This window comes from Streptomyces sp. NPDC028419, assembly GCF_055565515.1.
Genome location: NZ_JBVHUE010000019.1, coordinates 35,967 through 93,637 on the forward strand (window position 1 = coordinate 35,967; position 57,671 = coordinate 93,637).

Genomic DNA, 57,671 nt, shown 5'->3' on the forward strand with positions numbered 1-57,671 from the left:
ATCCCCCCCCCAACCCCCCCCCCCCCCCCCCCCCCCCCTCCCCCCCCCCCCTCCCCCCCCCCCCCCCCCCCCCCCCCCCCCCCCCCCCCCCCCCCCCCCCCCGAGCCCGGTGGGGGCTCAGCAGGTCAGGTCCTTCGCCGGGAGCCTGCCCGTGGTCAGGTAGAGCGCGGCGCTCTCGTCCGCGCAGGCGTTGGTGCCGTTGACGATGTGCCCCTCGCCGCCCGCGACGGTGACCATCCGGGATCCGCTCAGGGCCCGGTGCATGGCCCGGCCGCCGGCCAGGGGCGTCGCGGGGTCCCACTCGTTCTGCAGGATGAGCGCGGGGACCCCGTTGGCCACCGTCGTGCGGGGTTCGCTGCCGGGTTCCCAGAAGGCGCACGGCCTGATGCCGGACTCGAAGTCGCCGGAGAGCGGATAACGGGCCTTGTCGCGGACCGCGTCGCGGCGGTAGCGCTCGGGGTCGCGCGGCCACGACTCGCGGGTGTCGGCGCACAGCACCGTCCAGGCGCTCGCGGCTTCGTTGTCCGGGGGAACGTCACGGGCGGACGCCGACGGGAGGGGGCTCGGGAGCCGCTCCGGCCCGCCGGACGGCTCCGGCCCCTCGCCCCCGGCCGCCCGCTTCAGCTCGGCGACCCATGCGGCGGCCCGCTCCACGCGGGAGAACATGGCGCGCCGGGCGCGGATGGTGTCACCCGTGTAGCGCGTCCCGTCGAGGTCGACGGGTGCGCGGTCGGCCCGGGCGACGAGGTCCCAGAAGGTCGTGCGGACCTCGGCCGGGGTGCGGCCCAGTCCGTACGTCGCGTGGCGCCGGGCGGTCCACTCGGTCCACCGCGTGAAGGCGGGCCCCGCCGCGCGCGCCATCTCCTGGAACATGCCCCGCCCGTACCCCGCGGGGTCGGGCGCGCTGTCCAGCACGAACCGGTCCGTTCGCCGGGGAAACATCTGCGCGTAGACGGCGCCGAGGTAGGTGCCGTAGGAGAACCCCAGGTAGGAGATCTTCTCCTCGCCCAGCACGGCCCGGACGAGGTCCATGTCGCGAGCGGTGTTGCGGGTGGTGATGTGGCGCAGCCTGTCGCCCTCCCCGGCCCGGCACTTGGCGGCCACGGTACGGGCCCACTCCACGTCCTTCGCGAAGGTACCGGGCGAGTAGGGGCGTTCCAGGTCCTGCTCCTCGGCGGTGAGACCGCAGCTGACGGGCGAGCTGCGCCCGACGCCCCTCGGGTCGAAGCCGATGAGGTCGTACCGTTCCCTCACCTCCGCGGGGAGGTCCGCTCCCAGGCTGACGGGCAGGTCCAGGCCCGGCCCGTTGGGGCCACCGGGGTTGAGCAGCAGGACGCCGCGGCGCTCCGTTGCGCCGGTCGCCCTCACCCGGGACACCGCGATCTCCATCGTCCTGCCCCCGGGATCGCCGTAGTCCAGCGGCACCGTGAGCGTCGCGCAGGTGTAGGTGGCGGGGTGCTCCGCGTCGCAGCGCTGCCACCGCGGAGCCTGTTGGGCGTACGGGCGCAGGGGGTCCGCGGCCGCGGCGGCGGATCCGGACGCGGTCGTCGCGGGTGCGAGTGCGCAGAGGAAGGCCGTCGCGAGGCCGACGATCATGCGGGAGGTCGTTCTCGTGTGGCGCACGGTGATGCTCGTCCTCGTCGGGTAGGGGCGCTCGGCGCCGGTCACTTGCCGGTGAGCTGCTGGTGGACGCACTGCGCGTACTGCCGGAGACCGTCGGGCTCGTAGCACTCCTGCGTCTTGTTGGCGTACCAGACGAAGAAGACGGCGACCAGGACGGACACCGCGATGGCCAGGGCCGAGGTCACCAGGCCGGTGAGCGCCGAGCCGCGGCCGACGGCGGTCCGCTCGGCCCTCGTCAGGGCGACGACGCCCAGGACCAGGCCGACGCAGCCGAAGAGGCCGCCGATGAGGAAGACCGAGGTGCCGAGGCCGATGACGCCGATCACCAGGGCGGCCCCGGCCGGGCCGTTGGTCGACGGCGTGCGGTGCGGTGGCCCCTGCGCGCCCCCGGTGAGGGCCTGCGTGCGTTCCTGGGTGTTCGTCGAGCTGTTCATCGTGCTGTTCATCGAGCGTCCTCCGGTCGGCTGTTCAGGGCACGATCCTGGCTCGCGGCGGCGCCGGGGCGCATCGCGGGAAGGCGGGAGGAGGTGCTCCCCCGATCGGGGGAGGGCATCGCCGGGCGGCCCGGTCATACTGGGGCGATCATGGTCAGGGGACTCCGGCCGCTGCTGCGCGGCTCTACGTACGCGGGCATGCTGCTCGCCTATTGCGGCGCGTTGGCGAGCCTTGTGCTGCTGCCCTTCGCCCTGCTGGCGACATGGGCGTGGCCAGCCGCTCCCTACGGCGCCCAGGTCGCCCTGGTCCTCCTGGTCTGGGCCGTGCTGATCGGCTCGGTCGGCCTGGCCCGCTCCGTGCGGCGGGCGTTGATCGCCTTCGCCCGACCGCTCCTGCGGGTGCCCTTGCCGGCCCCCGCGGCCGTGGCGGCCGGCGCCGACCGATGGCGGACTCCCCTGTGGCTGCTGCTGCACGTGGCGCTGGGGTGGGCGGGGGCGCTGACGAGCGGGGTGCTGGTGCTCATGGGGATCGCCCTCCCCGAGGGCTGGCTGGACGCCGAAGCCGGGCTGAGCCTCTTCGGTCGGTCGCTGCGGTCCGACGGCGGTTGGCGGAGCTGGCTGTTGGCGCTCTGTTGCCTGCTGCTCGCGGCGCTCGTGTGCGCGGTGGTGACGGGCGTGCTGCGGTGGCTGGCGCCCCGGCTGTTGGGGCCCTCGTCGGCCGAGCGGCTCGCGCTGATGGCCGAGCGGGAGCAGCGCCTCGCCGAACGCAACAGGCTGGCGCACGAGTTGCACGACTCGATCGGGCACACGCTGACCGCGACCACGATCCAGGCGGCGGTCGCGGGCGAGGTGCTCGGCGCCGACCCGGAGGCGGCGCGGGCCGCCCTGCGCAGCATCGAGGAGTCGGCCAGGGCCGCGCTGGAGGACCTGGACTACGTACTGGGCGTCCTGCGCGAGGAGCGGGCGGACACGGCGCCGACCCGGACCCTGGCCGATCTGCCCGACCTGCTCGACCGGTTGCGACACGCGGGCGCGGTCCTCGACGTGGAGCTGTCCGGCGAGCCGGCCCAGGTGCAGGGGACGCTCTCCCGGGCCGCGTACCGGATCCTTCAGGAGGGCCTGACGAACGCCTTGCGGCACGGGAGCGGCGGCCCGATCGAGGTCCGGGTGGCGGCGGCCCCGGACGGGCTGGAGCTCAGCGTGGTCAACGGGGCGGGCGCGGGCGCGCGTACGGAGGCGGGCGCGCGGGGCTTCCGGACGTCCGGGCACGGCCTGCCCGGCCTCGCCGAGCGGGTGCGGCTGCTGCAGGGTGAGATCGAGGTCGGCCCGGACGGGCCGCGGCACTGGCGGCTGGCCGTCCGGCTGCCGGCGCGGTGCGCGGCATGACCGGCGCCGACGCGGGGCCGGCCCGTACCGCCGTCACCCTCTTGATCGCGGACGACGACGAGGTGACGCGCAGCGGACTGCGCACCTTGCTCGCGGCGCAGCCGGGCATCGCGGTGGTCGGTGAGGCCGCCGACGGCGTCGAGGCCGTCGAACAGGCGCGGCGGCTGCGGCCGGACGTGGTCCTGATGGACGTGCGGATGCCGCGCCGCAACGGGATCGAGGCCACCCGAGAGCTCCTCGCCGGGCCGGCCGGGGCGGCGGGCCGGGTCGGCCCGCCGAAGGTCGTGGTGATCACCACCTTCGAGAACGACGGCTACGTCACCGCGGCGCTCGGCGCGGGGGCCAGCGGCTTCGTGCTCAAGCGGCTGCCGGTCCGGCAGATCGCCGAGGCGGTGCGCGTGGTGGCGGCGGGCGAGGCGATCCTCTTCCCGGCGGCCCTGCGCCGGATGGTCGCCGCCCGCCCGCTGGGCTCCGCCGAGGCGTTGCCGAAGGCGGCGCTGACGGAGCGGGAGGAGGAGGTGCTGCGGTCGATGGCCACCGGCCTGACGAACCCGGAGATCGCGCAGGCGCTGAGGGTGAGTCTGGAGACGGTGAAGACGCACGTCGGGAACGTGCTGACCAAGCTCGGCGCGCAGAACCGGACCCACGCCGTGGTGATCGCGTACGAATCGGGTCTGGTGGTACCGGGGTTCACCGGCTGAGTCGGATTTTCAGGGGCCTTCCCCGGCTCCGGGAGGCGCGCAATCAGGCCGAGAGGTGACTTGCGCGCCGATGCCGGGTCCTGGGCCCGCCCCTGATCGCGATCGATCTCGGCTCCGTGGCGCCCGCGCGGCGCCCGTCGATCATGGCCGGAACCAGAGCGTCCGCAACTCACGCGGCCCCCTTGCCAGTTGGGGCCGGGGTCCCAACAATGCGCATGACAACCGGAGGATCTTCGGTTGCATCGTCATTTCAGAGGGGAACCCCCACATGAACAAGCCTCTCGCCGGCGCGCTGCTCTCCCTGGTCCTGATGGGTGCGGCGGCGGCCCCGGCCGTGGCCTCCGCACCCCAGGAGAAGGCCGCGCAGGCCGTCACGGTCAACTACGCGGGAACGGTCGCGCTCAGCAACTGTTCCGGCTCGGTCGTCCGGACGCCCAACTCCCTCGCGAGCGACCCCGCGCTCGTGCTCTCCAACGGCCACTGCCTGGAAACCGGCTTCCCGGCCGCCGGCGAGGTCATCAAGGACCAGCCGTCCAGCCGGTCGTTCTCGCTGCTGAACGGGTCCGGCACGAAGGTCGCGACGCTGCGGGCCAGCAAGGTCTCGTACGCGACGATGACCGACACGGACATCTCCATCTACCAACTGACCAAGACCTACGCGCAGATACAGAGCCAGTACGGCATCAGCGCGCTCACCCTCAACGACGCGCACCCGACGCAGGGCGCCTCGATCAAGGTCGTCTCGGGCTACTGGAAGCGGATCTACACCTGCAACGTCGACGGGTTCGTCTACCGCCTCAAGGAGGGCGACTGGACCTGGAAGGACTCGATCCGCTACACCTCGGCCTGCAACACGATCGGCGGCACCTCCGGCTCGCCGGTGATCGACACCGCCACCGGCCGGGTCGTCGCCGTCAACAACACGGGCAACGAGGACGGCGCGCGCTGCACGGAGAACAACCCCTGCGAGGTCGACCAGAACGGCAACGTGACCGTCCGCAAGGGCATCAACTACGCGCAGGAGACCTACATCATCGTCCCCTGCATCGGCGCGGGCAGCACGATCGACCTGACCCGTCCCGGCTGCGTCCTGCCGCGGCCGTAACACCGCACCGCACCGCATGGCACCGCCGCGCCCCCCCCCCCGCCGTCGCGCGGGGCGGGGGCGCCGTGCTCGTCAGGTACGGGCGAGGAGTTCGAGCGTGTCGATGACGCGGTGCGAGAAGCCCCACTCGTTGTCGTACCAGGCGACCACCTTGATGTGGCGGCCGTCGACCCGGGTGAGGGCCGAGTCGAAGATCGACGAGGCCGGGTTGCCGGTGATGTCGGAGGAGACCAGCGGGTCGTCCGAGTACTCCAGCACCCCCGCGAGCGGTCCGTCCGCCGCGGCGCGGTAGGCCGCCAGCACGTCCTCGCGGGTCACGTCGCGGGCGACCGTCGTGTTGAGCTCGACGATCGATCCGACCGGGACCGGGACCCGGATGGAGTCGCCCGACAGCTTGCCCGCGAGGTTCGGCAGCACCAGCCCGATCGCCTTCGCGGCGCCCGTCGTGGTCGGCACGATGTTGACCGCGGCGGCGCGGGCGCGGCGCGGGTCCCGGTGCGGACCGTCCTGCAGGTTCTGCTCCTGCGTGTAGGCGTGCACCGTCGTCATGAAACCGTGCTCGATGCCCGCGAGGTCGTCGAGCACCGAGGCCAGCGGCGCGAGCGCGTTGGTCGTGCACGAGGCGTTCGAGACGATGGTGTGCGCGGCCGGGTCGTAGGCGCCGGTGTTGACCCCGAAGGCGAGCGTGACGTCGGCGCCGTCCGCCGGAGCGCTGACCAGTACCTTGCGCGCACCCGCGGTGACGTGGGCGCGGGCGGCGGTCGCCGAGGTGAAGCGGCCGGTCGCCTCCAGCACGATGTCGACGCCGAGCTTCTCCCAGGGCAGCCGCTCCGGCTCGCGCTCGGCGAGGACGGTGATCCGGCGGCCGTCGACGACCAGGTCGTCCCCGTCCACCCGCACCGGGCGGCCGAGCCGACCCGAGGTCGTGTCGAAGGCGAGCAGGCGCGCGAGGGCGGCGGGCTCCGTGAGGTCGTTGACGGCGACGACCTCCAGGTCGCTGTCGCGTTCGAGCAGGGCGCGCAGCACGTTGCGTCCGATGCGGCCGAATCCGTTGATGGCGATGCGAGTCATGAGTATCCGTGTCCCTTCGGTTCCCCTCCAGGTTCGCGCGCCGCGCCCGCGCGTGACAGCGGCGAGATCGCCACGGTCCGCAAGGATCGCGCCACGCCCGCCCCGGGTACCGCGGCTACTCGCCCCGGGCGAAGGTGCGCCGGTACTCGCTCGGCGTGGTGCGCAGGATGCGCTGGAAGTGCAGCCGGAGGTTCGCGCCGGTGCCGAGGCCGACGTCCGCGGCGATCTGCTCGACGGCCCGCTCCGAGCGTTCCAACAGCTCGCGGGCCATGTCGATGCGGGCCCGCATCACCCACTGCATCGGGGTGTAGCCGGTGTCCTGCGCGAAGCGCCGCGAGAAGGTGCGCGGCGACACGGCCGCGTGTTGGGCCAGCACCTCCAGGGTGAGCGGTTCGCCGAGCCGGTGCAGCGCCCACTCGCGGGTGGCGGCGAACCGCTCGCCGAGCGACTCGGGCACGCTGCGCGGGACGTACTGCGCCTGCCCGCCGCTGCGGTAGGGGGCCGCGACCAGGCGCCGGGCCGTGTGGTTCGACGCGGCCACCCCGAGGTCGCCGCGCAGGATGTGCAGGCACAGGTCGATGCCCGAGGCCGCTCCGGCCGAGGTCAGCACGCTGCCCTCGTCGACGAACAGGACGTTCTCGTCGACCCGCACCAAGGGCCACTTCGCCGCGAGCGCCCGCGCGTAGTGCCAGTGCGTGGTGGCGCGCTTCCCGTCGAGCAGTCCGGTGGCGGCGAGGGCGAAGGCACCGGTCGAGATGGCCGCGAGGCGCGCGCCCCGGTCGTGGGCGGCGACCAGCGCGTCCACGACGGCCCGCGGCGGGTCGTCGCGGTCGGGGAACCGGTAGCCGGGGACGAAGACGATGTCGGCCCACGCGAGCGCGTCGAGGCCGTGGGCGACGGCGTACGACAGCCCGTCGCCGCCCGCCACCAGACCGGGCGCCGCTCCGCAGACCCGCACTTCGTAGGGCATGCTCGCGCGGGTCGTGAACACCTGCGCGGGAATGCCGACGTCGAGGGGCTTGGCACCTTCGAGCACCAGGACGGCGACGCGGTGCGGGCGGCGATCGGCGGGGAGGGACACGGGCACGGGCACGCCACGAGCGTACGCGGGGGAGCGCGGCGCCCCGGTCGGCCGGGGGTGCGCCGAATATTCGATGCCGCACCGGTCGGTCCGGGCGCAGAATCGCTGCATGACGGACATGCGCGCGTTCCGGGAAGCGGTCGGCCACTGGGCGGCGGGAGGCTCCGGCGATCCGGCGGGCGAACTGGCCGCGCAGCTGGGGCTGCGCACGGCCGTGCTGCTGGAGGGGCCGAGCGACCTGGAGGCCGTCGAGGTGCTGGCCGCCCGGCGCGGCCGGGACCTGGCCGCCGAGGGCGTGTGCGTCGTGGCGATGGGCGGGGCGATGAGCATCGCCCGCTACGCGGGCCTGCTGGGACCGCCCGGGCTCGGGCTGCGCCTGCGGGGCCTGTGCGACGAGGGCGAGCAGGGGTTCTACGACCGCGGTCTGGAGCGGGCCGGGGCGCCGCGCCGGGGCTTCTTCGTGTGCGTGGCGGACCTGGAGGACGAACTCATCCGCGCGCTGGGCGCGCCGCGGGTCGAGGAGATCATCCGGGAGGAGGGGGACCTGCGGCCCTGGCAGACCTTCCTGCGCCAACCCGCACAGCACGGGCGCTCCCGCGAGCGGCAGTTGCGGCGCTTCCTCGGCACGAAGAAGGGCCGCAAGATCCGCTACGGCCGCCTGCTGGCCGAGACCCTGGACCCCGCACGGGTCCCGGCCCCGCTCGACGACCTCGTCAGGAGCCTGTGAGCGCGGAGCCGGGCACCCGCCGCGGTTCCTACCGGCCCGCCGCGGCGCAGGCGGCCACCGCGGTCGCGTGGGTCACGTTGCTCTCGGCGAGGCCCGCCACGCACTCGTCGGCGGCGCCGGCCACACCGACGTAACACGCGGCGCGGACGGCTTCCGGAGCCTCGCCGCCCCGCAGCTCCCGCTCCACTTGGTTGATGCAGGCGTTGACGTCCGCGTGGGCGGCGGGGGCCGTGAGGGCCGCACCGCCGAAGACGAGGGTCAGGCCGGTGAGAACGCTCGCGATACGGGTCGACGTGCGCATGGGACGCACCTGCTCTCCGGGATCGGTCGGCGCGCGGCCCGGGAATTCGGGATCGATCCGGATCCGGGATCCTGGATCCGGACGTGGCGGGGCCGCGTGGAACGGGCGCCGAGCGCGTGCGGCCGACACGGCGCCGCACGGCTCCGGTCCCCGCACCGGACGGCTCGGCAGGGCATTTCCTCCCTCCTTCGACGCTAGAACAGCCGCCCGGGGCCCGCACCCGGTGGGGTGGGCGTGGCGCGCTTGACAGGGAAATCGAACATCCATTCTGATGGGTTATCCACAGGAGCAGCGGGCGTGGAGGCGCGTTGTCAGTGGCAGGCGTTAGCGTCAATGGCGTGAAGCGATCGACTCAAGCAAATCGGGTGGAACCCATGGCAGGCACCGACCGCGAGAAGGCGCTCGACGCAGCGCTCGCGCAGATTGAACGACAGTTCGGCAAGGGCGCGGTCATGCGTCTTGGCGACAAGCCGAACGACCCCATCGACGTCATCCCCACCGGGTCGACCGCGCTGGACATCGCCCTCGGTGTCGGCGGGCTGCCGCGCGGCCGCGTGGTGGAGGTGTACGGGCCGGAGTCCTCCGGTAAGACGACCCTGACCCTGCACGCCGTGGCCAACGCGCAGAAGGCCGGCGGTACGGTCGCCTTCGTCGACGCCGAGCACGCGCTCGACCCCGAGTACGCGAAGGCCCTGGGCGTCGACACCGACAACCTCATCCTGTCCCAGCCGGACACCGGTGAGCAGGCGCTGGAGATCGTGGACATGCTGGTCCGCTCCGGCGCCCTCGACCTCATCGTGATCGACTCCGTCGCGGCGCTCGTGCCGCGGGCGGAGATCGAGGGTGAGATGGGCGACTCGCACGTGGGTCTGCAGGCCCGCCTGATGAGCCAGGCCCTCCGCAAGATCACCGGTGCGCTCAACCAGTCCAAGACCACCGCGATCTTCATCAACCAGCTCCGCGAGAAGATCGGTGTGATGTTCGGCTCGCCGGAGACCACCACCGGTGGTCGCGCGCTGAAGTTCTACGCCTCGGTGCGTCTGGACATCCGCCGGATCGAGACCCTCAAGGACGGCACGGACGCGGTCGGCAACCGCACCCGCGTCAAGGTCGTCAAGAACAAGGTCGCGCCGCCCTTCAAGCAGGCCGAGTTCGACATCCTCTACGGCCACGGGATCAGCCGCGAGGGCGGTCTGATCGACATGGGCGTGGAGCACGGCTTCGTCCGCAAGGCCGGTGCCTGGTACACGTACGAGGGCGACCAGCTCGGCCAGGGCAAGGAGAACGCGCGCAAGTTCCTGTGCGACAACCCCGACCTCTCCGACGAGATCGAGAAGAAGATCAAGGAGAAGCTGGGCGTGGGCATCCGCAAGGCCCCCGCCGCCGAGCCCGGTCCGGATGCGGCGGGCGCCGCCGCGGCGGCCGATGACGCGGCCAAGTCCGTTCCGGCCCCGGCGACGAAGGCCAAGACGGCCAAGGCCGCCGTAGCCAAGAGCTGACCGTGCGGGAGCAGAGCGGGGCGGGCGGTTCCGGCACGCCGCGAGCCGAGCGGGGACTGCCGCCCCAGAGCCCCGAAGAGCAGGCGCGGGCGATCTGCCTGCGCCTGCTCACCGGGTCCCCGCGCACGCGGCAACAGCTCGCCGACGCACTGGCCAAGCGGGACATCCCCGAGGAGGTGTCCCAGCAGGTCCTCTCCCGGTTCGAGGAGGTGGGCCTGATCGACGACGCCGCCTTCGCCGGGGCGTGGGTCGAGTCCCGGCACCACAGCCGCGGCCTCGCCCGCCGGGCCCTCGCCCGCGAGCTGCGCACCAAGGGCGTCCACGCGACCCTGGTCGAGGAGGCCCTGGAGCAGCTCGACCCCGAGCAGGAGGAGCGGACCGCCCGGGAGCTGGTGGACCGCAAGCTGCGCGTGACCCGGGGTCTGGAGCGGGACAAGCGGATCCGCCGCCTCGCCGGGATGTTGGCCCGCAAGGGCTACGGGGAGGGCGTCGCCCTCCGGGTGGTGCGGCGCGCCCTCGCAGAGGAGGGCGAGGACACGGAGGACCTCGGCGGCCCGGAGTACCGGGCGTTCTGAGCCCGGCACGGCGGCCCCCGGGGCGGGGTAGGGGTAGCCCCCGGGGCAGTACGCCGGGGTGCTCCACTGCTCAACCAGGGTCCTGAGCAGCAGAGTTGCCCGCATGATGCTGCGTTACGCCCTCCAGAGCGTCCGGGACCGCACAGCCGGTTTCCTCGGAGCCTTCGTCGCCCTCCTGTGCGCGGCGGCCCTCGTCACCGCCTGCGGCACCCTCCTCGAAACGGGCCTGCGCGCAGTGATCGCCACCGAGCGCTACGCCGGCGCGCCGGTGGTCGTCTCCGCCGACCAGGACGTGCACGAGAGGACGGTCACGGAGAAGAAGGGCAAGACCAAGGTCAAGGAGAAGGCCAAGCCCGTCGCCGAGCGGGCGTGGCTGCCCGCCGCCACCCTGGACACCGTCGCCGCCGTGCCCGGAGCCGCGCGAGCGGTGCCGGAGCTGACCTTCCAGGCCGTCCCCCTGGTGGCACACGGCACCGGCAAGCGGTCCTACGGGCACGCCTGGGAATCCGCTGCCCTGACCCCCTTCACCCTGACCGAGGGGCAGGCCCCGCGGAACGCCGGTGACGTGGTCATCGACCCCGAGCTGGCCACCTCGGCCGGCCTGCGCCCCGGCTCCCGGCTCACCGTCCAGGCCACCGCGGAGCCCCGTACGTACACGGTCAGCGGCGTCGCGCGGGCGGCGGGCCGGACCACGGGCGGCGCCCTGGGCCACCAGACCTCGCTCTTCTTCGACTCCGGCGAGGCCCGCCGGCTCGCCGCCCGCGACGGGCGGATCACCGCGATCGGCGTCCTGCCCCGCCCCGGAGTGAGCGCCGCCGCACTGGCCGCGCAGGTCCGCGAAGCCCTGGCCGGGACCACCGCGCAGGTGTCCCGGGGCGACGACCGGGGCTCCGTCGAGTTCCTCGACGCTGCGGGCGCCCGGACCAAGCTCGTCTCCATGGGCGGAGCGATGGGCGGCACCTCGCTCCTCGTCGCCGTCCTCGTCGTCGTCGCCACCTTCGCCCTCTCCGTGCAGCAGCGCCATCGCGAACTCGCCCTGCTGCGGGCCATCGCCGCGACCCCCCGCCAGCTGCGCCGGATGCTCGGCCGCGAGGCCCTGCTCGTGGGCCTGGCCGCCGGTGTCCCCGGAGCCCTCGCCGGACTGCCGCTCGCCGCCTGGCTGCACGGCCGGTTCATCGGCACCGGCGCGATACCGGCCACCCTGGAGCGCACCGCCGGGATCTTCCCCATGATCGCCGCCGTCGCGGCCACGCTGTGCGGCGCGTGGGCCGCCGCCCGGATCACCGGCCGCCGGATCGCCCGGATCCGCCCGTCCGAAGCCCTCGCCGAAGCCGCCGTCGAGCGCGGCCGGCCCGCCTGGACCCGGATCGTCATCGGCACTCTGCTGCTGGCGGGCGGCGCGGTCCTGGTCGCGGTCCTCTCCACGCTGCGCACCGAACCCGCCTCCACCCCGGTCACCTTCCTCGCGGTGGTGGTCCTCGCCGGGGCGGTCTCGCTGCTCGGTCCGCTGCTGGTGCGCGCCGCCACCGCGCTGCTGTCCGGCCCGCTGAAGCTGCTCGGCGCGAACGGCCGCCTGGCCACCGCCAACCTGCGCGGCAACGCCACCCGCATGGCCTCCGCCGTCACCCCGATCGCCCTGCTCGTCGGGATGACCTGCACGGTGTTGTTCGTCACGCCGACCCTCGGCGACGCGGCCCGCGCCCAGGCCCGTGCCGGGGTACGGGCCCCCTGGGTGGTCGCCGGGCAGGGGCCGGGCGTCACCGCCGGAGCCGCGGCGAGGATCCGCAGCACGCCGGGGGTCACCGCCGCCACCGAGCTGGTGGGCACGACCGTCCGGGTGGGCCTGACGAAGTACGCGGCCCAAGGCGTCACCCCGCAGGGGCTCACCCGGACCTGGGACCCCCGCGTCACCGCCGGCAGCCTCGACGCCCTCGGCCCGCGCGGCGCGGCCGTCAGCGAGCTGGCCGCCGACCAGCTGGGCCTGCGGCCCGGCAGCCCGCTCTCCCTGACCCTGGGCGACGGGACCCCCGTCACCGTGACCGTGTGCGCCGTCTACGCCCGGGGCCTCGGGTTCGGCGACCTGACCCTGGCCCACGACCTGGTGGCCGCGCACGTGGACGACCCGCTGGCCACCGCCGTCCTGGTGGCGACCGAACCGGGCACCGGCCGGGACCGGCTGGCCGCCGCGCTGCAGGAGTTCCCCGGCACGGTGGTGCTGAGCGCCGCGGAAGCGGACGCGGCGCGGGCCGAGCGGCAGGACGCGCAGGCGGAGGTGAACCTCCTCGCGATGGGCCTGGTCCTCGCCTTCACCGCGATCGCGGTGGTCAACACGCTGGCGATGTCCACCGCGGAACGCTTCCGCGAGTTCGCCATGCTGCGCCTCGCCGGGGCCACCCGGCGCCAGGTCCTGCGGATGCTGCGCACCGAGGCGCTCGCGGTCCTGCTGATCGGCGTGGGCCTGGGCTCCGCGATCGCGCTCGCGGTCCTCACCGCCTTCAGCGTCGGGATGACGGGCAGCGCCTCCCCGGCGGTGCTGCCCGCGGCCTACGGCGTGGTGGTCGGCGGGGCCGGGCTCCTGGCCCTGCTCGCCACCGCCCTGCCCGGCCGCGCGGCCCTGCGGGTACGCCCCGTGGACGTGGCCTCGGCCAAGGGATAGGCGATCGGGGGGCGCCTCAACCGCCGGCGAGGCTGGCCCTGCCAGCCTGGCCGGCGTTGGAGGCCCCCCGGGTGGTGCTGGCCCTACCAGCCTCGCCGGCGTTTGAGGCCCCCGGGTGGGGCTGGCCCTACCAGCCTCGCCGGCGTTTGAGGCGCCCCCGGAGGGAGAGAGCCGGGAACCGGCCGAAAGAGGCCCCCACCCCCCGGGAGGGCATCGGCTCCCCGGAACCCCGAAGGGCCCCGGCCCCTCAGCCCGGGAGGGCCACCGGCAGCCCCGCGGCCTTCCAGGCCTGGAAGCCGCCGGTCAGGTCCGTCGCCCCGGTCAGGCCCAGGGCGTGCAGGGAGGCCGCCGCCAGGGTGGAGGCGTACCCCTCGTTGCAGATCACGACGATCCGCAGGTCGTGCGAGGTGGCCTCGGGGACACGGTGGCTGCCCCGCGGATCCAGGCGCCACTCCAGCTCGTTGCGCTCGATCACCAGCGCGCCCGGGATCAGCCCGTCGCGCTCGCGCAGCGCCTGGTAACGGATGTCCACCAGCAGCGCACCCTCGCGGGCGGCCGCGTGGGCGTCGGCCGCCCCGATCCGCTCGTAGGTGGCGCGGACCCGCTCCAGCAGTTCGTCGATGCCGACGGGCGCGGCGCTCACTGCCAGTCCGCCGGACGCTCGACCTGCTCCAGGGTCAGCACGGCCCCGCTGCGGCTGAAGCGCCGGATCAGCGGCAGCGGCGGGTAGTACGCGTGGACCGAGACGGCGTGCTCGGTCGCGGAGGCGTTCAGCACCTCGTGCACGTGGTGCTCGCCGAAGGCGCGCCCCTCGCCCGCGCCCAGGGTCCGCGTGCGGTCCAGACCGGAGGCCAGGTGCAGGGACCGCCAGCCCTCCGCCGGCAGTCGGACGGACAGGGAGTGCTCGGTGAGGCGCCCGCGCGCGGTGGCGAAGGCGCCGCGCGACTCGGCGTGGTCGTGCCAGCCGGTGCCGGTGCCCGGAGGCCAGCCGATCAGCCAGGCCTCGCTGCCCCCGGGGCCGTCGAGACGCACCCAGGTGCGGCCCTCGGGGTCCAGGGGGAGGGAGGCGACCAGCTCGGAGTCGGCGGCGGTGCGCCGGGCGAAGTCGAGGAGTTCGGCGGCGCCCGGTCCGGTGGCCACCGGGGCAGGGCTGAGCAGGGATGCAGACATCGGGAATGACCGTCCTGGGAGTTCGCGAAAGCGCGCGTCGGCGCGCGGGAGGAAGGCGAATCAGCAGGAAGGGCGACAGACGCAGCCCGCATAGCGGAGGAGGTCCATGTGGACCCTCCGCCACAGGCGTACGTCGTGACCGGTCATGTTCGCGAGTGAACCACGGGCGGACTTGAGGGTCAATCGATCACGGGTGGGGTGTGGCCGACGCCTCGGGCAGGGCCCGCGGCGCGGGGGCCGGCAGCGCGGGCGGTCCCGACTCGGGGGCGCCCGCCCGTACCGCGTCCGCCGCCTCGTACAGCTCGTCGGGACGGACCCCGGCGAAGGTCGCCGCGAGGTGGCCGTCCGGGCGCAGCAGCAGCACCGTGTGCGCCGCGGCCCCCGGGTAGCCATCGGCGACCAGCAGCTCGGCGCGGACCGGCAGGGCGCTGACCGCGGCCGCCAGCCGCGGCATCAGCCCGGCGCCGACCCAGTGCCGCCGGTCCCACACGCCGGTTCCCGGGGCGACGAGGAGCACCAGCAGGCGCCCCCGGCCGAGCAGGTCGCGCAGCGGTACGGTCGCCCCGTCCGGCGCGGTCACCGGCACGTTCGCCGCCTGGCCCCCCGGTTCCGTGTCGGTCGGGACCTCGCGCACCGCGACGGGAGGGGCGTACGCCGGGGGCGCGCCCAGCGGCCCGCGCCCCAAGTGGCCGTCCGTGAGCAGCGTTTCGTGGCTGCGCGCGGCGCCCGGTACGTACGTGCGCAGCCCGCCCCCGCCGCGCAGCACGGGCATGGCCTGGTCCGCGGCGCGCAGCCGGGACGCCACCGCGGTGCGCCGCTCGGCCTCGTACCCGTCGAGCAGGGCTTCGGAGGCGCCCTGGTGCCAGGCCAGGGAGAGCCGCCAGGCCAGGTTCTCGGCGTCCCGCAGCCCCTCCTCGACCCCCTGCGTGCCCAGCGCGCCCAGCAGGTGGGCGGCGTCCCCGGCGAGGAAGGCCCGGCCGTCGCGCCAGCGCCGGGCGAGCCGGTGGTGCAGCGTGTGGACGCCCGTGTCGATCAGGTCGTACGGGGGAGTGCTGCCCCCGCACCAGGTGGCCAGGGTGTCGCGGATCATCCCGATCAGCGCGTCGGGCGTGACCAGCTCCCCGCGCGGCGGCAGCAGCCAGTCCAGCCGCCAGACCCCGTCGGGCAGCGGCCGCGCCGTGACCTCGGCGGTCTTCGCGGAGCGGCTGCGGTGCAGCAGGGCCTCGCCGGGCCAGGGGAGTTCGGTGCGCAGCGCCGCCACGGCGTACCGCTCCACGCCGGTGCGCCCGGGGAAGCGGATGCCCAGCAGCTTGCGGACGGTCGAGCGGGCGCCGTCGCAGCCGACGAGGTGGCTGCCGCGCCACCAGGTGGCCGCGGGCCCGCGGGTGTGCGCCGTGACCCCGAGCGCGTCCTGCTCCAGGGCGTCGAGGCGGCTGTCGGTGACCAGTTGGACCAGCGGATGGGCCGCGGCGGCGTCGCGCAGGCCGCGGGTGAGGGCGTGCTGCGGCAGGTGCAGGGGGGCGGTGGCGTCCTCGAAGGTGGTCCGGTGGGTGTCCCGGCCGCGGCGCATCGTGCGCCAGGCGACGAAGGGCGCGCCCTCGTCGCGCAGGGTCGTGCAGCCCAGGCGGTGCGCCATCGCGGCCGTGTCGGCGTGCAGCACGACGGTGCGGGCGGGGCGCGGTTCCTCCTTGCCCGGACCCTCGTCGAGGACGACGGAGGGAACGCCCGCGCCGGCCAGGGCGAGCGAGAGGGTCAGTCCGACCGGTCCCGCGCCCACGACGATCACCGGGTCCACGGCACGGCTCCCGATGTCCGGTATGTGATCACAGAACGTATGCAACCGACTGGAAGGGCATGCGTCAAGTGACACTGGTAGGTGTGAAGCCTTGTGGTGCGACGGAAGTCCTCCGCCGCACCACAGGGATCACGCCATCATACTGACCGGGTGTCAGGCGCGTGTCAGACCGCGCCGCCGGTGCCCATTCCCGCGTCCATGACGTCGGTGATGTTGACCGTGGCACCGGTGCTCTTCTTCGACTTGCGCAGTCGCCGCTCCAGCGCCGAAGCGGCCGTGGTCAACGCGAAGTTGATGGCGATGAAGAGCAGGGCGATCACGACGAGGCTCGCGATGGTGTTGCTGTAGTTCGCCGAGATCTGGCGGGCCATCGACAGGAGCTCGGCCAGGCCCAGCAGCGAGCCGCCGAGCGCGGTGTCCTTGAGGATCACCACGAGCTGGCTCACCAGCGCGGGCAGCATCGCCGTCACGGCCTGCGGGACCAGGACGTGGACCATGGTCTGGCCCTTGCGCATGCCGATCGCCTTGGCCGCGTCGGTCTGGCCGGAGGGCAGCGACAGCACGCCCGCCCGGACGATCTCCGCGATGACCGCGGCGTTGTAGAGGACCAGGCCGGTCACCACCGCGTACAGCGGGCGCAGTTCCGAGCTGACGTCGCTGAACCGCACGTACAGCGCGGAGCCGAAGAGCATCAGCATCAGCACCGGGATGGCGCGGAAGATCTCGACGAACGCGCCGACCGGGACCCGCACCCAGGCGTGGTCGGAGAGCCGGCCGATGCCGAGCAGGGCGCCCAGCGGAAGCGCGATGACCATCGCGATCAGGCCGGCCTTCAACGTCTCCAGCACGCCCGGGATCAGCCAGGTCGACCAGATCTCGCCGTCGGTGGCGAAGGGCGTCCACTTGTCGGCGTCGAGCTGGTTCTTGTCCGCCATCGTGGAGAGGATCCACCACAGGGCGAGGCCGAGCACCACGAGGAAGATCGCGGAGTACAGCCAGTTGCGCGCCTTGGCCTTGGGGCCCGGCGTGTCGTACAGCACGGAGGTCATCGCTTCACCGCCACTCGCTTGGCCACCCAGCCCAGCAGCAGACCCGTGGGCAGGGTCAGCAGGACGAAGCCGAGGGCGAAGATGCCGAAGACCGTGAAGAGCGCCTGCGCCTCGTTCTCGATCATTTCCTTCATCAGCAGGGCCGCTTCGGCCACGCCGATGGCCGCCGCCACCGTGGTGTTCTTGGTGAGGGCGATCAGTACGTTCGTGAGCGGTCCGATGACCGCCCGGAAGGCCTGGGGGAGCACGATCAGGGTCAGCACCTGGAAGAAGCTGAGCCCCAGTGCGCGCGCCGCCTCCGCCTGACCGACGGGCACGGTGTTGATGCCCGAGCGCAGCGCCTCGCAGACGAAGGTGCCGGTGTAGGCGGTCAGTGCGAGGACGGCCAGCCGGAAGCCGATGTCCTTGAAGTTGCCGCCGCCGAGGGTGATGCCGAGCGTCTGGTTCAGGCCCAGGGAGCACCCGATGATCAGCACGGTCAGCGGCGTGTTGCGCACCACGTTGACGTAGAAGGTGCCGAAGCCCCGCATGAGGGGAACGGGACTGACGCGCATACCGGCCAGGACGGTGCCCCAGACCAGGGATCCGGCCGCCGAGTAGAGGGTGAGCTGAACCGTCACCCAGAAGGCTCCGAGCAGGTCGTACTGCCCGGAATCAAGAAAATCGAACACGATGCCCTGCGCTCTCCCCAGGATGGCCGGTGAGGTGCGGCGCCGCCCGTGACAGGCGGGCGGCGACGCACCTCACCGATGAATCAGCTGCCTTCGGTGATCTTCGGAGCCGGCTCGTTCTTGTAGTTGGCCGGACCGAAGTTCTTCTTCACGGCCGCTTCCCAGGAACCGTCCGCTTCCATCTTCGTGATGGCGGCGTTGATCTTGGTCTGGAGCTCCTTGTCGCCCTTCTTCAGACCGATGCCGTAGTTCTCGTTGCTCAGGCTCAGCCCGACCAGCTTGAACTTGCCCTTGTTCTTGTCCTGCGCCGCGTAGCCGGCCAGGATCGAGTTGTCCGTGGTCAGGGCGTCGACGGCCTTGCTCTCCAGGCCGGTGAGGCACTCGGAGTAGCCCGGGAACTCCTGGAGGTCGGCCTTGGGGGCCAGCTTCGTCTTGACGTTCTGCGCCGAGGTGGAGCCGGTGACCGAGCACAGCTTCTTGCTGTTGAGGTCCTCGGGCTTGGTGATCGAGGTGTCGTCGGCGCGGACCAGCAGGTCCTGGTGCGCGAGGAAGTACGGGCCGGCGAAGTCGACCTTCTCCTTGCGCTTGTCGTTGATCGAGTAGCTCGCGACGATGAACTTGACGTCGCCGTTGGCGATCAGGTTCTCGCGCTCGGCGCTGACGGCCTGCTTGAACTGGATCTGGTCGGGCGTGTAGCCGAGCTCCTTGGCCACGTAGGTGGCCACGTCGACGTCGAAGCCGGCGTACTTGCCGTCGGGGGTCTTCAGGCCGACACCCGGCTGGTCGAACTTGATGCCGATGACGATCTTGTCCTTCTTGGCACCCGCCGTGCTGCCCGCGTCGCTCGCGGTGTCGTCCTTCTTGCTGCTGCCGCAGGCGGTCGCGGTCAGCGCCAGGGCGACGGCGACGGCGACGGACGCGCCGACCTTCAGAACCTTCATGGTGAACTTCCCTCGGATGAGACGTTGTTGTACGACGGGCGACGATGTTTCCCCGTCGACCGGATCACTACCAGACGAAGGCGTCAGTGGTGCAGGATCTTCGACAGGAAGTCCTTGGCGCGGTCGCTGCGCGGATTGCTGAAGAACTGGTCGGGCGTGGCCTCTTCGACGATCTTTCCGTCCGCCATGAAGACCACCCGGTTGGCCGCAGAGCGGGCGAAGCCCATCTCGTGCGTGACGACGACCATCGTCATGCCTTCGCTGGCGAGCTGCTGCATGACCTCCAGCACCTCGTTGATCATCTCCGGGTCGAGCGCGGAGGTCGGCTCGTCGAAGAGCATCACCTTCGGGCCCATCGCCAGCGCGCGGGCGATCGCGACGCGCTGCTGCTGGCCGCCGGACAGCTGCGCCGGGTACTTGTCGGCCTGCGTGCCGACGCCCACCCGGTCCAGCAGGGCGCGCGCCTTCTCCTCGGCCGCCGCCCGGTCCGTCTTGCGGACCTTGAGCTGGCCCAGCATCACGTTCTCCAGCACCGTCTTGTGCGCGAAGAGATTGAACGACTGGAACACCATGCCGACGTCGGCGCGCAGCCGGGCCAGCTCCTTGCCCTCGGCGGGCAGCGGACGGCCGTCGAGCGTGATGGTGCCCGAATCGATGGTCTCCAGCCGGTTGATCGTCCGGCACAGCGTGGACTTGCCCGACCCCGAGGGGCCGATCACCACGACGACTTCGCCACGGGCAATGCTCAGATCGATGTCTTGAAGCACGTGCAGCGCGCCGAAGTGCTTGTTGACGTTGCTCAGTACGACCAGGCTGTCCGCGGTGGTCGCCGCGTCCTGCGTGCCATCGGTCACTGATACTCCGCTCATCGGCTTCTTGCTCCGTCCACCTCGGTTGGGGAGGACAGTAATGAGGCAATGAGCACACCGTCATCACATCTGAGCGAGAATTGAGGATAACGATACGGCCTCGCCCCGCCACGCTCCGTGTACGGTCGGCGCGTGCCCGTACCGGGTGCATAACGGAAGGCGCCCCGAACCGGAACGCCCTTGACGTGGGCTCCCGCATCGGCGTGGATGCATGGTGGCCATGTTTGCCCACATGGCGAGATGAGGAAAGGGGGACGCATGAGACTGCTGCTCGTCGAGGACGACGACCACGTCGCCGCCGCCCTGTCCGCGATCCTCGCCCGCCACGGTTTCAAGGTCACCCACGCCCGCAACGGCGAAGAGGCCCTCCAGGCCCTGCTGCCCGCGGGCCCCGCCGCCGGGGTCACTCCCTACGGGGTGATCCTGCTCGACCTCGGCCTGCCCGACCAGGACGGCTACGAGGTCTGCGGCAAGATCCGCAAGCGCACCACCACCCCCGTGATCATGGTGACCGCGCGGGCCGACGTCCGCTCGCGCATCCACGGCCTCAACATGGGCGCCGACGACTACGTCACCAAGCCCTACGACACCGGCGAGCTGCTCGCCCGGATCCACGCCGTGGCCCGCCGCACCGGCGCCTCCGAGGACGGCTCGGCGGCGCCCGCCGGCTCCCCCGCCGTCGTCCGCTTCGGCCGCGTCAGCATCGAGCTGCCCACCCGGCGCGTCCGCGTGGACGACGCCGACGTACCGCTCACCCGCAAGGAGTTCGACCTGCTCGCCCTCCTCGCGCAGCGCCCCGGCGTGGTCTTCCGGCGCGAACAGATCATCAGCGAGGTCTGGCGCACCAGCTGGGAAGGCACCGGGCGCACCCTCGAAGTGCACGTCGCCTCGCTCCGCTCCAAGCTCGCGATGCCCGCGCTCATCGAAACCGTCCGCGGGGTGGGCTACCGGCTCGTCGCTCCGCCCGCCCCCTAACGGACCGACCGTGCGCACCCGGCTGCTGCCCCTGCTCGTCGTCCTGATGGCGGGCACCCTGCTCGCCCTCGGCTTCCCGCTCGCGGTGAGCCTGGCCGCCGCGCAGCAGCAGCGGGTGGTCGTCGACCGGATCGACGACAGCGCCCGCTTCGCCGCCCTCGCCCAGTTCGTCATCGACTCCGAGGGGTCCGGGGACACGGGCGCCGACGACCGCCGGGAGACCCTCCAGCTCGAACTCGCCCGCTACCAAGGGCTGTACGGGATCCGCGTCGGCATCTTCTACCGCGACGACAACGCCATGGCCCGCGCCCCCGGCTGGTGGCAGCTCCCCGAGACCGGCGAGGGCCGGCGCGCCTTCGAGGAGGCCCTCGCCGGCCGGCGCAGCCACGACCCCGCCCAGGTCTGGCCCTGGCAGCGCGGCGGGAAGCTGCTCGTGGCCTCCCCGGTGGTGCTCGACGGCGACGTCGTCGCCGTCGTCGTCACCGAATCACCCACCGATCGGATGCGCGCCAGCACCCTGCGCGGCTGGCTCTTCATCATCGGGGGACTGGCCGCCGCCATGCTCGTCGCCTTCGGGGCGGCGCTACGGCTCACCAGCTGGGTGCTCAAGCCCGTACGGACCCTGGACGCGGCCGCCCACGGGATCGCCACCGGGCGGATGAACTCGCGCGTCGCCGCCGGCGGCGGACCGCCGGAACTGCGCCGCCTGGCCCGATCGTTCAACGAGATGGCCGACAACGTCGAAGAGGTGCTGGAGCAGCAGCGGGCGTTCGTCGCGGACGCCTCCCACCAACTGCGCAATCCGCTCGCCGCGCTGCTCCTGCGCATCGAGCTGCTCGCCCTCGAACTTCCCGAGGGCAATGCCGAGATCGCCTCGGTGCGCACCGAGGGCAAGCGCCTGACCCAGGTCCTGGACGACCTGCTGGACCTGGCGCTGGCCGAGCACACCTCCGCCGAGATCAGCCTCACCGACATCGGCGAGCTGACCGGCGAGCGCGTCGCCGCCTGGCGCCCGCTCGCCGAGGAGAAGGGGGTCCGGCTGACGGAGGAGGGCCGCACCGCCGTCACCGGCTGGGCCGACCCCATCGCCCTGTCCAGCGCCCTCGACGCGGTCATCGACAACGCCCTCAAGTTCACGCCCGCCGGCGAGGAGGTGCGGGTGTCGGTGAACGCCGAGGGGCGCTCGGTCCTCGTCAGCGTCGCCGACCGGGGGCCCGGCCTCACCGAGGAGGAGCTGGCCCGGGTCGGCGACCGGTTCTGGCGCAGCGGCCGCCACCAGAACATCAAGGGCTCGGGGCTCGGCCTGTCGATCTCCCGGGCCCTGCTCGCCGCGGGAGGCGGGTCCCTCTCGTACGAGACGAACCCGCCCCACGGGCTGCGCGTCACCGTCACGGTGCCGCGCACCGGACCGCACGCGGGCTGACGCGCGATACGCGGTTCACGCGGTTCACGCGGTTCACGCGGTTCACGCGGTTCACGCGGTTCACGCGGTTCACGCGGATCACGCGGATCACGCGGACGACGCGGGTGACGCGGGTGACGTCGGTGGCGCGGCCGGGTGGCGGTGTCACCAGGTGTAGGCGGTCCCGGCCGGCTCCGAGACCGTGAACAGCTCGCCCACCGCCCGCACCTCGAAGGCGGTCCGCGCCTCCTGACCGGCGCGCTCCAGCCCCGGCACGTACAAGGCCGTACCGCAGGTGCCGGCGAGGAAGCGCCGGGTCCCGTCCGCCAGCACCCGGTACAGCTCGTAGTGGCGCACCGCGCCCGGCGCCCGCTGCCAGGACAGCCGCAGCGAGGCCGACGCGGCCTCCCGGGCCGCCGCGTCCACCCGCGCTCCGCCCGGCGCGGCCGGCCGCTCGGGCCCGTCGGCCACCGCGAGGGAACCGAGCCGCCAGCGCACCGCGCCACCACCGATCCGGGTCAGTCGCACCGCCAGGCCGTACGCCGTCTTCCCGGCCAGCGCGGACAACGGCACCCGGGCGGTCCGCCAGCCCTGCCCGCTGCCGGGCGCGCGCGCCTTCAGCCAGGTGTACGGGACGGCCGCGCCCGGCTTCGACGGTTCGCGGACGGCCACCCCGACCTCCACGTCCACCGCGCCCGCCTCGTCGCGGTACACCAGCTCCAGCACGCTCGCGCCGGTCAGCGGCAGCCGCGTCGCGTGCAGGCCGACGGTGGCCGCAGCGCCCAGCGTCCCCGCGACCAGCAGACTGGAGCCGCCCCGCCAGGCGTCCGCGAAGTCGAGGGTCACGGTGGGCCGCGTCCCGCTGCTCCGCACGACCCAGCGGCGGCCCGGCAGCCGGTCCTGGAGCCCGAGGTGGTTCCAGGGGGTCGGTGAGGTGACCGCGCCGTTCTCGTACCAGCGCAGACCGTGACCGGTGTTGAAGGTGGTGGCGAAGGGCAGGGCGGTGACCGTGGAGCGATCGGCGACCACGGTGGCCGGAGCCCGCCAGGCACTGCCCGTCGCCGGCCGGGAGGGGTCGAGGGACTCGCCGGTCCAGAACCGGTCGTCGGCGGCGTGGAAGGCGCCGGGGGAGCGGTCGGTGAGGTGGTTGCGGGTCCACTCGGGCCGGTAGAAGCCGTAGCTGACGACGTGGTCGCGCCCGCGCGGCACGATCGCGTCCCACCCGGGATCCGCGTTCCAGCCCGCCGACTCGACGTCGACGCCCGCCCACAGCTCGTAGCGCCCGCGCCCGAGCTGCCCGGCGAGGGCGCCGGAGGAGGCCAACGAGGCCGCGCTCCAGCGGAAGTCGACGAACAGGGTGTCGCAGACCTTGCCCTGGCGGTCCTCGAAGAACTCCTGGTTGAGCTGGTCGAGGGCGCCCCGCCAGCCGACCCGGCCGGTGCTGTTCATCGCGTCGTACCAGGTGATCCGCAGGCCCTTGGGCTCCCCGGCCGCGCGCAGCGCGCGCAGGAACCCCCGCATCCGCGTGGCGAGTTCGCTGTCGCCGCCGTCGGTCTCGGCGTTCACGAACCAGCCGTCGAAGCCGTACGTCGCCGCCACCTCCGCCAGCTTCTCCGCGATCGGGTAGCGGCCGAGGGAGTCCTGCTGCACCAGGTCGCGGGTCCAGCGCAGGTCCCCGCCGTAGGCGACGGGCGGCAGGAAGACGTTGCCCAGCACACGGACGCCGTTGCGGTGCGCGGCGTCGACGACCGGAGCGTTGGGGGCGAGCACGATGCCCTCGCCCGAGGAGCCGCCCCAGAAGACCAGTTCATCGAGGTACGCCCAGTGCGTGAGCGCGTAGTAGTCGGCGCTGGCGCTGCCCTGCGAGGGGTTCCCGGCCGTCGGCCCGAAGGAGACCAGCGAGGAGATCCGGGCCTGCCCGGCCCGCGCCGTCGTGTTGGCGGCCACCGGCGTGAACCGCGCGGCCAGCGGCACGGTCGCGGTGTTGTGGGCGAGGTCGGGGTCGGTCTCGGGCCGCCACTGCTTCAGCGAGCGCCACACGATCCCGGCCCCGGGGCTCCCCGCCGGCAGCGAGTCCGGGAACCAGTACGAGGCGTACGGGGCCTGGTCCCCCGGAGCGGCGAGCGGCGCCCGGGTGGCCGCGGAGGCGACCGCTCCCGGGCCGGACACGCCCAGCAGCGCACCGGCCCCGGCCCCGGCGCCCGCGAGCAGCAGCCCGCGCCGGGTGGGACGGAGGGAACCGGGAGCGGCGTCGGGGCCGGGGAGGGGGTCGGGGGCACCGGAACGAGCGTCGACGGCGTGGTCGGTCTCGGACATGAGGTCTCCTCAGAGAGGGGAGGGGATGGGGCGGTGCTGTGCGGGTGGTTCCGTGCCGTGCGGGTGGTGCGGTCAGTGGACGTCGGAGACGTGGAGCACCTCGGTGATCCCGCGCGCGGCCAGGTGGGCCCGGTCCTCGGCGTGGTCGGCCAGCACCACGGCGGGGCGCACGCCCCGGGCGGCCAGCACGGCCCAGGCCTCGAAGAACGCGCCGCCGGGCGCGCACACCGAGCGCCGGGGTGCGGCCAGCGCCCCGCCGACGTCGGCCACCAGCGCGGTGGACCGTACCGGCGGGCGGTGCTCGCGGCCCCGCCACTCCTTGGCGATCCGCGCGACGGACTCGCCCGCGGGCTTGGTGGTGCGGTCGTTGGTGAGCAGGCCGAGGCCGTACTCCAGCTCCGGGAAGTCGGCGAGCTCGCGGCTCACGTCGTGCGAGCACCACCAGGTCACGCCCCAGAGGTCCGGGCAGTCCAGGGCGTTGGCCACGGTGGCCTCGGTGAAGGCCGCGGCGTGCGCGGGCAGGATCAGCGGGGCGGGGGCGCCCACCTCCTGGAGCCAGACCGGGCGGTGCGGATGCGTCGCCCAGGCCTTCGACATCTCGATCATGTAGGCCGCGTGGTGTTCGGTCGCCGCTCCGGTGCGGCCGTGGCGCTGGGCGGTGCCGTTGAACACCCAGGAGTGGACGGCGGTGGCCGCGCCGAGCCGGGCGGCCTGCGCCACGGTGAAGGGGTGCCCGTCCTGGTACCAGGCCGCGTCGTATTCGGCGTGCAGGTGGAACTTCCCCGGCGCCCCGCGCTCGCAGGCCGCCAGCATCCGCTCCAGCCAGCGGTCCGCCTGCTCCCGGGTGATCCGGTCCGGATCGGGGTGCGGGTCGTCGGAGAACTGGTTGATCTCGTTGCCCACCGTCATGCCGAGGAAGTGCGGTCGGTCGGCGAGGGCGGCGGCGAGCGTGCGCAGGTACTCCTCCTGCCCGGCGACGACCTCCGGGTCGTCGAAGATGTTGCGCCGGTGCCAGGTCCGCGTCCACGCGGGCAGGAAGTCGAAGCTCGACAGGTGGCCCTGGAGGCCGTCCACCGCGACGTCGAGGCCGCGCTCGCCCGCCGCGTCCGCCAGCTCGACGAGCTGCTCCACCGCGCGCGGCCGGATCAGGGTCCGGTTCGGCTGGAAGAGCGGCCACAGCGGGAAGACCCGGACGTGGTCGAGGCCGAGGGCCGCGAGGGAGTCGAGGTCGGCCTTCACCTCGTCGAGGTCGAAGTCCAGCCAGTGGTGGAACCACCCGCGGGTCGGGGTGTAGTTCGCGCCGAACCGGAGGCCGCGCGGGCGACCGCCCGGGGCCGGAGCGACGGGGGCGGAGACGAGGGGGACGGGGACGGCAGCGCGGTGCATGAGTGTCCTGGAGTCGGAGGAACCGGGGCGTCGCGGGGTGCGGGAATTCCCCCCGGCGCCCCACGCTGCCGCCCTCCGCGGGGGAAAGTCAACAGGGCCCATAACCGCGAACGTCCCGTCATCGGCGGTGCAAAGTCCCTGACCTTTGGGAATCGCCTACTTATGCGCTTCAGTCCCGTTGACAGGCGGGTCGTCACGAGTGAAGCTGATGCGACTAATGCGCTTTAGTTCGAGCTTGTCAATGGTCCCACAAGGAAGTGTGCGGAATATGGACAGCGGTAGGGACAGCGGTATCACGGTCACATCCGTCACCACCCCGGCCCTCTTCACCGGAGCGTCCGCCGACCCGTGCCAGGTGATCCGCGTCAGGATCCGTCGGGCCCGGCCGGCCGGGCCGCTGTACGTCGGGGTGCACGGCCCCGGCGTCACCACCCCGCACCCGCGGATCGTGCGCGCCGACACCGGGGGGCCGGTGGAATCCACCGTCGAGGTGGCCGTCCGTACGCCCGGGGCCGCCCCCGGCGACCGGCTGCCCGCGACGGTCAGGGTGACCACCGCCGACGGCCGCCCGCTCGCCGAGCACCCCTTCCCCCTGGCCGTCGCCGAACCCGGCTGGACCGTGCGCCTGGTCCCGCACTTCCACTACGACCCCATGTGGTGGAACACCCAGGCCGCCTACACCGCCCTGTGGGACGCGCCGACGGCGCCCGGCGCCCCCGTGCCCGGCTGGGAGTACATCGGGGTCCCGGCCTTCACCCTCGTCCCGCTGCACCTCCAACAGGCCCGCGAGGACCCCGCGTACACCTTCGTGCTCTCCGAGGTCGACTACCTCAAGCCCTGGTGGGACAGCCACCCGGAGGACCGGGCCGAGCTGCTCGGCCTGATCGCCGCAGGGCGCGTGGAGATCGTCGGCGGCACCTACAACGAGCCCAGCACCAACCTCACCTCGGCCGAATCCACCGTCCGCAGCGCCGTTCACGGGCTGGCCCTGCACCGCGGCACCCTCGGCGCCGACCCGCGCACCGCCTGGCAGTTGGACGTCTTCGGCCACGACCCGTCCTTCCCCGCCCTGATGGCGGGCGCGGGCCTGGACTCGGCCGTCCTCGCCCGCGGGCCCCACCACCAGTGGGGGCCGATGATGGACACCTGGGGCGCCCCGCTGCGGCCCCCCACCGCCATGCAACTGCCCGCCGAGTACGAGTGGATCGCGCCCAGCGGTGAAGGGCTGCTGCTGCACTACCTGCCCGCGCACTACTCGGCGGGCTGGTCCTCCCAGAGCGCACCCGACGCGGAGAGCGCCGCCGAGCAGCTGCTGGACCTCTACGAGCTGCTGCGCCAGAGCGCCGCGACCCGCAACGTCCTCATCCCCATGGGCACCGACTTCTCCTGGCCGCACCGCTGGGGCCTGGACGTCCAGCACGCCTGGAACCGCCGCTACTGCTGGCCGCGCATGGAACACTCCGGCCCGCGCGCCCATTTCGAGGCCGTGCGTGCCGAACTCGCCGCGCGCGGCGAGGAACCGCTTCCCGTCACCCGTGAGATGGGACCCGTCTACACCGGCAAGGACGTCACCTACGCCGATGTGAAGCAGGCTCACAGGGCTGCCGAGAACCTCGTCGAGGAAGCCGAGACCTTCGTCGCTCTGGCCTGCGCCGAAGGCCTCGCCGACTACCCGCGCCAGACCCTCGACAAGGCCTGGCGTCACATCCTCCATGCCGCGCATCACGACGCCGTCACCGGAACCTTCTCGGACCAGGTCTACCTGGACCTGCTGCCCACCTGGCGCGAGGCCCATGACCTCGCCGAGGGGGTACGGGCGCAGGCCCTGCGGGTCCTGACCGACGCCGCCGACACCCGCGCCCCCGCCTCCCACCACGCCCGGGACCTGCCGCGCGCTCCCCTCGCCGTCACCGTGCACAACCCGCTGTCCTGGACCCGGACCGACCTCGTCCGCGCCACCGTGGACCTCGCCGCCCTCGGACCCGCCGGCCCCGGATCCGAGGGGGCCGGATCCGAGGGGGTCGGATCCGAGGGGGTCGGCGTCGACCCGTGCCGGATCACCGTGTGCGATGACGAGGGCCACCGCGCCCCCGTGCACCTGGAGGCCGTCGCCGACGGGACCGCCGAGCTGGTCTTCCTCGCCGCGGACGTGCCACCGCTCGGCCACCGCACCTGGTGGCTCAGCGCCGCCCCCGCCCCCGGCACCGGCGGCCCGGCCCGTTCCGGCGGCTGGGCGCCCGTAGCCGGACACGTCATCGAGAACGGGGCCTTCCGCGCCGAGGCCGACCCCGGGCGCGGCGGCGGCCTGGCCCGCCTGCTCGACCGCCGCACGGGACGCGAACTGCTCGCGGAGGGCCAGGTCGACGAGCTGGTCGTCCAGGACGAGTACGCCCAGCACCCCTACTTCGAGGAGGGCCCCTGGCACCTGTTGCCCCGCGGCCCCGGTATCGGTTCCGCCGCCGAGCCCGCCCTGACCTGCCACGCCGAGCGGGGTCCGCTCGGCGCGCGGATCGTGGCCACCGGCCGGACCGGACCGCTGCGCTGGACCCGCACCACCACCCTCTGGGACGGCCTCGACCGGGTGGAACTCACCACCCGGGTCGACGCGTTCGAGGGGAGCGACCAGTTGGTGCGGCTGCGCGTCCCCGCCGACGTGCCCGGCGCCCTCCCGGTCGCGGAGACCGCGGCCTCGGCCGTCGGCCGCGGCTTCGCCTTCCCCGCGGCCGACACCGGGGCCGACCACACCCGGGCCCCCTGGACCCTGGACAGCCCCTGCCTGAACTGGTTCGCGCTGTCCTGCGCCCTCCGCGCGGCACTGACCGGGCCCGACGGCAACCCGGCCGGACGGCGGGCGCTCGGCGCGGCCGAGATCGTGCTGCCCGACGCGGGCGCTCCCGCGCGGCTGCGCGAGCTGGTCACCGCCCTCGGGCGGCACGGGGTCACGGCCACCCCGACCCGGCCGCGCGGGCCGCGATGGGGGGACCTGGCCGTCGACAGCAGCCTCCCCGACGTCCGGATCGCCCTCGGCGGACCCGCGGAGAACTCCTTCACCGCTCAGGTCCTGGCCGCCTGCGACGGCGCGTACGCCGAGGCCGTCCGCGACCATCCCGTCGTGTGGGTCCCGGCCCGGGCCGCGCTGCGCGAGGTGTGGCGGCCCGGCTGCGACCTGACCGGCCTGCGCGACCTGCCCGTCCTGGTGGTCACCGGGGGCGCCGGCGACCTCGCCCACGCCCTCGCCGAGGCCGGCCGGATCGACGCCCACCACCCGCTCCCGGCCGAGGGCGCCGCCGAACACACCGCCTTCGAGGACCGCACGGTCGCGCTGCTCGGCCGGGGCACCCCCGGCTTCGCCGTCGACACCGCGGGCCGCCTGCACGGCTCCCTCATGCGCTCCTGCACCGGCCGCCCCAGCGGCGCCTGGATGGACCCGCCCCGGCGCACCGCCCCCGACGGCAGCTCCTTCCAGCTCCAGCACTGGACCCACGTCTTCGAACACGCCCTGGTCGCCGCCGAGGGCGACTGGCGGGCGGCCGATCTGGTGCGCAGGGGACGCGCGTTCAACAAACCGCTCACCGCAGTCGTCGCCGCGCCCGGCGCGGGCCCCAACCCGCCCGCCCGCTCCCTCCTCGCCGTGGAACCCGCCGACCGCGTCCTCGTCGAAACCGTCCAACGGCCCCCCGGCCGGGGCGACCTCGCCGTGCGGCTGCGCGAGACCCACGGCCGCCCGACCCCCGTGCGCCTCCTCGCCGATCGCCTCACCGATCGCCCCGCCGATCGCCCCGTCGAAGCCGACCTCCTCGGCCGTCCCCTCGGCCCCTTCCCCGACCGGATCCGCGGCGGCGCGACCACCACCGTCCTGCTCCCGGTCCGCTCCCCGCGCCCGGAGCGGGCCGGGGAGGAGGAGCCCCACCAGCCGGTGTTCAGCCGCTACTGGCTGCACAACACGGGCACGGCCCCGCTCGGCGACGCCCCCTACACCGTCACCGTCGACGGCGCCCCGCGCGAAGCCCGGGTCACGCTCGCCGCCCACGGCGCGGGCGGCCGGGTGCGCCTGGAGGTCCACCCGCCCGAGGGGTGGTGGACGGCCTGGCGGGTCCACGACGCCGAGCTGCCCGACGGCGGGCACGTGCGGCGGACGCTGGCCGTCGCACCCGGTCCGGCGCCCGCCCCCGGTGACCACCTGGTCCGGGTCGTCGCCCACACCCCGGCGGGCCGCTTCGAGGACGTGCTGACCGTGACCGTGCCCGGCGGCGAGACCCCGGCCGGGCTGTGGGTGGCCGCCCCCGACGCCGAGGTGGCGGTCACCGCGGGCGCGCGGGCCGTCGTACGGGCCACGATCGGGAGCACCGGCACGCGGTCCCCGCTGACGGGACGGGCGTACCTGGCGTCGCCGCACGGCACCCGGCGGCTGATCGGCCCCGCCTCGCTGCCCCTGCACGTGCCCGACGGGGCGCCGGCCGAGCTGGAATTCGAGGTCCACCCGCCGCCCGGCACCGCGCCGGGGACGTACTGGGCCGTGGTCAAGGCGGTGTGTCAGGGCAGGATCGCGTACGGTCCGGCCATCGCCCTCCACGTGTCCGGCGCGGCCCCCGCGCCGCGGCCGCGGCAGGCGACACGCGCAGCACACGTACCCGAAGGATGAAGAGGCAGGCCATGGCCCGCAGACCCACCATCAAGGACATCGCCCGCCAGGCCGGAGTCTCCGAAAGCGCCGTGTCCTTCGCGCTCAACGACCGTCCGGGCGTCTCCCAGGACACCCGGGCCCGGATCCGGCGCGTCGCCGAGGAGCTGGGCTGGCAGCCCAACATCGCGGCCCGCGCCCTGTCCGGCGAGCGTTCCGGCGCCGTCGGCCTGGTCCTCGCCCGCCCGGCGCACACCCTCGGCGTCGAATCGTTCTTCCTCCAGCTGGTGGCCGGGATACAGGAGGTCCTGGCGGCCGAGCGCACCGCCCTGCTCTTCCAGGTGGTCGACGACCTCGACGCCGAATGCGCCCTCTACCGCCGCTGGTGGGCCGAGCGGCGCGTGGACGGGGTGCTCGTCGTCGACCCGCGGACGGACGACCCGCGCCCCCGGCTCCTCGACGGGCTGGGCCTGCCCGCCGTCACGGTCGGCGCGCCGGGCGGCCCGGGGCCCGCGGTGCTCTCCTCGGTGTGGGCCGACGACGCGGGGGCCATGGCCCGGATCCTCGACCACCTGCACGACCTCGGGCACCGCCGGATCACGCACGTCGCCGGACTGCCCGGCCTCGCCCACACCGCCCGCCGGATCGCCTCGCTGCGCGCCGAGGCCGACCGGCGCGGGCTCACCGAGGCCGAGGTCTCCTCGATCACCACCGACTACTCCGACGCGCAGGGCGCCGAGGCCACCCGGCGCGTGCTGCGCGGACCGCTCCCGCCGACCGCCCTCGTCTACGACAACGACGTGATGGCGGTCGCCGGGCTCGCCGTCGCGGCCGAGGCCGGGATCGCCGTCCCCGGACGGCTCTCGGTGGTCGCCTGGGAGGACTCGGCGCTGTGCCGGGTCACCCATCCCCGGCTGACCGCCCTGGTGCGGGACACCGCGGGATTCGGCCGGCTCGCCGCCGAGGAACTCCTCGCCGTCCTCGCGGGCGGGCCGCCGCGCGCCCGCCAGGGGGAACAGCCCAGGTTGGAGCCCCGCGAGAGTACGGCCCCGCCAACGGCGGCATACTGACGTACGAACCCCAGGAGCCTCCCGTGACCACTCCCACGTCAGCCTTCCCCGCGCCCCGCCTCGCGGCCGCCCAGGCCGCCGGGCCGACCGTCGCCATCGACATCGGCGGGACGAAGATCGCCGGCGCCCTGGTGCACGCCGACGGCACGATGACCGCGACCACCCGGCGGCCGACCCCGGGCGGAACCGACGGCGAGGCCGTGATGGCGGCGGTGGCCGAGGTGGTCGCCGAGCTCGCCACCTCCCCGCTGTGGTCCTCGGCGGTGCGGTGCGGGATCGGCAGCGCGGGACCGGTGGACACCTCGCGGGGCACCGTCAGCCCGGTGAACATCGGCGCGTGGCGGGGGTTCCCGGTCCTGGACCGGGTCGTCGCCGAGCTGGCCCGGCACGGGGCCGACCTGCCGACCGTCCTCGCGGGCGACGGCGTGGCCATGACGGCCGCCGAACACTGGCTGGGCGCCGCCCGCGGGCACGCGAACGCCCTGTGCATGGTCGTGTCCACGGGCGTGGGCGGCGGACTGATCCTGAACAACCAGCTCCACCCCGGCCCCACCGGCAACGCCGGTCACATCGGCCACATCAGCGTCGCCTTCGACGGCGAACCGTGCGCCTGCGGCGGCCGCGGCTGCGTGGAATCCCTCGCCTCCGGCACCGCCATCGCGCGCCGGGCCCTGGAACGGGGATGGACCCCCGCCCCCGGGGGCGACCGCACGGCCGCGGGCGTCGCCGCGGCCGCCGCGGCGGGCGATCCCGTCGCCCTGGCCGCCTTCGACCGCGCGGGCCGCGCCCTGGCCGCCGCCATCGCGGCCACCGCGACCCTCGTCGAGACGGACATCGTGGTCATCGGGGGCGGCGTCGCGGCCGCGGGGGACACCCTCTTCGGCCCGATCCGCGCCCACCTGGCCTCGTACGCGACCCTGTCCTTCGTCCAGGGCCTCCAGGTCGTCCCGGCCACCCTCGGCACCCACGCGGGCCTCATCGGCGCGGCAGCCTCGGCGACGATGCTCCTGCCGACCCGCACCTGAAGGCGGGGCCCGCGCGCTACGGCTTGACCGACCGGTAGTACCGGCGGGCGCCCTCGTGCAGCTCCAGCGGTTCCGTGTAGATCGCCGTGCGCAGGTCCACGAGCTGCGCCGCGTGCACCTCGTGGCCGATCCGGTCCCGGCTGAGGATCACGGTCCGGGTGAACTGCTCGGTCAGCTCCGCCCCGGTCCGGTCCGTGGTGACCAGGAGGTTCGGCACCGCCAGGGTCGCCACCGCCGAGGTGTTGCGGGCCCGCGAGTAAGCGTCCTGCGGCATGACCGCCGCCCGGTAGTAGTGCGTCGGGCTGCCGCCCTTCTGCAGCTCCGGCACCAGGTCGCCGAGCGGCACCAGCCGGATCTCGAAGCGCTCCGACAGCCCCCGCACGGCACTGGTCGGCAGCCCGCCCGACCAGAAGAACGCGTCGATCCGCCCGGCCTCCAGCTCGACCGGCATCGTGTCGATGCCGATCGGCACGGCCGTGAGGTCCCGTGCCGGATCCAGCTTGGCCGCCGCCAGCATCCGGTCGGAGATCAGCCGGACCCCGGAACCGGGCTGGCCGACCGCGACCCGCTTGCCCCGCAGGTCCTTCGTCGACTGGATCTTGGAGACCGCCGGGACCACCAGCTGCACGTAGTCGTCGTAGAGCCGCGCGACCCCGCGCAGGTGCTCCGCCCCCGGCTTCCCGTCGCGCTTGTACTTGGCCACCGCGTCCGCCGTCGCCACCGTGAAGTCCGCCTGGCCGGCCGCCACCCGCTCCAGGTTCTGCTGGGACCCCTCGCTGGTCACCAGGCGTACGTCGACCCCCGGCACGTCGGTCGACAGCGCCTGCTGGAGCAGCTCCCCGTAGCGCTGGTAGACCCCCGTGCGCACGCCCGTGCTGAAGACCAGGGTCCCCCGCAGCTCCGCCTTCCCGAAGGGCCACAGCCACCAGAGCAGCACCCCGAGCACGGCCAGCACGGCCACCAGGCCCCGCACGGCGCGGCGCCTGCCGATCTGGTCCAGTGCGAGGGGCATGGCCGCGATCCTGCCAGCCGACCGGCGTCCTGTCACGGCGCGCCGACCGCCTACCCTTGTCACATGAGCAGCGTGGAGCCGGGTGGAGCAGTGGACGTCATGGAAGCCAAGGGCACGTACGAGGTGCGCACGTACGGGTGCCAGATGAACGTGCACGATTCCGAACGGCTCTCGGGCCTGCTGGAGGACGCGGGCTACGTTCGCGCGCCCGAGGGGTGCGACGGCGACGCGGACGTCGTGGTCTTCAACACCTGCGCCGTCCGTGAGAACGCCGACAACAAGCTGTACGGCAACCTCGGCCGCCTCGCGCCCATGAAGACCAAGCGCCCCGGCATGCAGATCGCCGTCGGCGGCTGCCTCGCCCAGAAGGACCGCGACACCATCGTCCAGCGGGCCCCCTGGGTCGACGTGGTGTTCGGCACGCACAACATCGGCAAGCTGCCGGTGCTGCTGGAGCGCGCCCGGATCCAGGAGGAGGCGCAGGTCGAGATCGCCGAATCGCTGGAGGCGTTCCCCTCGACGCTGCCGACCCGGCGCGAGTCCGCGTACGCGGCCTGGGTGTCGATCTCCGTCGGCTGCAACAACACCTGCACCTTCTGCATCGTCCCGGCGCTGCGCGGCAAGGAGGAGGACCGCCGTCCCGGCGACATCCTCGCCGAGGTCGAGGCCCTGGTCGCCGAGGGCGTCTCCGAGATCACGCTGCTCGGCCAGAACGTCAACGCCTACGGCTCCGGCATGGGCGACCGCGAGGCCTTCTCGAAGCTGCTGCGCGCCTGTGGCCAGATCGAGGGCCTGGAGCGGGTCCGCTTCACCTCGCCGCACCCGCGCGACTTCACCGACGACGTGATCGCGGCGATGGCCGAGACCCCGAACGTGATGCCGCAGCTGCACATGCCGATGCAGTCCGGTTCGGACGCGATCCTCAAGGCGATGCGCCGCTCGTACCGGCAGGACCGCTTCCTCGGCATCATCGACAAGGTGCGCGCCGCGATCCCGCACGCGGCCATCTCCACGGACATCATCGTGGGCTTCCCCGGCGAGACCGAGGAGGACTTCCAGCAGACGATGCACGCCGTGCGCGAGGCCCGCTTCGCGAACGCCTTCACCTTCCAGTACTCCAAGCGGCCCGGTACCCCGGCGGCCGACATGGAGGGGCAGATCCCCAAGGAGGTCGTCCAGGAGCGCTACATGCGGCTCGTGGCACTCCAGGAGGAGATCTCCTGGGAGGAGAACAAGAAGCAGGTCGGCCGGACCCTGGAGGTCATGGTCGCGGAGGGCGAGGGCCGTAAGGACGGCGCCACGCACCGGCTGTCCGGGCGCGCCCCCGACAACCGCCTGGTCCACTTCACCAAGCCGGACCAGGAGGTCCGCCCCGGTGACGTGGTGACGGTGGACATCACCTACGCCGCCCCGCACCACCTCCTGGCGGAGGGCCCGACGCTGTCGGTCCGCCGCACCCGGGCGGGCGACGCGTGGGAGAAGCGCAACGCCGCTCCGCCCCAGCCCACCGGCGTCATGCTGGGCATCCCCACCCTGGGCGTCCCCACCCCCCTCCCCCCGACCCCCACAGCCTGCGCGGCCCCCACCCCCTGACCGCCCCAGAGCCCCCCGGCGGGGCCCGTTCCAGCCCCGCCGGCGTTCGAGGCAGCCGCAGGCACCCCAGAGGCCTTGGCCGGGCCGGATCCAGCCCCGCCGGCGTTCGAGGCGGCCGCAGGCACCCCGGAGCCCCTGGCCGGGCCGGATCCAGCCCCGCCGGCGTTCGAGGCGGCCGCAGGCACCCCGGAGCCCCTGGCCGGGCCGGATCCAGCCCCGCCGGCGTTCGAGGCGCACGGGCCCCGTTCCTGCGGGCGCCCCGGAGCCCCTGGCCGGGCCCGTTCCAGCCCCGCCGGCGTTCGAGGCGCCGCCGGAGGCCGACGAGCGGAGCGTCACCAGAGCCCCTGGCCGGGCCCGATCCGGCCCCGCCGCCGTTCGAGGCGCGCGGGCCCCGTTCCTGCGGGCGCCCCGGAGCCCCTGGCCGAGCCCGTTCCAGCCCCGCCGGCGTTTGAGGCGCCGCCGGAGGCATCTGGGCCACCGGGGCCCGAACCGCGCCCCCGGGACCGGGCCCCGGGCCCGACCCCCCGCCGCCCCCGGCGACTAGGCTGCCGCCATGCTCGTAGCCGCAGCCGTCTGCCCCGCCCCGCCCCTCCTCGTGCCCCCGGTGGCCGCCGGAGCCGCCGGTGAACTCGCCGACGCCCGCACCGCCTGCTCCGACGCCCTCGCGGTGCTCGCCGCCGCCCGCCCCGACCGCCTGGTCGTGGTCGGGTCCGCCGACCCCGGCGAGGGGGGCCCGTACCCGCAGGGCACCCGCGGCGGCTTCCACGGCTTCGGCGTCGACGTCGAGGTACGACTGGGCGAGCCCCCGACCGACCCGCCGTCCGGCCCCCCGCTCCCCACGTCCCTCGCCGTCGCCGCCTGGCTGCTCGACCACACGGCCTGGTCCGGCGCCCCGGTGGAGGGCCTGGGCGTCGAAGAGCCGCTGACCACCGCCCGCTGCCTGGAGACGGGCCGCGAGCTCGCCGCCCGCGCCGAGCGGGTCGCCCTGCTCGTCATGGGCGACGGCAGCGCCTGCCGGACCCTCAAGGCCCCCGGCTACCTGGACGAGCGCGCCGCGGCCTTCGACGAGACCGCCGCCGCGGCACTCGGCGCCGCCGACCTGCCCGCGCTGACCGCCCTGGACGCGGATCTCGCCGCCGAGCTGAAGGCGGCCGGCCGCGCCCCCTGGCAGGTGCTCGCCGGCGCCGCCGAGGGCGCGGGCCTCGAAGGCCGTCTGCTGTACGAGGACGCCCCCTACGGCGTCGGCTACTTCGTCGCCGCCTGGTCCTAGCCCGGCCCCGGGGCCCGTCGCCGCCCACTGGGCCGAACGGGTCGCGCGCCCCGACCTGACGGACATCACCCCGGGCCCGGCACGGAAAACGCGAAGAAGGGGCGCGGGGGAAACCCCGCGCCCCTTCTCGGGATCACGTCAAGCAGACGCCGGCGGTGTCGGCCCGCCGGGGCTGTCCTTGTGCGCGACCTTGCCCAGGGCGTCCTTCGCCTTGCCCGTGCCCGAGCTGATCTGGTCGCTGTACTTGCCCTTGGTCTTGGAGTCCACGACCTTGGCGACCTTGTCCAGGCCGTCGCCGATCTTTCCCTCGTGCTGTTGCGCGAGGTCACCCAGCTTGTCCTTGGCCGGCGCGAGCTTGGCCTTCAAATTGTCCAGCAGGCCCATGGGACACCTTCCAGTGGCAGTAGCTCCTACGTACGGGCGCCCTCACCGGCCTCGCTGTCCGCGGCTTCCTCCGCGCACTGCTGCTTGGGGATCTCCACGCCCTCCGGCGCGGCGGTCTCCGTCTCGGCCTGGGGGACCTCGTCGGTCACCTCGGCTTCCACCGCGGCGGCCGACTCGACGACCTCCTCGGTAGGCTCCGTGGCCTTCCGGCGAAACCGATCAAAAACGCCCATGTCTACTCCCATAACGTTACTCGTGCGGGTGAAGTTCCGCCTTGGCCGGACCGGCCACCGCCGGTCGTGCGCCGGGCCGGAACCTCGCCAGGGCAACGACCCCGTACCCGGCCCGTCACGTAGCTCGATCGGGTACATGCCTCGGGGTTTGCGAGACTGGGACGGTGAAGAGCCCAGCCCCCGCACCGCGGGTCATCGCCGTCGTCGGCCCCACGGCAGCCGGAAAGTCCGATCTGGGCGTCGCCCTGGCCCGTCGCTACGACGGAGAAGTCGTCAACGCCGACTCCATGCAGCTCTACCGTGGGATGGACATCGGGACCGCCAAACTGACGACCGAGGAGCGCGGTGGAGTCGTCCACCGGCTCCTGGACGTCTGGGACGTGACGGAAACGGCCAGCGTGGCCGAGTACCAGCGCCTCGCGCGCATCGAGATCGACCGGCTGCTCGCCGAAGGGCGCACCCCCGTCCTCGTCGGCGGTTCCGGGCTGTACGTCCGCGGAGCCCTCGACGCGATGGAGTTCCCCGGGACCGACCCGGAGGTCCGGGCCCGGCTGGAGGAAGAGGCCACCCTGCGGGGCCCCGGCGCCCTGCACGCCCGCCTCGCCGCCGCCGACCCGGCCGCCGCCCTCGCGATCCTGCCGAGCAACGGCCGACGGATCGTCCGGGCACTGGAGGTCATCGAGATCACCGGGCGCCCGTACACGGCGAACCTGCCCGGCCACGAGTCCGTCTACGACACCGTGCAGATCGGGGTGGACGTGGCCCGGCCCGAGCTGGACGAGCGGATCACCCTGCGCGTGGACCGGATGTGGGAGGACGGCCTGGTCGAGGAGGTGCGGGCACTGGAGGCCCAGGGGCTGCGCGAGGGGATCACCGCCTCCCGGGCGCTCGGCTACCAGCAGGTGCTCGACGCGCTGGCGGGCCGCTGCACCGAAGCGGAGGCCAAGGCCGAAACGGTCCGCGCCACGAAGCGGTTCGCCCGCCGCCAGGACTCCTGGTTCCGCCGGGACCCACGGGTCCACTGGCTCAGCGGAGCTGCCCTGGACCGGGCGGAACTCCCCGGACTCGCGCAGTCGTTGGTCGAACGGGCGGTCACAGCCTGATCACGTGATGGCATCGGGACGCTCCGGGCGCCTGTTCGGGGCCCGGGGCCGTGCCATCATCAAACTCCGGCCGGTGTCGACACCGGCGGTGATCGACAACGTACGAAGTCCGAGTGGGGAGGGCGCGTGGCGATGGAGGCCGGCCCTCGAGACACCGGGCGGGAGCGCGACCGGCAGGAAACGGATCCGGTCCTTCCTGACGGACTCGGCCTGCCCGCCGAACCCGTCCGGCTGACTCCCGACGGCCCGGACGGCCCCGACGCGCTGGTGGGCCTGTCCGCACTGGACGGCGGCCTGGACGCGGCCGACGCCGCGGCCGCGCAGGCCCCCGAGTTCGAGGTCGAACTGCGCCCGCAGCGCCGCCTGCGGATCTGGCAGATCGCGCCCATCGTGATGCTGGCCGCCGCCGGATCCCTGATGTTCGCCTTCCCCCTCGCCTTCGAGTTCGGCGACGGCGGCGCCGTCGTCGCCATGCTCGGCCTGCTCATCAGCTCCTGCGCCGGGGGCTGGGGCATGATGGCCGCCCGCCGCGTCGGCTACACCTGGCCGGGGCTCCCGGCCCGCGGCTCCGGCCGCCGCCCGAACTGGCGCATCGCCGCCCTCTACGCGCTGGTCGTCCTCGGCCTGGTCGCGCTGGCCGTCCTGCGCGTGGCCCGGCTCCGCTGACGTCCTGGGCGGCGCGGGTTTGTACGATGTGGAGGTGACCACCTCCACCGCGCCGCTGGCGTTCCTCAAGGGCCACGGGACCGAGAACGACTTCGTGATCGTCCCGGACCCGGACAACGCCATCGACCTGCCCCCCACGGCCGTGGCCCGGCTCTGTGACCGTCGCGCCGGGATGGGCGGCGACGGGGTGCTGCACGTGGTGCGCTCCGCCGCGCACCCCGAGGCGCGGTCGATGGCCGACGAGGCCGAGTGGTTCATGGACTACCGCAACGGGGACGGCTCCATCGCGGAGATGTGCGGCAACGGCGTCCGCGTCTTCGCCCGCTACCTCCAGCACGCCGGCCACGTCGAGGCGGGCGACCTCGCCGTCGCCACCCGCGGCGGCGTCAAGCACGTCCACCTCCACAAGGACGGCGCCGTCACCGTCTCGATGGGCCGCGCGGCGCTCCCCGAGGGGGAGGTCACCGTCACGGTCGGCCCGAAGAGCTGGCCCGCGCGCAACGTGAACATGGGGAACCCGCACGCCGTCGCCTTCGTTGATTCCCTCGACGACGCCGGGAATCTGTTCACCGCCCCCGCCTTCGGCCCGGCGTCCGCCTACCCGACGGGTGTCAACGTCGAGTTCGTCGTCGACCGCGGCCCCCGGCACGTCGCCATGCGCGTCCACGAGCGCGGCTCCGGCGAGACCCGCTCCTGCGGCACCGGCGCCTGCGCGGTCGCCGTGGCCACCGCCCGCCGCGACGGCGCCGACCCGGCCGTCACCGGCGAGCCGGTCACGTACACGGTCGACCTGCCCGGTGGCACCCTGCTCATCACCGAACACCCCGACGGCGCGGTGGACATGACCGGACCCGCCGTCATCGTGGCCGCGGGCGAGTTCGATCCGGCCTGGCTCACCGAAACGGCTTTCGGCTAGAGGTTCCCTCTAATGGGTGATCCATTTCACGCTGTGCGAGAGCTGGACTGCGCCACGTGGTGGGGTCGGTAGCATCAGGCACCGGCCCTGAGGGCTCACCCCATGCCCACCACCGCCGGTCGAAGCCGCCGGAGGTGCCCATGAGTGCAGAGGCCACGAACCCCGACGCACGACCCGAGTTCCGCAGACGTGGCCGGACCCGGCTCGATCTGCTCCGACTGGGACGCGCTGCCCTGCTGGGGCCGACGTCCCGGGACCGGCTCCCCGACGCCATCGGTCACGTCGCCGAAGCCCACCGCGCCCACCACCCGGACGCCGACCTCTCCGTGCTGCGCCGGGCCTACATGCTGGCCGAGAGCTCGCACCGCGGCCAGATGCGCAAGAGCGGCGAGCCCTACATCACCCACCCCCTCGCCGTCACCCTGATCCTGGCCGAACTGGGCGCCGAGACCACGACCTTGACGGCCTCGCTCCTCCACGACACCGTCGAGGACACCGAGGTGACCCTCGATCAGGTCCGCCAGGAGTTCGGCGACGAGGTCTGCTTCATCGTCGACGGCGTCACCAAGGTCGAGCGGATCGACTACGGCGCCGCGGCCGAACCGGAGACCTTCCGCAAGATGCTCGTCGCCACCGGCAACGACGTCCGCGTCATGTCCATCAAACTTGCCGACCGGCTGCACAACATGCGCACCCTCGGCGTGATGCGCCCGGAGAAGCAGGTCCGCATCGCCAAGGTCACCCGGGACGTCCTCATCCCGCTGGCCGAGCGGCTCGGCGTACAGGCCCTCAAGACCGAGCTGGAAGACCTCGTCTTCGCGATCCTCCACCCCGAGGAGTACGAGCGCACCCGCGCCCTCATCGCCGCCCACGCGGGCGAGCGGGACCCGCTCCCCGGCATCGCCGACTCCGTCCGGGCGGTCCTGCGCGACTCCGGCATCCAGGCCGAGGTGCACATCCGCCCCCGCCACTTCGTCTCCGTCCACCGGATCTCCCTCACCCGCGGCGAACCGCGCGGCTCCGACTTCGGCCGCCTCCTCGTCCTCGTCGCCGAGAACGCCGACTGCTACGGCGTGCTGGGGGAGTTGCACACCTGCTTCACCCCGATCGTCTCCGAGTTCAAGGACTTCATCGCGGTACCCAAGTTCAACCTCTACCAGTCCCTGCACACCGCCATCGCCACCCCCGGGGGCAACGTCGCCGAGGTCATCGTCCGCACCCACCAGATGCACCGGGTCGCCGAGGCCGGAGTCGTCGCCCTCGGCAATCCGTACATGTTCGGCGAGGGAGCGGCCGCGAGCGCGCCGGTCCTGCCGGGGGCCCCGGGCGCCGCGGCCGAGGGCGAGGGCGAGGAGGAGCGCGTCGACCCCACCCGACCCGGCTGGCTCTCCCGACTGCTCGACTGGCAGCAGTCCGCACCCGACCCCGACACCTTCTGGAGCTCGCTGCGCGCCGAGTTGGCCCAGGACCGCGAGATCACCGTCTTCCGGGCCGACGGCGGGGGAGCCGACGGCACCATCAGCCTGCCGGCCGGGGCCACCTGTATCGACGCGGCCTACGCCCAGTACGGCGAGGCCGCGCACGGCTGTATCGGCGCCCGCGTGAACGGGCGCCTCACCTCCCTGGCCACCCGGCTGGCCGACGCGGACACCGTGCAGCTCCTGCTCGCGCACGACGCCTCCTCCGGGCCCGCCGCCGACTGGCTCGACCACGCCCGTACCCCGGCCGCCCGGATCGCCATCAGCACCTGGCTCCAGTCCCATCCCGCCGCCGTCAAACCGCCCACCGCCCCGCCCCGGGCACCGCTGCCGATGGTCAGCCTGCGACCCGGCGGGCGCAACGCCGTCGCCGATCTGCCGGACGCGCCCGTCCGGCTCGCGGGGTGCTGCACGCCGGTGCCGCCCGACTCGGTGGCCGGCTTCGTCGTCCGGGGCGGGGCCGTCACCGTCCACCGGATCGCCTGCCCGGCCGTCGAACAGATGCGCTCCGTCGGTCGGACCTCGGTCGCCGTGCACTGGCGGGCCACCGCCGACTGCCGGGTGACGCTGCTCGCCGAATCGTTCGGGCGACCGCACCTGCTGGCCGACCTGACCGAGGCCATCGCCCACGAGGGCGTCGAAGTCATCTCGGCCACCGTCGAAGCCCCCATCGAACAGCGCGTCCGGCACACCTACACCCTGCACCTGCGCGACGCGACCGGGCTGCCGGGGCTGATGCGGGCGATGCGGGACGTGCCGGGGGTCTACGACGTGAGCCGCGTGTAGCGCGGCCGCGGGCGGTGCGCCGGCGAGGAGGGCGAGCGAGGAGGGGCGAGGGGGCCGAGGGGCCGTTCGGCCGGGGATCCGGAGCCACCCCTTCGGGTGGGCCCGTCCGGGTGCGCGACGCGTCGCACGGGAGCGGGCGGCGGGCGCTGGTATGGGGTGGGGATGCGCCTCACCTCCCCCCGCCTGCGCGCCGCCCTGCTCGGCGCGGCCTCCCTCACGCTCGTCGCCGCCGTCCTGCCCCCGCCGCAGGCACTGGGCATCGGTGACCGGCTCTTCCCCCAGCTCGGCAACCCCGGCTACGACGTCGACTCGTACGACCTCTCCTTCACCTACAAGGACAACCGCACCCCGCTCGACACGGTCACCGTCATCACGGCCCGCACCCACACGAAGCTGGACCGGGTCAACCTCGACTTCGCCCGCGGCACGGTCCGCTCCGCCGAGATCAACGGCAGGCCCGCGCCCTTCGCCACCGCGGGGGAGGACCTCGTACTGACCCCCGAGCGCCCGCTCGCGGCCGACGAACCGCTGCGCATCACCATCCACCACACCAGCGACCCGCGCGGCGGCGGGGACGGAGGCTGGGTCCGCACCGCCGACGGCCTGGCGATGGCCAACCAGGCGGACGCCGCCCACCAGGTCTTCCCCTGCAACGACCACCCCTCCGACAAGGCGCTCTTCACCTTCCGGATCACGGCTCCGAACGGCACGACCGCCGTCGCCAACGGGCTCCCGGTCCTCACGACCGACCGCGCCGCCGCCGGCGCGACCACCTGGACCTACCGCACCGTGCACCCCATGGCGACCGAGCTGGCCCAGGTCTCCCTCGGGGCCTCCGCCGTGCTCCGTCGCGAGGGACCGCACGGCCTGGAGCTGCGGGACGTGGTGCCGGCCGCGGACAAGAAGCTGCTGGAGCCCTGGCTGAAGAAGACCCCGGCCCAGATGGAGTGGATGGAGAAGCGGGTCGGCCGCTACCCCTTCGAGACGTACGGGGTGCTGATCGCGCACGCGAGCACCGGTTTCGAGCTGGAGACCCAGACCCTCTCGCTCTTCGAACGCGGGATCTTCACCGACCCCGGCTACCCCGAGTGGTACGTCGACTCGATCATGGTCCACGAGCTGGCCCACCAGTGGTTCGGCGATAGCGTCACCCCGCGCACCTGGTCCGACCTGTGGCTCAACGAAGGACACGCCACCTGGTACGAGGCCCTGTACGCCGACGGGCTCGGCAAGTACTCCCTGGAACGGCGGATGCGCGAGGCGTACCAGCGCTCCGACCAGTGGCGGGCCGAGGGCGGCCCGCCGGCCGAGCCCAAGGCGGCGGCGCCGGGCGAGAAGATCGGCCTCTTCCGGCCGGTGGTCTACGACGGCGCGGCCCTGATCCTCTACGCACTGCGGCAGAAGATCGGCACACCGGCCTTCGAGGACCTGGAGCGCCGCTGGGTGGGCGGGCACGCCGACCAGGTCGTCGGTACGGACGACTTCGTCCGGCTGGCGTCGCAGGTGGCGGGCGAGGACCTCACCGCCTTCCTCCAGCCCTGGCTGTACGCCAAGACCACCCCGCCGATGCCGGGGCACCCGGAGTGGAGCGCGTCGAAGACCACCTGAGGGGCGCGGGAGCGGGCGGGCGGCCCGAAAAGGGTGTGACTGCCGGGGAACGGGCATGTCACCATCGACGGGACGGGGATTGCCGACGCGGCCGCCGGTCCGGGGCCCCGTAGGGAATCTCCCGCCCGTGTGACACGTTGTACGTACGGCCGGGAGCCCTGCCCGCACCCACGGGCCGGACACCGGCGAAGAACCATCCGAAAACGACGTAAGGATCCAATGACCTCCTCTTCTTCCCCTTCCCAGGACGCGCAGGACTCGCCCGAGGCGAAGGACGCGCAGAGCTTCACCGAGAGCCTTCGGGCCGATGCCCTGATGGAAGAGGACGTCGCCTGGAGCCACGAGATCGACGGCGAGCGCGACGGCGAGCAGTACGAGCGCTCCGAGCGCGCGGCACTGCGCCGCGTCGTCGGCCTCTCCACCGAGCTCGAAGACGTCACCGAGGTCGAGTACCGCCAGCTCCGTCTGGAGCGCGTGGTCCTCGTGGGCGTCTGGACGACCGGCACCGTGCGGGACGCGGACAACTCCCTCGCGGAGCTGGCCGCCCTCGCCGAGACGGCGGGCGCCCTCGTGCTCGACGGCGTGATCCAGCGCCGCGACAAGCCCGACCCGGCCACCTTCATCGGTTCCGGCAAGGCGCGCGAGCTGCGGGACATCGTCACCGAGACCGGCGCCGACACCGTCGTCTGCGACGGCGAGCTCAGCCCGGGCCAGCTCATCGCCCTCGAAGACGTCGTCAAGGTCAAGGTGGTCGACCGGACCGCGCTGATCCTCGACATCTTCGCCCAGCACGCCAAGTCCCGTGAGGGCAAGGCGCAGGTCGCGCTCGCGCAGATGCAGTACATGCTGCCGCGCCTGCGCGGCTGGGGTGCCTCGCTCTCCCGCCAGATGGGCGGCGGCGGTGGTGGCGGCATGGCGACGCGCGGTCCCGGTGAGACCAAGATCGAGACCGACCGGCGCCGGATCCGCGAGAAGATGGCGAAGATGCGCCGCGAGATCGCGGAGATGAAGACCGGCCGCGACATCAAGCGGCAGGAACGGCGCCGCAACAAGGTGCCCTCGGTCGCCATCGCCGGTTACACCAACGCGGGCAAGTCCTCGCTGCTCAACCGCCTCACCGGCGCGGGCGTCCTGGTGGAGAACGCACTGTTCGCCACCCTCGACCCGACCGTGCGCCGGGCCGAGACGCCGAGCGGCCGGATCTACACCTTGGCCGACACCGTCGGCTTCGTCCGGCACCTGCCCCACCACCTCGTCGAGGCCTTCCGCTCCACGATGGAGGAGGTCGGCGACTCCGACCTCATCCTGCACATCGTGGACGGCTCGCACCCGGCGCCGGAGGAGCAGCTGGCGGCGGTGCGCGAGGTCATCCGCGAGGTCGGCGCCGTCAAGGTGCCCGAGATCGTGGTCATCAACAAGGCGGACGCCGCGGACCCGCTGGTCCTGCAGCGACTGCTGCGCATCGAGCGGCATTCCATCGCCGTCTCGGCCCGCACGGGCCAGGGCATCGAGGAACTGCTCGCGCTCATCGACCGCGAGCTGCCCCGGCCCGAGGTCGAGGTGGAGGCGCTGGTGCCGTACACCCGCGGCGGACTGATCGCCCGGGCGCACGCCGAAGGCGAGGTCATCTCCGAGGAGCACACCCCGGAGGGCACCCTGCTGAAGGCGCGGGTCCACCAGGAACTGGCGGCGGACCTGGCTCCGTACATCCCCGCCAAGCACTGAGACCGCACCACCGCGGTACCGCACACACAGAGAGGGAGGGCCCCCGCGTCGCGGGGCCCTCCCTCTCTGTGTGCCTACGTGCACTTGCCTACTTGAACTTCGCGCTCACCGCGTCGAAGACGCCCTTCGCCTCCGGACCCAGCCGCGGACCGGCCAGCCAGCCGGCCTTGACCGGGCCGACGGAGGTGTTCGACACCAGCGCGCGCTTGCCGTCGGCGCCGGTGGCGACCCAGCCGCCGCCCGAGGAACCGCCGGTCATGGTGCAGCCGATGCGGTACATCACCGGGGCGGAGGAGGCCAGCGAGTAGCGGCCCGGCTTGTCGCTGCATTGGTAGGCCTTCTGCCCGTCGAACGGGGTGCCCGCCGGGAAACCGGTCGCCGTGATGCTCGCGACCTTGCCCACGGCCGGTGCGTTGAAGTCCACCGGAAGGGCCGAACCGACCGTCTCCTCCAGCGACTTGCCGGCGCCGCCCTCGGGGGTCACGTGCAACACCGCGAAGTCGTACGGGGCGCCCGCGCCGCCGGTCGGACCGCCCTGGGCGATCCACTGGTCCGAGGTCTGCGCCCAGTCGCTCCACCAGACGCCGAAGGGAGCCACCTGCTCCCGGCTCGCGCCCTTGAGCTGCGCCGAGGACTTGCCGGAGTTGTTGTAGGAGGGCACGAAGGCGATGTTGCGGTACCAGCCGCCGCTCTTGCCCGCGTGCACGCAGTGGCCGGCCGTCCAGACCATGTTGGACTTGCCGGGGTGCGCCGGGTCCTTGACCACGGTCGCCGAGCAGACCATCGAGCCCTCGGGGCCGTCGAAGAAGACCTTGCCGGCCTCCGGCACGCTCTGGTGGAAGGGCGGCGCGGCCGCCTTCGCGGTGACCGGGGCGGGCGTGGGGTCGGTGACGCCCTGGTCCTTGCCGAGGTCCGGGTCGGTGACCGGGCGCTCCGCCGGGACGTCGGCCTCACGCATCCGGTCCGGGTCCCACAGGCCCGCGATGATCGGGTTGATGTAGTCGCCCGCCTCGCGGAGCCAGTCCTCCCTCTTCCAGTTCTTCCACTCGCCCCCCTTCCACTTGTCCATGTCGATGCCGTGCTGCTTGAGCTTGTCCTTCAGCTCGTCAGGAATCTTGATGGTGTCGGATCCGGCGGGGAGGCTCGCCGCTGCGGTCGGCTTGGCGTCGCCGCCGGCCTCACCGTTGCCGGGTCCGCAGGCCGCGGCGGTCAGCGCGAGCGCGGCCGCGCACAGTACGGCGGTGACCGGTCGGTTCGGTCGTCGCATGTCGTGAATCTCCCTGGGTGGGTCGAGGCGTGGAGTGCAGGCCCCCACTATGCCGATGTACTGGGGGACGACACCGGGCGGGGCGGTGGTTGCGGCCCGGACGGCCCCTGCCCGCAAGGATCTTGGCGCTGCCCGTGATCCGCCGCCGTCACCGTCGTTGGTACGTACGGGGGATGGGGGAGCAGCGTTCGTGTTCGACACGCAATCCGCAGGAGCACCTGAGCAACCGGGCGCCCGTGCACGTGGCAGGGCGATCCAACTGGGAGGACCGACACCCGTGGCCTTGACCGAGTCGGCCGCGGCGGCGGAACGGACCGCCGCCGCACCGTCCATCGTCGTACCGTCCGTCGAGCCCGCGCCGCTCGTGCCCGAGCAGTGGGGGCGGGCGGTGCCCGCGGCGCCGTCCGCACCCCCGGGGGCCGCGGACGGTGGACCGGAGGGGATCCTGCGCCGGCAGTCGCTCCGGGAGTCCGCCGCCCGGACCTACGCCCGGGCGCTGCCCATCGTCCCCGTCCGCGCCCGTGGCATGACGATCGAGGGCGCCGACGGCCGCCGGTACCTCGACTGCCTCTCCGGCGCCGGAACCCTGGCGTTGGGACACAACCACCCGGTGGTGCTGGAGGCGATCCGCAAGGTCATCGACTCCGGGGCTCCGCTGCACGTCCTCGACCTGGCCACACCGGTCAAGGACGCCTTCACCACGGAGCTGTTCACGAACCTGCCGCCGGCGCTGGCCGCCGACGCGCGCGTCCAGTTCTGTGGACCGGCCGGTACGGACGCGGTCGAGGCGGCCCTGAAACTCGTCCGCACCGCGACGGGCCGGGACGGCCTGCTCGCCTTCACCGGCGCCTACCACGGCATGACGGCCGGCTCGCTGGCCGCGTCCGGCGGGGCCCGGGACGTCGAGGTGACCCGGCTGCCCTACCCCCGCGACTACGCCTGCCCGTTCGGCGTGGGCGGGCCCGAGGGAGCCCGGCTCGGGGCCCGCTGGACCGAGAGCCTCCTGGACGACCCCAAGAGCGGGGTGCCCGTGCCCGCCGGGATGATCCTCGAACCCGTCCAGGGCGAGGGCGGGGTCATCCCGGCGCCGGACGCCTGGCTGCGCCGGATGCGCGAGATCACCGCGGCCCGGGGCATCCCGCTCATCGCCGACGAGGTGCAGACGGGGGTCGGGCGCACCGGTGCCTTCTGGGGCGTCGACCACGCCGGGGTGGTCCCGGACGTGATGGTGCTGTCCAAGGCGATCGGCGGCAGCCTGCCGCTCGCCGTGATCGTGTACCGGGCGGAACTGGACGTCTGGCAACCGGGCGCCCACGCCGGCACCTTCCGCGGGAACCAACTCGCCATGGCCGCGGGCACGGCCACCCTGGCCCACGTCCGGAAGAACGGCCTGGACGCACGCGCGGCCGAGGTGGGCGACCGAATGCTCGCCGCCCTGCGCGCGCTGGCCGCCGACCACCCCTGCATCGGCGACGTCCGCGGCCGCGGCCTGATGCTGGGCCTCGAACTCGTCGACCCGGAAGCTCCCGACGCCCCGGTGGGGGACGGCGCTCCGCAGCTCGCCGCCGCCGTGCGCCAGGAGTGCCTGGACCGCGGTCTCATCGTCGAGCTGGGCGGGCGCCACTCCAGCGTCGTCCGGCTGCTGCCCCCGCTCACCATCACCGACGAGCAGGCCGTGGCCGTCCTGGACCGCCTCGCCGACGCCGTCACCGCGGCCGAACGCAACCGGCACCCCTGACCGAGCCTCCGCCGAACCGAGCCCGCGCAAGGAACTCCGTGACCTCCACTCCCGACCCCGCGCCGTACCAGCCCCAGGACCCGGCCGAGCACACCCCGCCCCCGGCCCGGGCTCCGGAAGCGGCACCACCGCAGGCAGCGGTGGCACCCCCGGCCACCGTCCCCCGCCAGAAGGACGGCATCCCCAGGCCTCCCCAGCCCCCGGCCGCGACCCCAACCGGCACCGGCACCGCGACCGGGACCGCGACCGGCACCGGGACCGCGACCGGCACGGAGCCCGCAGTCGGCACCGCCACCCGCACCAGCCCTGGCACCAGTACCAGCCCCGGCACCAGCCCCGGCACCGCCACCAGTGCCCGCCCCGGCCCACCCGGACCCGACCCGCTGGTGCTGCCCGATCTGCTGGACCACGCCGACCCCGCCATCGCGGCCGAGGCGGCGGCCGTGGAGAACCTGCTGCGCTGCTGGGTCCGCGAGAGCGGACTGGGCCGCCCCGTCGGCCCCCTCGGAACCCTGCTGCGCATCCCCCTTCCCGCCTCCGGCACGGCGTTGCTCGTCGCGGTCCGGCACTGGTCCCCGACGGGCTGGCACCGCTTCGCCCCCGCCCGGCTCGAAGGCGCCCCCGCCGACGCCCCCGCCCTGGACGCCGTCACCCTCGCCGGGCTCATCGCCCGCGAAGGCGGTGCGCGCGGTGGCGCCGACCTCGTCGGCCGGGTCGCCGACTCGGTGCGCCGCACCGCCGAGTTCGTCGCCGACCGGCGCACCCGCCCCGTGCCCCCCGCCCCCGTCTGCGGAGAACTCTTCCTCACGGCCGAGCAGTCCCTGCTGCTGGGTCACCCCCTCCACCCCACCCCGAAGAGCCGCGAGGGCCTCTCCGAGGCGGAGGTCCGCCGCTACTCACCCGAACTCCACGGCTCCTTCCCCCTGCACTGGACCGCTGTGGACCCCTCCGTCCTCGCCACCGACTCGGCCTGGACCGAACGCGGCCGTCCCGTCCCCGCCGAACGACTGCTCGGCCGCCTCGCCCCCGGTCTGCGGATCCCCGACGGCACCACCCCCCTTCCCCTGCATCCCTGGCAGGCCCGTGACCTCTTCCAGCGCCCCGCGGTCGCCGCCCTCCTCGACGCGGGACTCCTGCACGACCTCGGGCCGTACGGCGACCCCTGGTACCCGACCTCCTCCATCCGCACCGTCCATCGCCCCGGCGCCGCAGCGATGATCAAGCTGTCGCTCGGCCTACGCATCACCAACTCCCGCAGGGAGAACCTCCGCAAGGAGCTCCACCGCGGCGTCGAGGTGCACCGGCTGCTGCGCTCCGGACTGGTCGAGCAGTGGCAGGCGGTCCACCCCGGCTTCGACATCGTGCGCGACCCCGCCTGGGTCGCCGTCGACGCCCTGGACGGCACTCCCGTCCCCGGCCTCGACGCCCTGCTGCGCCACAACCCCTTCCGTCCGGGCGACGACGTCGTCTGCGTCGCCGCGCTCACCTCTCCCCGACCGTGGCCCGGCCGCACCACGATGCGCTCGCGCCTGGCCGACCTGGTCGCCCGCCTCTCCCTCGCCACCGGCCGGTCCACGTCGGCCGTCGCCGCCGAGTGGTTCCTGCGCTACCTCGACCACGTCGTCCTGCCGGTCCTCGCCCTCGACGCCCTCGCGGGCATCGCCCTCGAGGCGCACCAACAGAACACCCTGGTCCTGCTCGACGCCGAAGGCTGGCCCGTCGGCGGCCGCTACCGCGACAACCAGGGCTACTACTTCCGCGACTCCCACCGCGCGGAACTGGAGCACCGGCTGCCCGGCATCGGCGACGCCAGCGACACCTTCGTCCCGGACGCCGTCACCGACGAGCGCTTCGCCTACTACCTGGCCATCAACAACGTCTTCGGTCTCATCGGGGCCTTCGGCGCCCAACGGCTCGCCGACGAGCGGGTCCTGCTCGCCGCCTTCCGCCGCTTCCTCGGCAAGGCCGCCGCCCTCGGGCCGCTCCCGACCCAGCTGCTGGACTCACCCACCCTGCGGTGCAAGGCGAACCTGCTCACCCGCCTCGGCGGCCTCGACGAGCTCGTCGGCCCCGTCGACACCCAGTCCGTCTACGTCACCATCGCCAACCCCCTTCACGACTGACGCGGAGAAGAGCGCCATGCCCTCCACCGATGCCTGCTCCACCAATGCCGGCGCCACCAATGCCTGCTCCACCGATGCCGGGACCCTCGAACTGCGCCTCCCCGGCGGGCTGCTGCGGCTGCTCGCCGAAGCCGACCGCCTGGAGTCACCGGCCGCCTGGGGGGCCGCCGCCACGGCCTTCGGGGCCTTCCGCCTGGAGCCCGTACGCCTCGAACGCGATCTGGACCTGCTCGTCGCGTGGATGAACGACCCGGAGGTGGCGGCCTTTTGGGAACTCGCGGGCCCCGCCTCCGTGACTGCCGCGCACCTACGGGAGCAGCTCGACGGGGACGGCTCCAGCATTCCCTGCCTCGGCGTCCTCGACGGCACCCCGATGAGCTACTGGGAGATCTACCGGGCCGATCTCGACCCGCTCGCCCGGCACTACGCGGCGCGCCCCCACGACACCGGTATCCACCTGCTCATCGGAGACGGAACGAACCGGGGCAGGGGACTGGGCACCGCTCTGCTGCGGGCCGTCGCCGACCTCGTCTTCGAGAACCGTCCCCGCTGCACGCGTGTCATCGCCGAACCGGACATGCGCAACACCCCCTCCGTATCAGCCTTCCTCAACTCCGGCTTCCACTGCTCCGCGGAAGTCGACCTGCCCGAGAAGCGCGCCGCCCTGATGATCCGGGAGCGGGCCCTGCGCAATCTCCTCTGACCATAGAAACTCTGCGTCACGCAGGTAAGTTCCCGATCCCGAGGAGTCTTGTGCCGAATTTTCCCCCTGCCTCCGACTCCACCGACGCGGCGCTGGCACCGTCGCCCCAAGACCCGCGCACCCCGCCCGAACTCACCCGCTCGACCTGGGACTTCGCCGCGCGGCGCCTGCTGGCCAAGATGCTCGGCGAATTCGCCTACGAGGAGATCGTCCGGCCCCTTCCGGCCCCGGCCGCCGACGGCGACGCCTGGACGCTCACCCTGGACGACGGCAGCTCCCTCGGATTCCGGGCTCGTCGCCGCGCCTACGGCAGTTGGCAGGTCGACGCCACCACCATCACCCGCACGGCCGCCGCGCCCTCGACCGCACCGGCCGGCGCCTTCGGGGACCCGTACGGCTTCCTCGTCCTCGCCCGGGAACTCCTCGGTCTCGACGGCACCACCCTCGGCCACCTCGTCCGGGAACTGAGCGCGACCCTCGCCGCCGACGCGCGCATCGACCACACCGCCCTCACCGCCGACCTCCTGGCCGACCTCGACTACACGGATCTCGAAGGCCACCAGACCGGCCACCCCTGGCTCGTCCTCAACAAGGGCCGCCTCGGCTTCTCGGCCTCCGACGCCGCGGCCTGGACCCCCGAGGCCCGCACCCGCCAGCGGCTGCCCTGGCTCGCGGCCCACACCTCCCTCGCCGCCTACCGGGGCGCCGCCGGCCTGGAGGATCCCGCCCGGCTCTACTCGGCCGAACTGGACCCCGTCACCCGAGCCGCCTTCGACGGGGCCCTGCGCGACCGCGGACTCGACCCGCGCGGCTACCTCTACCTCCCGGTCCACCCCTGGCAGTGGGACGAGGTCGTCCTCCCCCTCTTCGCCCCCGCCCTGGCGTCCGGCGCGCTCGTGCCGCTGCCCGCGGACCCCGACGTACGCCTGCCCCAGCAGTCGATCCGCACCTTCCTCAACGTCACCCGGCCCGACCGGCACACCGTCAAGCTCCCCCTGGCCGTCTTCAACACCATGGTCTGGCGCGGCCTGCCCACCGACCTCACCCTTGCCGCGCCCGCGGTCACGGCCTGGATCCACTCCCTGCGCGACGCCGACCCCTTCCTGCGCGACGAATGCAGGGTCGTCCTGCTCGGCGAGGTCGCCTCCGTCACCGTGCGGCACCCCGTCTACGACGGGCTGCCCGAGGTGCCCTACCAGTACCGCGAGCTGCTCGGCGCGATCTGGCGCGAGCCGCTCGCCCGCCACCTCGCCCCCGGGGAGCGGGCCCGGACGCTCGCCTCGCTCCTGCACACCGACCCGCGCGGCCGGTCCTTCACCGCCGAGCTGGTCGCCCGCTCCGGCCTGCCCGCGAAGATCTGGCTGCAGCACCTCTTCGCCGCACTCCTGCCGCCCCTGCTCCGTTTCCTCTACCGCTACGGCACGGTCTTCTCGCCGCACGGAGAGAACGCGATCGTGATCTTCGACGAGCACGACGTCCCGGTCCGGCTCGCGGTCAAGGACTTCGTGGACGACGTCAACGTCAGCCGTGACCCCCTGCCCGAGCACGCCACCATGCCCGACGAGGTCCGCGCGGTCCTGCTCACCGAGCCCGCGGACTTCCTGCCCCAGTTCATCCACTCGGGACTCTTCGTCGGCGTCTTCCGCTACCTCGCGGCGATCTGCGAGGACCGGCTCGCCGTCCCCGAGCGTGACTTCTGGTCCCTCGTACGGGCGGAGATCCTCCGCCACCACGCCCGCTTCCCCGAGCTGAAGGAGCGGCACGAGCTGTTCGACCTGCTCACGGAGCGGATCGACCGGCTCTGCCTCAACCGGAACCGGCTCCACGAGGACGGTTACCGGGACCGTCCGAACCGCCCGCACGCCGTCGTCCACGGCAGCGTGCCCAATCCCCTGTACCCCTCGTGACCACTCGCCGGTGCGGTCGCTGTCGGTGGCGCCCCGTAGGGTTGGCAGTGCTATGACGAAGCCCTCTCTCACCGACCTGCTGCACGCCGCCGTCACCGCCGTCGGCGGCACGGAGCGTCCCGGCCAGGTGGCCATGGCCGAAGCCGTCGCCGAAGCGATCGACGACAACTCCCATCGGCTCATCCAGGCGGGTACGGGCACCGGAAAGTCCCTCGGCTATCTGGTGCCCGCGCTCGCGCACGGCGAGCGCGTGGTGGTGGCCACCGCCACTCTCGCGCTCCAGCGCCAGCTCGTCGAGCGCGACCTGCCGCGCACGGTCGAGGCGCTGCACCCGCAGCTGCGCCGGCGGCCGCAGTTCGCCATGCTCAAGGGCCGCTCCAACTACCTCTGCCTGCACCGCTTGCACGAAGGGGCACCGCAGGACGAGGAGGAGGGCCTCTTCGACCAGTTCGAAGCGGCTGCCCCGACGAGCAAGCTCGGCCAGGACCTGCTGCGCCTGCGCGACTGGTCGGACGAGACGGAGACCGGCGACCGGGACGACCTCACCCCGGGCGTCTCCGACAAGGCGTGGGCGCAGATCTCCGTCTCCTCCCGGGAATGCCTGGGCGCGACGAAGTGCGCCTACGGCGCCGAGTGCTTCGCCGAGGCCGCCCGCGAGCGCGCCAAGCTCGCCGACGTCGTGGTCACCAACCACGCGCTGCTCGCGATCGACGCCATCGAGGGCGCTCCGGTGCTCCCGCAGCACGAGGTGCTGATCGTCGACGAGGCCCACGAGCTGGTGTCCCGGGTCACCGGTGTCGCCACCGGTGAGCTCACTCCCGGCCAGGTCAACCGCGCGGTGAAGCGGTCCGCGAAGCTGGTCAACGAGAAGATCGCCGACTCCCTCCAGACGGCCGCCGAGACCTTCGAGCGGGTGATGGAGCTGGCCCTGCCCGGTCGGTTGGAAGAGATCCCGGAGGATCTTGGTTACGCCCTGCTCGCCCTTCGGGACGCCTCGCGCAATGTGATCTCGGCGATCGGCGGCACCCGCGACAAGTCCGTCCACGACGAGGACGCGGTCCGCAAGCAGGCCCTCGCCGCGGTGGAGAGCATCCACGGCGTGGCGGAGCGGATCACCCTCGGCTCCGAGTACGACGTGGTCTGGTACGAACGCCACGACCGGTTCGGCGCCACCCTGCGGGTCGCCCCGCTCTCGGTGTCCGGGCTGCTGCGCGAGAAGCTGTTCGAGGACCGCTCCGTGGTCCTGACCTCCGCGACCCTGAAGCTCGGCGGCGACTTCAACGGTGTCGCGGCCTCGATGGGGCTGTCACCCGAAGGGGTCGAGGGGGACGACGTCCCCGTCTGGAAGGGCCTCGACGTCGGCTCGCCCTTCGACTACCCGAAGCAGGGCATCCTCTACGTCGCCAAGCACCTGGCCACCCCCGGCCGCGAGGGCACCCGCGGGGACATGATCGACGAGTTGGCCGAGCTGATCGAGGCGGCGGGCGGCCGCACCCTCGGCCTGTTCTCGTCCATGCGCGGAGCCAAGGCGGCCGCCGAGGAGCTCCGCGGGCGGCTCGACAACCCGATCCTGCTCCAGGGGGAGGAGACGCTCGGCGAGTTGATCAAGGCCTTCGCCGCCGATCCGAAGACCTGCCTGTTCGGCACCCTCTCGCTCTGGCAGGGCGTGGACGTGCCCGGACCCAGCTGCCAGCTCGTGGTCATGGACAGGATTCCGTTCCCGCGTCCGGACGACCCGCTGATGAGCGCCCGACAGAAGTCCGTGGAGGAGCGCGGCGGCAACGGTTTCATGGCCGTGGCCGCGACCCACGCGGCGCTGCTCATGGCGCAGGGTGCGGGCCGTCTGGTGCGGGCCTCCGGGGACCGGGGCGTGGTCGCGGTGCTGGACCCCCGCCTCGCCACCGCGCGCTACGGCAGTTTCGTCCGGGCCACGCTGCCGGACTTCTGGTACACCACGGACCGCAATCAGGTCCGCCGCTCGCTGGCCGCCATCGACGCGACCGCGCAGGCCGACGGCAAGTGAGCGGCGCCGCCCCGTCCGTCTGAGGGCGGAAGGGAGCAGAGGGCGGGCAGAGAGCAGCCCCGGGACACGGCGCAGTGAGTCCCGGGGCCGGCTGGGGGCGGCGGCCGTCAGAGGCGCCGCAGTACCGCGACCACCTTGCCGAGGATGGTCGCCTCGTCACCGGGGATGGGCTGGTAGGCGGAGTTGTGCGGGAGCAGCCAGACGTGGCCGTCCTCGCGCTTGAACCGCTTGACCGTGGCTTCGCCGTCGAGCATCGCGGCGACGATGTCACCGTTCTCCGCGACGGGCTGGCGGCGGACGGTGACCCAGTCGCCGTCACAGATGGCCGCTTCGATCATGGAGTCGCCGACGACCTTGAGGACGAAGAGCTCTCCGTCGCCGACGAGCTGCCGGGGGAGGGGGAACACGTCCTCGACCGACTCCTCGGCGAGGATCGGGCCGCCCGCGGCGATCCGGCCGACCAGGGGAACGTAGGAGGCGGCGGGCTTGCCGGTGGTGTCCGTGGGCTGCGAGCTGGGCTGGTCGGAGCCCCGTACCTCGTACGCCCGGGGGCGGTGCGGGTCACGGCGCAGGAAGCCCTTGCGCTCGAGGGCCATCAGCTGGTGGGCCACCGACGACGTGCTGGACAGGCCGACCGCCTGGCCGATCTCCCGCATCGACGGCGGGTAGCCGCGGCGCTGCACCGAGTCACGGATGACCTCGATGACCCTCCGCTGCCGGTCCGTGAGTCCGGAGCTGTCGGCGCGGATGCCTGGAGGTCGCCCTGGCAACGAGCGTGCGGGGCGGACGGGCTCCGCCTCCGGGTTCAGGCTTGAGTCGTTCATTGCATGCACCGGCTCGAGTCGGCTCTGGGAGCGGTTCTGGGCAGTGATGGTGGCACTGTCTGCGGTGGTGGTCACGTCGGCCCCTCTCGAAATGTTCTCCCTAGCTGGACAACGGTAGTAGCTTTCGAAAGGTTGCGCCAAACACACGTTCGAGTGAAAAATCGCAGATCGCTCAGCGTGGTCATGTGGAGGGGTGTATAGACGAGCGGGTGGCCGAACGCGGGTTCGGTCCGGCATCTTCCGCTTACGGTACCCTTGCCGGTTGAATCGCCCCGTCCGCTCCCGAGCCCAGTGTGGCACTCGGAGCCCCTGGATCCGGCCATCGGGGGCTGCGACACGCGGAGTGCGGCAAATCCTCCACAACCCAAGATCTAGTGGTTGGATGAGCGAAGTCACCCAGAGGTTGTGGTCCTCGGTCTGCTGAGCGGCCCGACATCGCATATGCTGGTGGCTGCTTCCCGAGCCCCTGACAGAGCCGGTCTCTGTGGTCAGCTGTTGCTGCACGGGCCTTTCGGGAGGTTGTTCAGTCGTACCGAGAAAGAAGGGTCCGGAGCTTTGCACTGCCCCTTCTGCAGGCATCCCGACAGCCGCGTCGTCGACAGTCGCACCACGGACGACGGGACGTCGATCCGCAGGCGCCGTCAGTGCCCGGACTGCTCTCGTCGTTTCACCACGGTCGAGACCGCGTCACTGATGGTGATCAAGCGCAGTGGGGTCACCGAGCCCTTCAGTCGCACCAAGGTCATCTCCGGCGTCCGCAAGGCCTGCCAGGGACGACCCGTCACCGAGGACGCCCTCGCCAAGCTCGGCCAGCGGGTCGAGGAAGCGCTGCGCGCCACCGGTAGTGCCGAGCTGACCACCCATGACGTGGGTCTGGCCATACTCGGTCCGTTGCAGGAGCTGGACCTGGTCGCGTACCTCCGGTTCGCGTCCGTCTACAAGGCGTTCAACTCCCTCGAAGACTTCGAGGCCGCCATCACGGAACTCCGTGACCGGCGGACTCATACCCAAGAGTGCGAGCCCGGTGGGACCTCCGCGGTCCCCGTGCCCGCCTCCGCCGCCGACTGACCGGGCGGCCGCGGTGCGGCCGGGATCAGTCAGGCCACGTACGTAGATCACAGTCAAAACCGTGCCGGGGAATTTCGCTGGCACATTAGGGCGTTTCGCCCGCATATGGGAGGCGGCATGACAGAGACGGCGAGCGGCTCGGCGCGAGGTTCCCGCACCAAGGGAACCAAGGCGGCCAAGAGCGGCCTTCGGATCGAGCGCATCCACACGACCCCCGGCGTGCACCCGTACGACGAGGTGTCCTGGGAACGTCGTGACGTCGTCATGACCAACTGGCGCGACGGCTCGGTCAATTTCGAGCAGCGTGGCGTCGAGTTCCCCGACTTCTGGTCGGTGAACGCGGTCAACATCGTCACCAGCAAGTACTTCCGCGGGGCCGTCGGCACCCCGCAGCGCGAGACCGGTCTCAAGCAGCTGATCGACCGGATCGTGAAGACCTACACGAAGGCCGGCGAGGACTTCGACTACTTCTCCTCGCCCGCCGACGCCGAGATCTTCGAGCACGAGCTGACCTACGCGCTCCTGCACCAGATCTTCAGCTTCAACTCGCCGGTGTGGTTCAACGTCGGCACGCCTCAGCCGCAGCAGGTCTCCGCCTGCTTCATCCTGGCCGTCGACGACTCCATGGAGTCGATCCTCGACTGGTACAAGGAAGAGGGCATGATCTTCAAGGGCGGCTCCGGCGCCGGCCTGAACCTCTCCCGCATCCGCTCCTCCAAGGAGCTGCTCTCCTCCGGCGGCAACGCCTCCGGCCCGGTCTCCTTCATGCGCGGCGCCGACGCGTCCGCCGGAACG

The 57,671-nt window shown here is 73.3% G+C and carries 46 protein-coding genes and 1 pseudogene (1 of these 47 only partly in view); 27 read left to right on the forward strand and 20 right to left on the reverse strand.

Annotated features, from left to right (window positions below; translation table 11 throughout):
- Positions 1–117: 117 nt before the first annotated feature.
- Both ACZ4UB_RS22320 and ACZ4UB_RS22325 read right to left on the reverse strand, forming a co-directional pair.
- Complete coding sequence (locus tag ACZ4UB_RS22320) at positions 118–1,596, reverse strand: alpha/beta hydrolase (RefSeq protein WP_468072649.1); 1,479 nt, start codon at positions 1,594–1,596, stop codon at positions 118–120.
- A 68-nt stretch (positions 1,597–1,664) separates the two neighbouring features.
- Positions 1,665–2,069 carry a DUF4190 domain-containing protein gene (locus ACZ4UB_RS22325; protein WP_468072501.1) on the reverse strand — a complete coding sequence of 135 codons (405 nt, stop codon included), beginning with the start codon at positions 2,067–2,069 and terminating at the stop codon, positions 1,665–1,667.
- 138 nt (positions 2,070–2,207) lie between these two features.
- Here ACZ4UB_RS22325 and ACZ4UB_RS22330 point away from each other — a divergent pair, with 138 nt between their 5' ends.
- From ACZ4UB_RS22330 to ACZ4UB_RS22340, 3 genes are all read left to right on the forward strand, one after another.
- Positions 2,208–3,443 (forward strand): sensor histidine kinase, encoded by a 1,236-nt coding sequence (locus ACZ4UB_RS22330; protein WP_468072503.1) that lies wholly within the window; start codon positions 2,208–2,210, stop codon positions 3,441–3,443.
- On the forward strand, positions 3,440–4,144 hold the full coding sequence (locus tag ACZ4UB_RS22335; RefSeq protein ID WP_468072505.1) for a response regulator transcription factor: 705 nt from the start codon (positions 3,440–3,442) through the stop codon (positions 4,142–4,144). The genes ACZ4UB_RS22330 and ACZ4UB_RS22335 overlap by 4 nt, the downstream gene beginning before the upstream one ends.
- 268 nt (positions 4,145–4,412) lie before the next feature.
- Positions 4,413–5,249, forward strand: coding sequence for a S1 family peptidase (locus ACZ4UB_RS22340; protein ID WP_468072507.1), 837 nt, complete (start codon positions 4,413–4,415; stop codon positions 5,247–5,249).
- Positions 5,250–5,321: 72 nt separating this feature from the next.
- On the opposite strand, the gene gap is transcribed toward ACZ4UB_RS22340, so the two are convergent.
- Positions 5,322–6,320, reverse strand: coding sequence for a type I glyceraldehyde-3-phosphate dehydrogenase (gap, locus tag ACZ4UB_RS22345; RefSeq protein ID WP_468072509.1), 999 nt, complete (start codon positions 6,318–6,320; stop codon positions 5,322–5,324).
- A gap of 115 nt (positions 6,321–6,435) precedes the next feature.
- A complete protein-coding gene (locus ACZ4UB_RS22350) occupies positions 6,436–7,401 on the reverse strand; it encodes a GlxA family transcriptional regulator (RefSeq protein ID WP_468072651.1) in 966 nt (321 codons plus the stop codon).
- 109 nt (positions 7,402–7,510) lie between these two features.
- On the opposite strand from ACZ4UB_RS22350, the gene ACZ4UB_RS22355 reads away from it, so the two are divergent.
- Entirely contained in the window at positions 7,511–8,128 is a 618-nt protein-coding gene (locus ACZ4UB_RS22355; protein WP_468072511.1) for a TOPRIM nucleotidyl transferase/hydrolase domain-containing protein, read from the forward strand.
- Between the two features lie 28 nt (positions 8,129–8,156).
- Here ACZ4UB_RS22355 and ACZ4UB_RS22360 read toward each other — a convergent pair whose 3' ends face one another.
- Positions 8,157–8,429, reverse strand: coding sequence for a hypothetical protein (locus ACZ4UB_RS22360; protein ID WP_468072513.1), 273 nt, complete (start codon positions 8,427–8,429; stop codon positions 8,157–8,159).
- Between the two features lie 365 nt (positions 8,430–8,794).
- Here ACZ4UB_RS22360 and recA point away from each other — a divergent pair, with 365 nt between their 5' ends.
- The 3 genes and pseudogenes from recA (at position 8,795) to ACZ4UB_RS22375 (ending at position 13,159) form a co-directional block, all read left to right on the forward strand.
- A complete protein-coding gene (gene recA, locus ACZ4UB_RS22365; protein ID WP_468072515.1) occupies positions 8,795–9,928 on the forward strand; it encodes a recombinase RecA in 1,134 nt (377 codons plus the stop codon).
- A pseudogene (gene recX / locus ACZ4UB_RS22370) lies at positions 9,874–10,503 on the forward strand (recombination regulator RecX); the annotation flags it as partial. The gene recA and the pseudogene recX, both read left to right, overlap by 55 nt.
- Before the next feature lie 103 nt (positions 10,504–10,606).
- A complete protein-coding gene (locus ACZ4UB_RS22375; RefSeq protein WP_468072517.1) occupies positions 10,607–13,159 on the forward strand; it encodes an FtsX-like permease family protein in 2,553 nt (850 codons plus the stop codon).
- 247 nt (positions 13,160–13,406) lie between these two features.
- On the opposite strand, the gene ACZ4UB_RS22380 is transcribed toward ACZ4UB_RS22375, so the two are convergent.
- The 8 genes from ACZ4UB_RS22380 to ACZ4UB_RS22415 form a co-directional block, all read right to left on the reverse strand.
- The gene (locus ACZ4UB_RS22380) at positions 13,407–13,802 is read right to left on the reverse strand and encodes a rhodanese-like domain-containing protein (RefSeq protein ID WP_468072519.1); all 396 of its coding nucleotides are present in this window, start codon (positions 13,800–13,802) and stop codon (positions 13,407–13,409) included.
- The gene (locus tag ACZ4UB_RS22385) at positions 13,799–14,329 is read right to left on the reverse strand and encodes a cupin domain-containing protein (RefSeq protein ID WP_468072521.1); all 531 of its coding nucleotides are present in this window, start codon (positions 14,327–14,329) and stop codon (positions 13,799–13,801) included. The genes ACZ4UB_RS22380 and ACZ4UB_RS22385 overlap by 4 nt, the downstream gene beginning before the upstream one ends.
- A gap of 60 nt (positions 14,330–14,389) precedes the next feature.
- On the reverse strand, positions 14,390–14,476 hold the full coding sequence (locus tag ACZ4UB_RS22390; RefSeq protein ID WP_351045220.1) for a putative leader peptide: 87 nt from the start codon (positions 14,474–14,476) through the stop codon (positions 14,390–14,392).
- Between the two features lie 40 nt (positions 14,477–14,516).
- Positions 14,517–16,124, reverse strand: a complete 1,608-nt coding sequence (locus ACZ4UB_RS22395) for an FAD-dependent monooxygenase (RefSeq protein ID WP_468072523.1) — start codon at positions 16,122–16,124, stop codon at positions 14,517–14,519.
- Between the two features lie 164 nt (positions 16,125–16,288).
- The gene (locus tag ACZ4UB_RS22400; protein ID WP_468072525.1) at positions 16,289–17,173 is read right to left on the reverse strand and encodes an amino acid ABC transporter permease; all 885 of its coding nucleotides are present in this window, start codon (positions 17,171–17,173) and stop codon (positions 16,289–16,291) included.
- Positions 17,170–17,844 (reverse strand): amino acid ABC transporter permease, encoded by a 675-nt coding sequence (locus ACZ4UB_RS22405; protein WP_354381365.1) that lies wholly within the window; start codon positions 17,842–17,844, stop codon positions 17,170–17,172. Before ACZ4UB_RS22405 ends, ACZ4UB_RS22400 begins: the two co-directional genes overlap by 4 nt.
- 83 nt (positions 17,845–17,927) lie before the next feature.
- Positions 17,928–18,785 carry a glutamate ABC transporter substrate-binding protein gene (locus tag ACZ4UB_RS22410; RefSeq protein ID WP_354381366.1) on the reverse strand — a complete coding sequence of 286 codons (858 nt, stop codon included), beginning with the start codon at positions 18,783–18,785 and terminating at the stop codon, positions 17,928–17,930.
- 83 nt (positions 18,786–18,868) lie between these two features.
- Entirely contained in the window at positions 18,869–19,654 is a 786-nt protein-coding gene (locus ACZ4UB_RS22415) for an amino acid ABC transporter ATP-binding protein (RefSeq protein ID WP_468072528.1), read from the reverse strand.
- Positions 19,655–19,912: 258 nt separating this feature from the next.
- Between ACZ4UB_RS22415 and ACZ4UB_RS22420 the strand changes: the two genes are divergently transcribed.
- On the forward strand, positions 19,913–20,629 hold the full coding sequence (locus tag ACZ4UB_RS22420; protein WP_468072530.1) for a response regulator transcription factor: 717 nt from the start codon (positions 19,913–19,915) through the stop codon (positions 20,627–20,629).
- A gap of 10 nt (positions 20,630–20,639) precedes the next feature.
- A complete protein-coding gene (locus ACZ4UB_RS22425) occupies positions 20,640–22,052 on the forward strand; it encodes a sensor histidine kinase (protein WP_468072532.1) in 1,413 nt (470 codons plus the stop codon).
- A 144-nt stretch (positions 22,053–22,196) separates the two neighbouring features.
- Here the strand turns inward: ACZ4UB_RS22425 and ACZ4UB_RS22430 are convergent, their stop codons facing one another.
- Positions 22,197–24,347 (reverse strand): endo-beta-N-acetylglucosaminidase, encoded by a 2,151-nt coding sequence (locus tag ACZ4UB_RS22430; RefSeq protein ID WP_468072534.1) that lies wholly within the window; start codon positions 24,345–24,347, stop codon positions 22,197–22,199.
- Positions 24,348–24,419: 72 nt separating this feature from the next.
- Complete coding sequence (locus ACZ4UB_RS22435) at positions 24,420–25,733, reverse strand: glycoside hydrolase 5 family protein (RefSeq protein ID WP_468072536.1); 1,314 nt, start codon at positions 25,731–25,733, stop codon at positions 24,420–24,422.
- A 268-nt stretch (positions 25,734–26,001) separates the two neighbouring features.
- Here ACZ4UB_RS22435 and ACZ4UB_RS22440 point away from each other — a divergent pair, with 268 nt between their 5' ends.
- The 3 genes from ACZ4UB_RS22440 to ACZ4UB_RS22450 all read left to right on the forward strand — a co-directional run bounded on the left by ACZ4UB_RS22440 (position 26,002) and on the right by ACZ4UB_RS22450 (position 32,449).
- Positions 26,002–30,375, forward strand: a complete 4,374-nt coding sequence (locus ACZ4UB_RS22440; RefSeq protein ID WP_468072538.1) for a glycoside hydrolase family 38 N-terminal domain-containing protein — start codon at positions 26,002–26,004, stop codon at positions 30,373–30,375.
- Positions 30,376–30,386: 11 nt separating this feature from the next.
- Positions 30,387–31,424 (forward strand): LacI family DNA-binding transcriptional regulator, encoded by a 1,038-nt coding sequence (locus tag ACZ4UB_RS22445; RefSeq protein WP_468072540.1) that lies wholly within the window; start codon positions 30,387–30,389, stop codon positions 31,422–31,424.
- A gap of 95 nt (positions 31,425–31,519) precedes the next feature.
- Positions 31,520–32,449: an ROK family protein gene (locus ACZ4UB_RS22450; protein WP_468072654.1), complete on the forward strand. Its 930-nt coding sequence runs from the start codon at positions 31,520–31,522 to the stop codon at positions 32,447–32,449.
- Positions 32,450–32,465: 16 nt separating this feature from the next.
- Here the strand turns inward: ACZ4UB_RS22450 and ACZ4UB_RS22455 are convergent, their stop codons facing one another.
- A complete protein-coding gene (locus tag ACZ4UB_RS22455; protein ID WP_468072542.1) occupies positions 32,466–33,461 on the reverse strand; it encodes a TAXI family TRAP transporter solute-binding subunit in 996 nt (331 codons plus the stop codon).
- A gap of 99 nt (positions 33,462–33,560) precedes the next feature.
- On the opposite strand from ACZ4UB_RS22455, the gene miaB reads away from it, so the two are divergent.
- Both miaB and ACZ4UB_RS22465 read left to right on the forward strand, forming a co-directional pair.
- Positions 33,561–35,054 (forward strand): tRNA (N6-isopentenyl adenosine(37)-C2)-methylthiotransferase MiaB, encoded by a 1,494-nt coding sequence (gene miaB, locus ACZ4UB_RS22460; protein ID WP_468072656.1) that lies wholly within the window; start codon positions 33,561–33,563, stop codon positions 35,052–35,054.
- Between the two features lie 553 nt (positions 35,055–35,607).
- Positions 35,608–36,324, forward strand: a complete 717-nt coding sequence (locus ACZ4UB_RS22465; protein ID WP_354381375.1) for a class III extradiol ring-cleavage dioxygenase family protein — start codon at positions 35,608–35,610, stop codon at positions 36,322–36,324.
- A 138-nt stretch (positions 36,325–36,462) separates the two neighbouring features.
- Here ACZ4UB_RS22465 and ACZ4UB_RS22470 read toward each other — a convergent pair whose 3' ends face one another.
- Together ACZ4UB_RS22470 and ACZ4UB_RS22475 are read right to left on the reverse strand one after the other, a co-directional pair.
- Positions 36,463–36,708: an antitoxin gene (locus ACZ4UB_RS22470; protein ID WP_354381376.1), complete on the reverse strand. Its 246-nt coding sequence runs from the start codon at positions 36,706–36,708 to the stop codon at positions 36,463–36,465.
- Positions 36,709–36,734: 26 nt separating this feature from the next.
- Positions 36,735–36,941 carry a gliding motility protein gene (locus tag ACZ4UB_RS22475; protein WP_468072544.1) on the reverse strand — a complete coding sequence of 69 codons (207 nt, stop codon included), beginning with the start codon at positions 36,939–36,941 and terminating at the stop codon, positions 36,735–36,737.
- Between the two features lie 164 nt (positions 36,942–37,105).
- On the opposite strand from ACZ4UB_RS22475, the gene miaA reads away from it, so the two are divergent.
- From miaA to hflX, 6 genes are all read left to right on the forward strand, one after another.
- On the forward strand, positions 37,106–38,044 hold the full coding sequence (gene miaA, locus ACZ4UB_RS22480; RefSeq protein WP_404016303.1) for a tRNA (adenosine(37)-N6)-dimethylallyltransferase MiaA: 939 nt from the start codon (positions 37,106–37,108) through the stop codon (positions 38,042–38,044).
- A 132-nt stretch (positions 38,045–38,176) separates the two neighbouring features.
- Positions 38,177–38,710 (forward strand): hypothetical protein, encoded by a 534-nt coding sequence (locus tag ACZ4UB_RS22485; protein WP_468072658.1) that lies wholly within the window; start codon positions 38,177–38,179, stop codon positions 38,708–38,710.
- A 34-nt stretch (positions 38,711–38,744) separates the two neighbouring features.
- The gene (gene dapF, locus ACZ4UB_RS22490; protein ID WP_468072546.1) at positions 38,745–39,626 is read left to right on the forward strand and encodes a diaminopimelate epimerase; all 882 of its coding nucleotides are present in this window, start codon (positions 38,745–38,747) and stop codon (positions 39,624–39,626) included.
- 140 nt (positions 39,627–39,766) lie between these two features.
- Positions 39,767–41,890: a RelA/SpoT family protein gene (locus tag ACZ4UB_RS22495; protein ID WP_468072548.1), complete on the forward strand. Its 2,124-nt coding sequence runs from the start codon at positions 39,767–39,769 to the stop codon at positions 41,888–41,890.
- A gap of 162 nt (positions 41,891–42,052) precedes the next feature.
- Positions 42,053–43,498 carry a M1 family metallopeptidase gene (locus tag ACZ4UB_RS22500; RefSeq protein ID WP_468072550.1) on the forward strand — a complete coding sequence of 482 codons (1,446 nt, stop codon included), beginning with the start codon at positions 42,053–42,055 and terminating at the stop codon, positions 43,496–43,498.
- A gap of 219 nt (positions 43,499–43,717) precedes the next feature.
- A complete protein-coding gene (gene hflX / locus ACZ4UB_RS22505) occupies positions 43,718–45,223 on the forward strand; it encodes a GTPase HflX (RefSeq protein WP_468072552.1) in 1,506 nt (501 codons plus the stop codon).
- A gap of 88 nt (positions 45,224–45,311) precedes the next feature.
- Here the strand turns inward: hflX and ACZ4UB_RS22510 are convergent, their stop codons facing one another.
- Positions 45,312–46,490, reverse strand: a complete 1,179-nt coding sequence (locus ACZ4UB_RS22510) for a trypsin-like serine peptidase (RefSeq protein ID WP_468072554.1) — start codon at positions 46,488–46,490, stop codon at positions 45,312–45,314.
- Between the two features lie 388 nt (positions 46,491–46,878).
- Here ACZ4UB_RS22510 and ACZ4UB_RS22515 point away from each other — a divergent pair, with 388 nt between their 5' ends.
- The 5 genes from ACZ4UB_RS22515 to ACZ4UB_RS22535 are packed head-to-tail and all read left to right on the forward strand — an operon-like array spanning position 46,879 to position 54,984.
- Positions 46,879–48,228 (forward strand): diaminobutyrate--2-oxoglutarate transaminase family protein, encoded by a 1,350-nt coding sequence (locus ACZ4UB_RS22515; RefSeq protein ID WP_468072660.1) that lies wholly within the window; start codon positions 46,879–46,881, stop codon positions 48,226–48,228.
- Positions 48,229–48,266: 38 nt separating this feature from the next.
- On the forward strand, positions 48,267–50,351 hold the full coding sequence (locus ACZ4UB_RS22520) for an IucA/IucC family protein (RefSeq protein WP_468072556.1): 2,085 nt from the start codon (positions 48,267–48,269) through the stop codon (positions 50,349–50,351).
- Between the two features lie 16 nt (positions 50,352–50,367).
- Positions 50,368–51,054, forward strand: coding sequence for a GNAT family N-acetyltransferase (locus ACZ4UB_RS22525; RefSeq protein WP_468072558.1), 687 nt, complete (start codon positions 50,368–50,370; stop codon positions 51,052–51,054).
- A 50-nt stretch (positions 51,055–51,104) separates the two neighbouring features.
- On the forward strand, positions 51,105–52,961 hold the full coding sequence (locus ACZ4UB_RS22530; protein WP_468072560.1) for an IucA/IucC family protein: 1,857 nt from the start codon (positions 51,105–51,107) through the stop codon (positions 52,959–52,961).
- Between the two features lie 52 nt (positions 52,962–53,013).
- The gene (locus tag ACZ4UB_RS22535) at positions 53,014–54,984 is read left to right on the forward strand and encodes an ATP-dependent DNA helicase (RefSeq protein WP_467958734.1); all 1,971 of its coding nucleotides are present in this window, start codon (positions 53,014–53,016) and stop codon (positions 54,982–54,984) included.
- A 107-nt stretch (positions 54,985–55,091) separates the two neighbouring features.
- Here ACZ4UB_RS22535 and lexA read toward each other — a convergent pair whose 3' ends face one another.
- Positions 55,092–55,883, reverse strand: coding sequence for a transcriptional repressor LexA (lexA, locus tag ACZ4UB_RS22540; RefSeq protein WP_354381387.1), 792 nt, complete (start codon positions 55,881–55,883; stop codon positions 55,092–55,094).
- A gap of 480 nt (positions 55,884–56,363) precedes the next feature.
- On the opposite strand from lexA, the gene nrdR reads away from it, so the two are divergent.
- Positions 56,364–56,876, forward strand: coding sequence for a transcriptional regulator NrdR (gene nrdR / locus ACZ4UB_RS22545; protein ID WP_354381388.1), 513 nt, complete (start codon positions 56,364–56,366; stop codon positions 56,874–56,876).
- Positions 56,877–56,993: 117 nt separating this feature from the next.
- A protein-coding gene (locus tag ACZ4UB_RS22550) for a vitamin B12-dependent ribonucleotide reductase (protein WP_354381389.1) crosses the window boundary here: on the forward strand, positions 56,994–57,671 show its beginning. The gene runs 2,211 nt beyond the window's last position; 678 of the gene's 2,889 nt are visible here — the first part of the coding sequence; the start codon lies at positions 56,994–56,996; the stop codon falls past the right edge of the window.

Bases quoted from the DNA above. Each gene is read 5' to 3' on its own strand.
- ACZ4UB_RS22535 (WP_467958734.1), top strand. From the start codon at position 53,014: ATGACGAAGCCCTCTCTCACCGACCTGCTGCACGCCGCCGTCACCGCC.
- ACZ4UB_RS22445 (WP_468072540.1), top strand. From the start codon at position 30,387: ATGGCCCGCAGACCCACCATCAAGGACATCGCCCGCCAGGCCGGAGTC.
- ACZ4UB_RS22455 (WP_468072542.1), bottom strand. From the start codon at position 33,461: ATGCCCCTCGCACTGGACCAGATCGGCAGGCGCCGCGCCGTGCGGGGC.
- hflX (WP_468072552.1), top strand. From the start codon at position 43,718: ATGACCTCCTCTTCTTCCCCTTCCCAGGACGCGCAGGACTCGCCCGAG.
- ACZ4UB_RS22330 (WP_468072503.1), top strand. From the start codon at position 2,208: ATGGTCAGGGGACTCCGGCCGCTGCTGCGCGGCTCTACGTACGCGGGC.
- ACZ4UB_RS22475 (WP_468072544.1), bottom strand. From the start codon at position 36,941: ATGGGCGTTTTTGATCGGTTTCGCCGGAAGGCCACGGAGCCTACCGAG.
- ACZ4UB_RS22355 (WP_468072511.1), top strand. From the start codon at position 7,511: ATGACGGACATGCGCGCGTTCCGGGAAGCGGTCGGCCACTGGGCGGCG.
- ACZ4UB_RS22390 (WP_351045220.1), bottom strand. From the start codon at position 14,476: ATGACCGGTCACGACGTACGCCTGTGGCGGAGGGTCCACATGGACCTC.
- ACZ4UB_RS22375 (WP_468072517.1), top strand. From the start codon at position 10,607: ATGATGCTGCGTTACGCCCTCCAGAGCGTCCGGGACCGCACAGCCGGT.
- miaB (WP_468072656.1), top strand. From the start codon at position 33,561: ATGGAAGCCAAGGGCACGTACGAGGTGCGCACGTACGGGTGCCAGATG.
- ACZ4UB_RS22440 (WP_468072538.1), top strand. From the start codon at position 26,002: ATGGACAGCGGTAGGGACAGCGGTATCACGGTCACATCCGTCACCACC.
- ACZ4UB_RS22430 (WP_468072534.1), bottom strand. From the start codon at position 24,347: ATGTCCGAGACCGACCACGCCGTCGACGCTCGTTCCGGTGCCCCCGAC.
- ACZ4UB_RS22420 (WP_468072530.1), top strand. From the start codon at position 19,913: ATGAGACTGCTGCTCGTCGAGGACGACGACCACGTCGCCGCCGCCCTG.
- ACZ4UB_RS22415 (WP_468072528.1), bottom strand. From the start codon at position 19,654: ATGAGCGGAGTATCAGTGACCGATGGCACGCAGGACGCGGCGACCACC.
- ACZ4UB_RS22525 (WP_468072558.1), top strand. From the start codon at position 50,368: ATGCCCTCCACCGATGCCTGCTCCACCAATGCCGGCGCCACCAATGCC.
- ACZ4UB_RS22470 (WP_354381376.1), bottom strand. From the start codon at position 36,708: ATGGGCCTGCTGGACAATTTGAAGGCCAAGCTCGCGCCGGCCAAGGAC.
- ACZ4UB_RS22325 (WP_468072501.1), bottom strand. From the start codon at position 2,069: ATGAACAGCACGATGAACAGCTCGACGAACACCCAGGAACGCACGCAG.
- ACZ4UB_RS22340 (WP_468072507.1), top strand. From the start codon at position 4,413: ATGAACAAGCCTCTCGCCGGCGCGCTGCTCTCCCTGGTCCTGATGGGT.
- ACZ4UB_RS22510 (WP_468072554.1), bottom strand. From the start codon at position 46,490: ATGCGACGACCGAACCGACCGGTCACCGCCGTACTGTGCGCGGCCGCG.
- ACZ4UB_RS22360 (WP_468072513.1), bottom strand. From the start codon at position 8,429: ATGCGCACGTCGACCCGTATCGCGAGCGTTCTCACCGGCCTGACCCTC.
- ACZ4UB_RS22435 (WP_468072536.1), bottom strand. From the start codon at position 25,733: ATGCACCGCGCTGCCGTCCCCGTCCCCCTCGTCTCCGCCCCCGTCGCT.
- ACZ4UB_RS22385 (WP_468072521.1), bottom strand. From the start codon at position 14,329: ATGTCTGCATCCCTGCTCAGCCCTGCCCCGGTGGCCACCGGACCGGGC.
- ACZ4UB_RS22400 (WP_468072525.1), bottom strand. From the start codon at position 17,173: ATGACCTCCGTGCTGTACGACACGCCGGGCCCCAAGGCCAAGGCGCGC.
- ACZ4UB_RS22320 (WP_468072649.1), bottom strand. From the start codon at position 1,596: ATGATCGTCGGCCTCGCGACGGCCTTCCTCTGCGCACTCGCACCCGCG.
- ACZ4UB_RS22485 (WP_468072658.1), top strand. From the start codon at position 38,177: ATGGAGGCCGGCCCTCGAGACACCGGGCGGGAGCGCGACCGGCAGGAA.
- ACZ4UB_RS22410 (WP_354381366.1), bottom strand. From the start codon at position 18,785: ATGAAGGTTCTGAAGGTCGGCGCGTCCGTCGCCGTCGCCGTCGCCCTG.
- gap (WP_468072509.1), bottom strand. From the start codon at position 6,320: ATGACTCGCATCGCCATCAACGGATTCGGCCGCATCGGACGCAACGTG.
- ACZ4UB_RS22335 (WP_468072505.1), top strand. From the start codon at position 3,440: ATGACCGGCGCCGACGCGGGGCCGGCCCGTACCGCCGTCACCCTCTTG.
- ACZ4UB_RS22465 (WP_354381375.1), top strand. From the start codon at position 35,608: ATGCTCGTAGCCGCAGCCGTCTGCCCCGCCCCGCCCCTCCTCGTGCCC.
- ACZ4UB_RS22500 (WP_468072550.1), top strand. From the start codon at position 42,053: ATGCGCCTCACCTCCCCCCGCCTGCGCGCCGCCCTGCTCGGCGCGGCC.
- ACZ4UB_RS22495 (WP_468072548.1), top strand. From the start codon at position 39,767: ATGAGTGCAGAGGCCACGAACCCCGACGCACGACCCGAGTTCCGCAGA.